This is a genomic window from Streptomyces sp. NPDC111507 (assembly GCF_055638955.1).
Window position 1 is genome coordinate 1 of the sequence record NZ_JBVKBU010000014.1, and the last position, 56,236, is coordinate 56,236.

The window sequence follows — 56,236 nt, forward strand, 5'->3', positions numbered from 1 at the left end:
CCGCCTCGGCATCCCCGAATCCATCCCCGCCTGGCACGAAGTCCTCAACACCGACGCCGCCCGCTACGGCGGCAGCAACATCCACAACCCCCACCTCCGGGCCCACGACGGCGGCCTGCGTCTGACGCTCCCTCCCCTGGCCACCCTCTGGCTGCGCCCCGCCTGACCGTTCTCGCCCCCGCGCCAGGGGCGGCGGGGGCGAAGGAGCCGGTCAGGGAGAGGTCGGCTTGCCCGCCGTGCCGATCCATATGTGGAACAGCCCGCCGAGGTCCTTCCCGGACAACCGCTCGGAGAGGCGAATGAACTGGGCGGTGGTGCCATGTCCGCCACGGTGCTCCGTGGCCCAGGTCCGCAGGATGCGGAAGAACACCCCGTCCCCCACAGCCGTACGCAGCTTCTGCAGAGCCATCGCACCCCGCGCGTACACGGGCGTGTCGAAGATGTGCGCCCCACTCCCGGGATCCGCCGGCGGAAACGCCCACAGACCGCTGCCGGCAGGACTGGCGTACAGGGAGTCGAACGTCTGCTGAGCCGTCTTCCCACCGTGCTGCTCGGCGTACAGCCACTCGGCATACGTCGCGAAGCCCTCGTTGAGCCAGATGTCCTTCCACGCGGTGAGGCTGACGGAGTCCCCGAACCACTGGTGCGCGCTTTCGTGGACGAGGGTGCTCAGGTCGGGCGCGGAGTCGTACACGGGACGCGTCTGGGTCTCCAGCGCGTATCCGACCTGCGGAGCCCGGTCGACGATGGCCCCGGCGGCCCGGAAGGGGTAGGGCCCGAAGACACCGCTCTCCCACGCCAGCACGGACGGCAGCTTCTTCAGCACGGGCGCCGCTGCGGTCGCCTCACGGGGGTCGACGGCGTTGTAGACCTTGAGTCCGTCGCGAGTGGTGTACTGCTCGACCTTGAACTTCCCGACCGTCGCCGTGGCGAGGTAGGCCGCCATCGGCTCGGACTGCCGCCAGCGGAACGTCGTACGGCCGTGGCTGGTCGACTGTCCGCGGAGGATTCCGTTGGCCACGGCGGTGTGTCCCTTGGGGACGGTGATGGTGAAGTCGTAGGAGGCCTTGTCCTTGGGGTGGCTGTTGGCGGGGAACCACGTCATGGCGCCCTGCGGTTCGCCGGCCACGAACGCGCCGTCGTCGGTGGGGATCCACCCGTCCGAGGAACCGTCCGGGTCGGTGGCCGGCTTGGGCGTGCCCGAGTAGGTGACGGTGACTCGGAAATCCTGGTTCCGCCGGAGGGCGTGGCGGGGGGTGACCACCAGTTCCTGGCCGTCACGCCGGTAGGACGCCTTGGCGTGGTCGACGGTGACGCCGGTGACCTTCAGCCCTTTGAGGTCGAGGTCGAAGCGGGTCAGTCGCTGGGTGGCCCGGGCGGTGATGACCGCCTTGCCGTCGAGATGGCGGCTCTGGGGGTCGTAGCCGAGGGTCAGGTCGTAGTGCCGGACGTCGTAGCCGCCGTTGCCCGAGAGCGGGAAGTACGCGTCCCCCGCGCCGGACGAGCCCACCGTACCGGCCGCCGCCGGGCCCGCCGCGACGAGCAGGGCCGCGACGGCGAGGGGAACCGCGGCCACAACTGCCTCCCTTCGAAGGACAGTTGTGCGTCTGGTGGTCAGATGCGGACGTGGCGTCACGTTGGCTCCTCCGGTGCGACGGCAATCAGGTGATCAGGGGATCAAGTGATCAATGACGCACAGCCTATGAGCCCCGCGGGCCGGTGACCCTCATCATCTGGTCAAGTCGCGGCGGGGGGCGGTGCACACGCACCGTCGTACAGGAGGGACCCGGCAGAAAGTACGAGGCCACGCCCGGATCAGCGGGCCAGGCGGCCCAGCAGGGACGAGGCGGACAGGATGCCGAGGGCGGCGGCCAGGGCGAGCACCCCGTAGTCGAGGGCCAGGTGGGCATGTGCGCCGAGCAACAGGCCGCGCAGCGCGTCCACTTGATAGCTCAACGGGTTGACCTTGCTGATGGCCTGGAGCCAGCCGGGCATGACCGCGACCGGGTAGAGAGCGTTGGAGCCGAAGAACAGCGGCATCGTGATGGCCTGGGTCAATCCCGGTTCACAAGGTATATGAAGCCGAGCAGGGCTCCCACAAGGGTGTGAGAGCGCCTGGAGGGCTGAGAACGCGGCAGAGAGCCACACGTGCCCCTTGCGTGCCCGATGAGGGGGACCGCACGGGGAACAGCGGGGAGTTACGGCAGCCTGTTTGGAAACGCGCAGGTCAGCGTCTCACCAGGTCACCGCACATCCGCATACGCGATCTTCCAAGCTGGGGCTCCAGAACTCGGGCGGCGCGCTTGACTGGGCCGGTGAGACTCCGCCGACCTCATGAAAAGCTGCCGCTACAGGTTTCGATCAGAGAGGACGGATGCGGCCACACCTGAGGATGCAAGACGCAACTCCGCTTGTTTTATCAGTCGCCTGTAGTGAGGCCAAACAGGGATTCCTGGAAACATCCTGTCTCGATGTTCAATAAAGGGTGCGGCGGCGTACTTCAACCGACCTAGAGCCGGAGCCCAGAGATCCAAGAAATCTTGCTCACTCACGTACTTCTTCCCGCAGTAATATGCGGCAACGTCTAGAGCTGCCAGGGCTCGATTGGCGAGTTCATAGTCTTCCTGATTGAGATCCTCAACTACACCCTGCCGACGATAGAGATCGAACAACACCTTTCTCCCTCTCTGCAATTCTGGAGAAATAAGTGTCTCGTGTAGCCTCAAGAACACGTCCCTCTTGTCTGTCCGCGTCGTGTAGCGAACGGCGACACCGCTCACGAGTAGAGCGATAGCCGAGACGATCAGTCCCATAATCTGCAATTCCGACTCCTGGACGACAGAGTGATCGCACCCTTGGACTGCGCACAGGGCCCAGTAGCAGGCAGTCTGGCAGAGGCGTGCCACAGCCGTGCCACATCGTGCGGTCAACCACGGTCAACGACGGCTCGCCGCAGTCCAGATGCACCGATGACCTGGGCAGCCGCCGCAGCGGGACTGACCTGGGCGTCCCTGCCACCGATCACATCCGCCCTTACAAAGCAGCACTCACCTGGCGACCCGACGGAGACTGCCGGCGGCGGGAGCCGACGGACAGGGGCCTGGACTGCCATGGCATGGACATTGCCATAGGGCGCCCAAAAGGCCGCTGCCCCGAGGTGCTTGCCGCCCAGATTGTGGGCGCGCACCGAGAAGCGGGAGCGCCGACTCCGTTCCACCTGGCTTTAACTTGTCCAGCCATACGGGGCACTTTTCGGCCAAAATTTAATGCCTTACGGAAGGTTGATTTAAGCGTTTTGTATAGATCGTCCTGCCGAAGCGTGCTGCTGTGACATATGCCGAGCTACTACTTCTGGACGCTTCTGGCATATGCCATCAGCATATGCCCAGCTCAGCTCGCTTCACGTTAGCTTGGGTTTTTCAAATTGCTTTGTCTCTCAGGGCTCACCAAATGAGCCGAGACAAAATCTGAATCCGGCGTGCGGAGTCCGCGTCCGGCCGTGACTCGCTGCTACTTTCGGTCGCCGTACGCGCCCCGCCCCCAGTCCGGACAAGACTCAGGGGGCGGGGCGCGGTCGACCTGAGCCCAAGTGGGCAGCCGACAGTAAGGAGCCTTTGCGGCAATGCCTGACACCCCTACCGAGCCTGAGCCTAATGACCAACGCCTAAAAGGCTGTCCCGAAATTGCTGTGCGATACGGCGCTGCTACGGTCGGCTCTCCGCGCCGTGAGCTGGTAGTAGCCCTACCAGTGCGTCTACGGCCTCGACAGCATTCGGAGTTGCGAGTATGAGTACGGGGTCGGGCTTCCGGAGAAGGAGGCCGCTCCAGACCCGGAAGGCGGGACGGTTCTCCGGCCCGCCGGTGTCGAAGGAGATGGACCCCGCCAGCTCGTTCCCGTCGTCTTGTGCGCCAGGCATCCAGAACGCGGGTCCGTCCACGAACCGAAGATAGTTGTGGCTGGTGAACGGATACCACTGGCTCAACACGCTCGCCCTGGCGGCCAGCACCAACTCCTCTGCAACAGGGGGAACCCACGAGTCGGTTCCGCGCACCGTGGCGTCGGCGGACCGCGCGGACTCCTCCATCCAGTCCCATGCAACTGCCAGTGACCACGGGGCGTTTGTCTCCATGCGTCAAGTCTGGCTCGATGCGCGGACAGGCACGGTGGTTACGATGAGATGATCTTGGAATGGCTAGTGTGATCACGGCGGCGGAACCGTCCTGGATAGCCCCGTTCACCGGGCTGAGCCCGCGCTCCTTCGGCAAGTTGATGACCGTCGTGCGCCGCGAAATCCCGGGCGAGGCACGCCGCGGGCGGCCGTGGAGCCTGTCCTTGGAGGATCGGGTGCTTCTCGTCGCAGCTTACTGGCGTACGAATTTGACGCTGCGACAGATCGCTCCGCTCTTCGGTGTCTCCAAGTCCGCTGCCGACCGGATCATCAATCACCTCGGTCCCAAGCTCGCGCTCCGGCCGCGCAAGCGGTTCGCGAAAGACACCGTGCTCATCGCGGACGGCACCCTTGTGCCCACCCGCGACCACGCAGTGGCCGAGCAGTCGAAGAACTACCGTTACTCGACCAACCATCAGGTCGTCATCGACGCCGACACCCGGCTCGTCGTCGTGGTTGGCCGGCCGCTGCCCGGCAACCGCAACGACTGCAGGGCGTGGGCGGAATCCGGCGCGAAGGGCGCCGTTGGCAAGACCGTGACCATCGCCGATGGCGGCTATCCAGGCACCGGGCTCGTGATGCCCCACCGGCGCCGCAAAGGCGAGGAGCTGCCCGACTGGAAACAGGCACACAACAAATCCCACAAGCAGGTCCGCGCCCGCGTCGAGCACGTCTTCGCCCGCATGAAGACCTGGAAGATCCTCCGCGACTGCCGTCTCAAAGGCGACGGCGTCCACCACGCCATGCTCGGCATCGCCAGGATGCACAACCTCGCCCTCGCCGGATAGAGACCAAGCCGTACGGCACTCCACTCATGCCCAAGGCTACTCGAGATCACTTACGGGACAGCCCTTATAGGCGTCAACTCCCGCACCATCGAAGCGATCTTGGTAGGGGTAGGCACCCTGCTCACCGGGATCGGAGCTGTCATCGCTGCTCTGCGGTGACTGGCTCTTCAAGTGCCAACCTCCCGGAGCGGATGCTCGCGGTACGGCACTGACGTGCGGACCATCGCCGCAGGTGCGAGGCACTCCGACCTAAGGTGAAGCGCTCACCCAAGTTGCTTCGGGACGAAGAGGGCATCACGGAGTTCCTGACTTCCTCCGGCGCTAGCAAGAGCCGGGATCGCAGGTCCCGTTGATTGGTCCGCCGCCGCAACTTCTGAGGAACATCCTCAGGAGTTGCGGTGGCGTCCGGGTAGTGCCGACGGATCTCCTGGATGGCCGAGGCGTCAGCAGTGCAGAAGAGGGCAGCGGCGGGCCCACGCAGGCCATATGCTCAGCCGACTTCCACATCTGCTCCGGGGAGTGAGCCATGCATCGCTTCACCATAGTCGTGCTGGTGGCAGGCATCTGCACTACGGGCTGCTCACCCGCGCCCGCATCCCAGACATCGTCTGCCGAGACCACTGCGGCGTCGGCCAGCAGCGCCGCGCCCGCGTCCCCCACCATCCCAGCGTGCGAGGCATCTGCCCAGGCCGACGAAGCGTTGTCCAAGTCTGGTGAGCTCTTGGTGACCGCCGTGTCCGTGAGCGACGAAGCCCTGACCGCAGCGGCAAAGATCGTGAAGCAGGCTCAAGGCCTGGACAGCGTCTCCAAAGCCGTATGCGAGCTTGAGACCGGCAGCAGCGGCAAACCGAACAGAGAGACCGCGTGCCAGGCGGCCAAGGAGTTGGACCGCAACGGTGGCTTGAGAGCGCAGACGGAAGCGGAGAGCGCAGCAGATGCAGCGGACTTGGCTCTAGCCGATGACATAGCCACATTCAAAGAGCAGTTGGACGCCGTCGCCACCCCAGCGAGCGCCGGCACCATCGCTCTGCTCGCCGAGTACTGCGACGATCTCGTCTCGTAGAGGGAGCTACGGTGCCCCGGCCAAGGCCGTCTCAGTTTCCGTCTCATTCCGCGCCGTTCACGGCCGCTCAGGCGGGACTCGGAACTACAGCGCCCAACACGGTCTGCAGCCACACATGAACGCAGGTGAACGGCCCCCTACAGGCCAGCGCTGAAAAGTAGTGGGCCGGTGCGGCTGGTCCGCACCCCCTACACCCCGGCCGTCGGCGAACTCGCCCTTCGCTGGGGCGCCCAGATCGACGCTCGCCCTCTGCGCGCCGACGGCGACGGACCGGATGATGACGCCGTCGCCGCGTACGTCGCAAAGTACGTCACGAAGGGAGCCAGCGAGACAGGCGCCGGCATCGACCACAGGGTCACCGCCTGGGACGACATCGACACAGCCCCGGTGAGCGCCCACGTCCGCACCCTCATGCGTACCTGCTGGCACCTCGGCGACCTTCCCGAGTACGCACCCCTACGTCTCCGGGACTGGACTCACACGCTCGGATACCGGGGCCACATCCTCACCAAATCCCGTGCCTACTCGACGACATACGCGGCACTGCGCGCATCGCGCCCACCACGCCGGTCACGTCGACCTTCCCGACACGGTGACACATAGGCACTGGCGTTACATGGGCTCCGGCCACACCCCCGGCGCCGCGCTCCTGGCCGCCGGCGTCGCCGAAGACATCGCCGCGAACCGCGAGATCGCCCGAGAAGTGATCACCTCCGGCCGGAGGGAGATGATCACCTGACGGTACGGCGTGATCGTGACGCGGATCGTGCTCGGCATCTGGAGCGAGTGTGCGCCAAGTTCCCAACCAAGATCAGCCCTGAGGGGGCGCGGCGTCTCGCTCGGCTTCTGCAACCCACGTCCGAAGTTCCAGGGACTGGTACCAGCCGTAGATCGTGATCTCTGTTTCGGCCCATACGCGGTGGCACGACATAGCAGCCTCGGGGGCATGGACATCAAATTGCGGCCTGACGGGATCTACACAGGGCGACAGGTGGATGGAAAGATCACGAGGATGGCAAGCAATGCTGAGCTGTCCTTCCGCATCATGGGTACGTCCGCACGCTGGGCGACCGCGCTGGCCGCGGTGGCCGCGATCGGGGCAGGGGTCGCGGCCGGTCTCGGTGTTCCGGGGCACAACCAGTGGGTGGGCTGGTCCTCGGTCCTCGCTGTGGGGGCCCTGACGACTTTCGGATTCCTCGGGCGCCGCCTGGAGGCGGGCCAGGACGGGCTGCGGTACCGCACGGTGCTGCGGTGGCACCGACTGGAATGGGACGAGATCGACCGCTTCGAGGACGTGCGGGTACAACCCGGCGACCGCCGCCTCAGCACCCACAACCTCCGTGTCGTGGCCAAGCTGCGCAGCGGCGAAGCCGTCTGGCTTCCGGTGCCGTACGCCGGTTCCGTGGACGCGTTCAGCTTCGAGGACCAGCTGCGCGCCCTGCGCGCGGCACACCATCACTACAGGTCCGGCACCCCATGACTACCTGGATTCCGCGTGCAGTTCCAGCTCGACGACGAGACCCCGATGGTCCGAGCCCGGCAGCGGCCCCTTCGCTTCATCCGCTACAGCTCGTTCGCTTCGATGTCCACGCGGCCAAAGTCGAAGCTGCGGCCCCGTGTCGATGAGGCATTGATGATCACTGCGCCGAACAGGAAGCGGAGAACGGCGTTCATGCGCTCGTACTGCTTCCCCTCCTCCAGCTCCTCCCAGCTGCTCCGCGCGTTGGAGCCCACCAAACCCTCAAGCACCTCAACCGCCGGTCGGACGACCAACTTACGGCGGACCTGAGCAATCCGGTCCTCAACCGTCTTACGCATGGCGCGATACTCGCGCGTTTTCAGTTCTCCGGCTTCCCACATGTCTTTCAGCTCGGCAAGCTCCTCTTGGTCAGCCTCAATGGCTGCCTGGTCGGCTGCCGTCAGGCTCGGCGGCTCGGTGCTGCCGGTCACGTCCAGGCGCTCCAACAGATTGATTGCCGCGTCTGTCACGAACGCTTCCAACGTCGGCGCGGAGACACTGCGCCCACAGAACTTGCTGTCCGCGCGCTGGCTGCGTCCGCACAGGTACTTGTCCAGGGACCCGGCCATGCGCACGCCGCACCGCTTGCACATCACGATGCCGCGCAGCAGGTAGAAGCGGTTGTCCCCCTTCTGGCTGCTCGGGACGGCCGGAGCCCGGTACGTCCGCCGGTCGCGTACCTCCTGCCAGAGACCTTCGTTGATGATCGCGGGCCACTGACCCCGGCCGACTTCTTCACCTCGGAAGACACGGATGCCTGCGACATGGTGACTGTCAAGAAGCGCTCGGACGCTATCAGCGTTCCACTCGCGTCCGAGGGCCGTCCGCTCGTTGCGTTCGTTGAGGTCGCGGGCCAGGGCGGTCGGGGTCTCGCCCTCAAGGTAGCGGGTGAAGACTTCTCGGACGATGACGGCCTCCGCCGCGATGATCAACGTTCCCGCTTTGTCGTAGCCGTAGCGACGCTTACCGCCGTGCGGCTGGCCATCCCGGGCTCGGTCAACCGTGGCGTCGCGCAACCGCCGTGAGGTGTCGTCACTGGAGCGGCAAGCGTGCGCTACCTCGATGCGGAGAAAGAACCGGTCGTCAGGGTCGGCGAGGTCACGCCGGTTGGCCTGGCCGTGCAACGTGATGTCGTGCTGGTCGGCAATGTGCAAGAGCTGTTCGAGGTCGTGAGGCTGCCGCATGAGCCGGTCCGGGTGGTAGGTAAGGATGTGCCGTACCTGTCCGTCGCTGACGGCTTCGAGCAGCGCGTCCCACCCCGGGCGCTTGCGGTTGCGCTTCCACGCGGACCGGTTGTTGTCCACGAACACCAGAGGGTTCGGCACCGTAAGGTTCAGGCGCTCGGCGGTGTCTCGGCAGATCCGTTCCTGACGGTCAACACCCGTTTGGTCGTCGTCATCCGCATGCGAGATGCGGCAGTAGATCGCGGCCTTCTCTCCGCTCCAGTCAGCAGCGCTGCGGCGGGCCTGTCGGGGGAGGGATAACCGGGAGATGCTGCGGTCCGCCAGTGCCTGACGGTCTGTCTGCTGCTCGTCTGCGTCCATGGAAAAAGCTTATGGGCAGGCAATCGCCTGGCCGATGCCCATCAGCCGGTCCCGGGTGAGCACGATGCCCGCGATGGTCATCGAGAGACAGGAGAAGAAGGCGGAGCCCAGGACGACGGCCACCGCCACGCCCAGCAGACGCAGCGGGTTCCAGGTCATCGCGACCCCGAGCAGCGCCGCGATGACGACGACCACCACTGCCTGGATCAGCGCCTTGACCCCGGCGGCGAAGGCCTTGCCGGTGATGAGCGCCGAGCGCGGGGTCGGGGTGACGAGCAGTTTGGTGAGGATCCCGGCGTCCCGCTCCCAGATGATCATGATGCCGTAGAAGATGGCGATGAACATCGCGGACTGGGCGATGATGCCGGGCGCCAGATAGTCGAGATAGGGGATGCCGCCGGTGGGTATCGCCCTGATCCGGGTGAAGGTCTCGCCGAAGATCAGCAGCCAGAGCGCCGGCTGGACCGCCCTGGTGTACAGCTCGGTGCGGTCGTGGCGCAGCTTCTGCAGTTCGACCGCGCACATCGCGCCGACCCGGGCGGGCAGCACCCGCCAGCCGGTACGGGCCCGATGTGGGACGACGACGAGCAGGTCGAGGCCGACCGGGTGGATGCGCTCAGCCGACACGGGACGCTGTACGACGGGTGCTTCGGACATCGGTCAAACTACCCGTCGCTAAAGCGACGGGCTTGCACAACGGGCATCACTGGCGGTGATGCTGCGTTTGCGTCCAGCCTCACTCCGCGGTGTTCGAGGTGGGGCAGGGGCCGTTGACGGGGCCCCGCATCGCCACAACTCCCAGGCGCGTGCCCGGATGTTGCGGGAGCTGTTCCGGTCCGCGTGATCAACGAATCCGCAGTTCCGGCATGCGAACCAGGCCTGTGAGACCCGGTTCGCCTTGTCGATGTGCCCGCATTCGGCGCAGGTGCGTGAGGTGTACGCCGGATCGACGTGCACCACCGGTACCCCGGCCTTGCGGGCCTTGTACGCGATGAACTGCCCGAGCTGACGGAAGGACCAGCTGGAGTGGGTGGCCCGTTGGGGCTTACGAAGCCGTACCCGCTCACGGATGCCCGTCAGGATTTCCAGGGCGATCCCGCGACCGGTGCGTTCAGCCTCAGCCACCACACGCTTCGCGATCTTGTGGTTGATGTCCCGCGCCCGCCGGGCCTCCTTGCGCCGCCGTTTCCTCAGGCGGCGTTTGGCGGATGGGGTCTTCTTCTTCTGCAGTTTGGTGCGCAGGCCGCGCTCGCGCAGGCGGGTGCGGTTCAGTTCGCGTCCGGCCATGACCTCGCCGTCACTGGTGGTGGCGATGTTCACGATCCCCAGGTCGATGCCGAGGAAGTCCACCGGACCGGTATTGAGCGGCGCTTCAGGAACCTCACACGTCGCGTTCAAAAACCACATGCCGTCCCGCTCCAGCAGGTCCGACTCGCCCTTGCGGTACAGGGCCAGCGTGGCCAGCTGCTCCACCGAGGCGGTGAAAGCCACGTTCTTGACCCGGCCGCTGACCGTCCAGATGGACACCGTGCGCTCGACGGTCTGCCAGGACAGCATGCGGTCGTCGTAGGGCTGCGCGCCCCGCGGGCGGAAATCGATCGGCTTCTCAGTAGCCTTGCGGTAACGGCGTGAGCCGGGCCTGCCGAGGTTCCCGGCCTTCAAGTTCGCCTTCAGCGTGGTGTAGGCGTCGCACACTTTCTTGATCGAGTACTGTGCGGCCTGCGCACCCAGATTCCAGCGGGATTTGACCGCATCGTAGGTGTGCTTGCGCAAGGCGAAGTTCTTGAACTCCCCACGCTCGAAAGCGATCTCACTCACCCAGGTGGCGGCCTCGTTACAGGCGCGCAGGGTCGCCTCAAGTGCCGCCGCCTGTTTCGGCGTCGGCTCCAGCCTGACCTGCACGACCAGCTTCACGATCACCGATCGTAGCCACCCGTACGAGACACCACCACACGTTCGGGGCCGTTCACCACAATGAGCGAACCGACCGGCCATTCATTCGCACCACCCGACTCCACCAGGGAAGACACCCGGCCGCCTCCACGGCCGGGCAAACACAATCATGCTGCGGCGCTCCGCGCCGCAGCCACCGGGATGCGATTCCTCCCGGGCGTAAACGACTCCGTTGGGAAAAGGACAGGCCGGACACCGCAGCCTCCCAGCCCACCAGAAGTGGATCACTCGACCTGCATGTTTGCGAGTCGCCTCGATCCATGCGGTAGGCGGTTCGCCCTTTTCCCAACGGAGTCGTAAACGCCCGGGGTTCCTCGCGAGAATTCGCTGAAGTCTCCAGACTGTTCGTCGAGGCCGCTTCCGGCGATGTGGTCGTCACGAGGACGGTCATTCCGGTACCTCCGGAAAACTCTCCGACTCCACGTTCCGGGAATAGCTCTGTATCAGAGGTAATGAGGGAAAGGGACGGTCAAGAGCCGACCGTAGCCGATCACCGCACCCCCTGGCAGAGAGACCAGCCCCCGTGATGGAGTTTCCCCCAGCCCACCCCGGGCGTCAGGAGAAGGAGACCTCCGTGACCGCGATCGAGACCGATGCCGCGCTGCCGTGGCCCCATCCCCCGGTGAAGGTCGGACTGGTCGGTGCCGGGCCCTGGGCGCGCGCCGTGCACGCGCGCGTGCTCGCCGCCGGGCCCGAGACACGGCTGACCGCGGTGTGGGCGCGCCGCGCCGAGGCGGCCCGGGAGACGGCCGAGCCCCACGGGGCCGCGGCGGTCACACGTTTCGAGGAGCTGCTCGACGGCTGCGAGGCGGTCGCGTTCGCCGTTCCGCCCGCGGTGCAGGCGGAACTCGCTCCGCTGGCCGCGAAGGCGGGCAAGGCACTGCTTCTGGAGAAACCGCTCGGTGTGGATCTGGCGTCGGCGCGGCGCCTCGCCGACGCCGTCGACGAGGCCGGGGTCGTCTCCCAGCTCGTTCTGACCAACCGCTACCACCCGGCCACCCGGGAGTTCCTGAACAGAGCGCGGGAGCTGGAGATCACCGGGGCCCGTTCGTGTCTCCTGCACGGGGCGTTCCTGGGCGGCGAGTTCGCCACCACCTGGCGGCTCGAGCACGGCGCCCTGCTCGACCTGGGTCCCCATCTTCTGGATCTCCTGGACGCCGCCGTCGGACCGATCGTCCGGGTCCGCGGCACCGGTGACCCCCGCCGCTGGATCGAGCTGACCTGCGAGCACGCCAATGGTGTCGTCAGTCAGGCCTCACTGTCCGGAGCGGTCCACGTCGAGCACGGCAACACGCGTATCGAACTCTTCGGTCCGCAGGCTCCGCTGGTGTACGACGCGGCCGAACTCGACCTCGAGGAAACCTGGCCGGTGCTGCGCCGGGAGTTCGCCACGGCCGTACGCACCGGGGTGTCCGGCGAGCTCGACGTCCACCGGGGACTTCACCTCCAGACCCTGATGGCGCAGGCCTCGGAGAGCTGACGCCCGGCACGGAAGGTCACGAGTAGCGTCGCAGCGCCGGCGCCGCGACGGCCAGGATCGCCATGGCGACGACCACCAGCAGTCCGCCGCCCGCGACGGCGGCGCGGGCGCCCAGGACGGAGCCGGCCGTTCCGTGCAGGACGTCGGCCAGCCGCGGGCCGCCCGCGACCACCACGGTGAACACGCCCTGCATCCGGCCGCGCATCTCGTCCGTGGCGGCCGAGAGCAGGATCGCGCCGCGGAAGACCATGGAGACCATGTCGGCGACCCCGGCGGCGGCAAGGAACGCGACGGCCACCCAGAGGCTGGTGCTCAGGCCGAAGCCGGTGATCGCTGCTCCCCAGGCCATCACCGCGGCGATCACCATGAGCCCGTGCCGACGGGCCCGGGAGAACGTGCCCGACATCAGTCCGCCGATCACCGCGCCGATCGGGATCGCCGCGAACAGCAGGCCGAGCGCGAGCCCTTCCCCGTAGGGCGCGTAGGTTTCGGCGGCGAGCTGCGGGAACAGGGCCCGGGGCATACCGAGGACCATGGCGATGATGTCGGCGAGGAAGGACAGCAGCAGCACCTTGTGCAGCGCGATGTAGCGGAAGCCGGCGGCGACCTCGCGCCAGCCCGCCCGTTTGGCCGCGGAGCCGGTCAGGGGCGGCAGCGCGGGCAGCCGCATCACGGCCCACACGGTGACGCACAGCGCCAGGGCGTCGATCAGATAGAGCTCACCCAGGCCGATGACGGGGATCAGGGCACCCGCGAGCAGTGGTCCCGCCACCAGGCCCGTCTGCATGACGGTCGATCCGAGTGCGTTCGCCGCGGGCAGTTCGTCCTCGGGGACGAGCCGGGCGATGGAGGCGTTGCGGGCCGGGGAGTTCAGTCCGAAGAAGGCTTGCTGGAGAGCGAGCAGCGCCATGAGGACGAGCACCGAATCGAGTCCGACGACGGCTTGTATCCAGAACAGCACCGAGGTGACGGCTATGCCGGTGTTGGTGATGAGGAGCAGCTTGCGCCGGTCCATGCTGTCGGCGACCGCGCCGCCCCACAGGGCGAAGACCACGAGCGGGAGCAGTCCGGCCAGGCTCGCGTAGCCGACCCAGGCCGAGGAGCCGGTGATGTCGTAGATCTGCTTGGGCACGGCTACGGCGGTGAGCTGGCTGCCCACCGCCGTGACGATGGTGGAGGACCAGAGCCTGCGGTAGGCCGGGCGGCGCAGCGGGCGGGTGTCCATCGCCCAGCGACGCCAGCCGGTGCGGTCCGCCCCCGCCGCCTCGTCGTGTCCGGCGGATCCGGCCGCCGAACCGCTCCCGGCCCCGCCGTCCGTCCCACCGTCGGTCCCGCTGCGCGTCCCGCCGTCCGCCCCGTCCGTACTGCTCCTGCTCGTGTCCACGACCGTCCTGGCTGCTCGATACATCTTTCAGTTGTCAGGGTTCACTATCGCGTACGCCGTCTCAGGCGTCGGCGATCAGCAGGGCGCCCATGGTGATCATCGTCGCGGCGACCACACCGTCCAGGACCCGCCAGGACGACGGCCGGGCGAGGAAGCGGCCGAGCAGCCGGGCGCCGAAGCCCAGCGCGGCGAACCAGCACAGGCTGGCCAGGGCGGCCCCGAGCCCGAAGGTCCAGCGCAGCGGCCCGCGGTCGGCCGCGAGGGAGCCGAGCAGGAACACGGTGTCGAGATAGACGTGCGGGTTGAGCCAGGTCATCGCCAGACAGGCGAGGACGGTCTGCCGCCGGGAGCCCGCCGCACCGGCCGCAGCCTCCAGCGCCGAGGGCCGCAGCACCCGCCGCGCGGCCAGGATTCCGTAGCAGAGGAGGAATCCGCCGCCGATCAGTCCGACCACCGTGAGCGCCTCGGGCCGGGCCACGACCACCGCGCCGACCCCGCCGACGCCCAGCGCGATGAGCAGCGCGTCGGACACCGCGCAGATGCCCACCACCGCCAGGACCGCCTCGCGGCGGATCCCCTGGCGCAGCACGAAGGCGTTCTGGGCGCCGATGGCGACGATGAGGGTGAGGCCGGTGCCGAACCCGGCGGCCGCGGCGGTCAGGGCGTTGTTCATGCCAGAAACGCTAGGAACACGGCCGTCAAGAGTACAACTAAAGATTCTTACGTATCATTAGCAACCGTGATGACGGATCTCCCGCTCGACCAGGTACGCACCTTGCTCGCGGTGGTCGACGAGGGCACTTTCGACGCGGCGGCCGCCGCCCTGCATGTGACGCCCTCGGCGGTCAGCCAACGCGTCAAGGCACTCGAACAGCGCACCGGCCGGGTCCTGCTGATGCGGACGAAGCCGGTGCGTCCGACCGAGTCCGGCGAGGTCGTCGTGCGGTTCGCGCGCCGGCTGGCCCGGCTGGAGCGCGACGCCCGTACCGAGCTCGGCATGAGCGAGGCCGGGGAGCCGACGCGGCTGTCGATCGCGGTGAACGCCGACTCGCTGGCGACCTGGTTCCTGCCCGCGCTCACCCGCGTACCGGGCGAGCTGCGGCTCGGTTTCGAACTGCGCCGTGAGGACGAGGACCACACGGCCGCCCTGCTGCGCGAGGGGGTGGTGATGGCGGCGGTGACCTCGTGGCCGGACCCGGTGGCGGGCTGTTCCGTGCGCGCCCTGGGCCGCATGCGCTACCTCGCGGTGGCCGGGCCGGATTTCGCCGGGCGGTGGCTCGGCGCGGGGACGGACGCGGCGCCGGACGAGCTGATCGCCGACGCTCCGGTAGTGGCCTTCGACCGGAACGACGATCTCCAGGACGAGTTCGTCCGGGGCCTTGGGGCCGGTCCCGGAGCGAGCGCACTGCGGCACTTCATGCCCACCTCTGAGGGGTTCGTGGACGCCGTCGTCGCCGGACTGGGCTGGGGCATGGTGCCCGAGGTGCAGGCCGACCCGCTGTTGCGGGCCGGGCGGCTGGTCCGCCTCGCGCCGGACCGGACCGTCGACGTACCGCTCTTCTGGCAGCAGTGGAAACTCGACTTCCCGGCCCTCGCGGCGGTGGCCGAGGCCGTGGCGGCCGTCGCCGCGGAGACCTTGAGACGTTGAGCACCGAAATGTCCGGGATTCACGGACGCCGAGGCCCAAAAGCGCTGTGAACCAACATCTACGCGGGGCTCCTGGACAGGGCGCGGGCGCGGTATCTTCGCGCTGGGCGAAGCTGAGTACGGCCGCACACGGCCGGATGCGGCCGAGTGCAACTCCAAGCGACCATCACGGCTGAGGCGTCGAGGTGCGGGTGGGTACCCGTAGGGCGCATTCTTGCTGTGGAATCCCCCTGACGGCGGGCGGACGAGGGCAGACCGATGACTGGGAGCGCCGAGCGTGAGGACCAGGCGCTGAAGAGCCTGGCCGCCCTGCTCAGCGGGTCCGTTGCGGACGCGATCCGGGCGGCCCGTGGCTTCGCGGGGGGTGTGTACCTGCGCTCCAGCTCCCCCGAACTGCTGCGGCTGGCCGTGCTGGCCGGGTTGCCGGGACAGTTGTTCCGTTTCTGGTGGCGCATGCCCCTGGACCGGCCGTTCCCGGCCGCCGACTCCCATCGGACGGGCACGGAGGTGCTGCTCACCGACGCCACCGAGACGATGCGCCGCTATCCGCAGCTCGCGGCGGGGCTGCCGTTCCAGTTCGGTTCGCTGTACGTCCCCGTCGTGAACGCCTCCTCGTCCTTCGGGGTCCTGACGGTGCTGCGTCCCTCGGCCTCGGACGCCACCGACGTACTGCCGGACCGTGACCGGATGACGGCGGTGGCGGAGAACCTGGGGACGGCTCTGTCGGTCCTGGAGAAGGACGGCGCCGAGGTCTTCTGGGACGAGGAGCCGATGTGCGTACGGCCGCCCGCCGAGCGTCTGCCGCGTCGCTATGTCGGGCGGTTCACCTGGGACCCGGTCACGGACGAGGTCACCGGGGACGACGCCCTGTGGGCCCTGCTCGGCACCGGCGCCGGTGCCTTTCCCGGGACGCCACAGGCACTCACCCACACACTGGCCCTCGACGATCCGCATGTGCTGCTGGCCGCGCTGCACGAGACCGCGGCGGGGCGTCCCCCGGCCCACCCGCTGCCCGTGCACACGGTCAACGGCGGGCTGCGGCTGCTGGAGTTGTGGACCTCGGGCAACGCGCTCGTGGCGCCGTACGCGGTCGGCGGAGCGGTGGTCGATCCGGGCCCGGGCTCGGCAGCGGACGGTGCCGCGGACCTGCTCCCCGAGGGCGTGTTCGCACTGGACCGGCTCGGGCTGATCACCTACGTCAATCCGCGCGCCGCCGAGCTCCTCGGCCGGCCTCGGCCGGAACTGCTGGGGCGACCGCTGTGGCAGGCCGTGCCCTGGCTGAACCAGCCGTCCTACGAGGATCATCTGCGCGGCGCGCTGCTGTCACCGGAGCCGGTGCACTTCCAGGTCGCCCGCCCGAGCGTGGGCCGCCGGACGGCCGCGGCGGCCCACGGCGACACCTGGCTGACGATGTCCGTGTATCCCGGCCCCGGCAGTCTGACCTGCAAGCTGATCCCGATGGGGCGGGTCGCGGACACCACGGAGGCCCCCGAGGCCGCACCGCTCCACGGCCGGCCCGTGGCGAACGGGTCCGGCATCGCCGAGCCCGCGACCGGCATCACCACGACGGCGCTGTACCGGCCCGTCGTCCTGGCCATGGCCCTGACCGAGGCCGTGACGGCCCGGCAGGTGTCCGAGACCGTGATGCGGGAGCTGCTGCCCGCGTTCGGCGGACGGCGCCTGGCCATCTACCTGTTGCAGGACCGGCGCCTGTACCTGGCCTGGGAGACCGGCTTCCCGCAGGGGTTCCTCGCGCCGTTCGACGGGGTGGGTCTGGACGCCAAGCTGCCCGGAGTGGAGACGCTCACCACCGGCCGCCCACTGTTCTTCGAGTCGATGCCCCAACTGGCCGCCGCCTACCCCGGCATCCCACTGGACGCGAAGGAGGGCGCCCGGGCCTTCCTGCCGCTGATCGCCTCGGGGCGGCCGGTCGGCTCCTGCATCCTCGGCTTCGACCGTCCGCGCGACTTCAGCACGGAGGAACGTTCCGTGCTGACGGCGCTCACCGGACTCATCGCGCAGGCCCTGGAGAGAGCGCGGCGCTACGACTCCGAGGCCGCCCTCGCCCGTGGCCTCCAGGAGGCGCTGCTCCCGCACCGGCTCTCGTCGCACCCGCAGGTGGAGACGGCCGGGCGCTATCTGTCCGGCACCAAGGGGATGGACGTGGGCGGCGACTGGTACGACGTCGTGGAGGCCGGTGACGCGCTGGCCCTGGTCATCGGCGACGTCCAGGGCCATGGCGTCCAGGCGGCGGCCACCATGGGCCAACTACGCAGCGCGGTGCGGGCGTTCGCGCTCAGCGACCACCCTCCGGACGAGGTGATGAGCCATACCAACCGGCTGCTCATCGACCTCGACCCGGGCCAGTTCGCCAGTTGCTGCTACGTGCGGCTGGACCCGGTGACCGGAGTCGCCCGGGCTGCCCGCGCCGGTCACCCGCAGCCCCTGCTGCGCCACCCCGACGGCCGCACCGAGCTCCTCGACCTGCCTGGTGGCGTGGTGCTCGGCGTGGCTCCGCGGGCCCGCTACCCGGTGACGGACCTGATGCTGGAGCCCGACGCCGTGCTGGCCCTCTATACGGACGGTCTGGTCGAGCGCCCCGGGGCCGACATCGACGACGGGATCGAGAAGATCCGCGCGACGCTGTCCCGCGCGGGCACCCCGCACGCCCGGCCCGGCGCCTCCTCCCTGTCCGGCACCGCGGACCTGCTGACCGAGGAGGCCCGGCAGGCCACCGAGCGCCCCGACGACATCGCACTCCTGCTCACCACCCGCCGCTCCACGCGCGAGGTCCGCCACTGACGCGCCGAGCTCGGCGACGGTTGTCGTGGAACCTGAAAGCGCAGTTCAAGGCAAGGCCTTGAACGGTCCTTCCAGAGCCGCCCATTGCAACAGCATGATCGTCTTGGCGTCGGCGATCTCCCCGGAGCGGATCATGGCCAGTGCGGTGCGGAAGGGCAGTTCGACGATCTCGATGTCCTCGCCCTCCTCGTCGAGGCCGCCGCCTTCGTGGGTGCGGGTGGACGGGCCGTAGGTGGCGGCGTAGAAGCTGACCCGCTCGGTGACCGAGCCCGGGCTCATGTAGACGTCGAAGACGTGCTGCACGTCGCCGACGGTGTGCCCGGTCTCCTCGATGACCTCGCGCCGTACGGCGACTTCGGGATGCTCGTCGTCCTCGTCGAGCAGGCCGCCCGGGGTCTCGACCAGCATGCCGTCGGGGTGGCCGTTGGTGTACACGGGGTAGCGGAACTGCCTGGTCAGCAGCACGGTTTCGCGCTCGGCGTCGTACAGCAGGAGGGTGGCTCCGTTGCCGCGGTCGTGCGTCTCGCGTTCCTGGGTGCTCCAGGTGCCGTCGGCGTGCTGGAAGTCGAAGGTGGTGGTGCGCTCCACGTACCAGTGGCTGGACAGGAGCGTTACTTCGCGGACCTTGACCCGGGGGTTGCCGGTCAGATCGTGGCCGACGCGGTCAAGTCCCGTGCGGCCCCGGCGGTCCGGGGTGTCGATGCCTGCGGTCATCGTGTGCGGACCGGGCGGGGGCGGGAGAAGTGGTTCATGACCACTGTCTACCATCCCGGCCCGAACATCGAGGCCACAGCGGGGCTTCGCCCGTCTAGGCTCACGGCATGGAACAGACGGAGATCATCCTGCGCGCCATCGGCGTGCTCACCGAGACCAACGCGATGGTGCGCAGGATCGCCCAGGACGAGAACGCCGAGGTCGACTCGGCCGAGACCCAATTGGGCGCGCTCGTCACGGAGGTGTTCCCCAGGGTGGAGGTGCCGGGGGACGCCGGTCCCGCGGAGGCCGGGCAGGCGGTCGCGGACGCCTACCTCCCCGCCACCATCTCGCTCGTGGGCGCCTTCGCGTTCCTCTTCTCCGAACTCGCCGACCTCCACGACTCCGGACGTACCGACGTCAAGACGGCCGACCTGCTCCAGGACCTCGCCCTGCGCATGTCGAGGGCCGACAACACCTAGGACCTGTCAGGACTTTCCCGATCCGGGAGTGAGACCGGCGCGAGGACTTCGGGGCCCGGACGTTCCTCGGTGCGCAACGCCGGCGCGCCGGTCGTCCTCCTCGCGCCGCCCGCCTGGGCCCCATCGACGATGGGCACGGCCACAACAATCGTCCAGGCCCGGCCCGTGCCGGCGCGGGGTCAGCCCGTAGTACCCCGGGCTCAGGAGTGCGGAACCACCGCCACCGGGCAGGGCGCGTGGTGCATCACCGCGTGGGTCACCGAACCGATCCGTGCCCCTACCGCCGAGTGGTGTGCGCGGCGGCCGACGACCATCAGCTGGGCCCGGTCGGCCAGCGACAGCAGGACCTGCCCGGCGCTGCCCATCTCGACGTGCGGGGTGACGGGCACTTCGGGGAAGCGCTCCCGCCACGGCTGGAGCGCCTCGGCGAGCGCCTTCTTCTCGTACGGCTCCAGGCCCCCGGCCTCGTCCAGCAGCTTCAGGGAGCCGGGACTGTAGGCGAACACCGGCGGCAGGCTCCACGCCCGTACGGCGCGCACCCCGGCACCCCGCGCCGCCGCGGTCTCGAAGGCGAACCGAAGGCCGGCCGCGCTGTCGTCCGGACCGCCCTGCTGGCCCACGACGATCTCCCGGCCGCCCGCTTCGGACGCGGCGCGGTCACCGGCCCGCACCAGGACGACCGGGCACGGGGCCGCGGCGATCACCTGCTGGGCGACGGAACCGAGCAGGAAGCCGACGATCGTGCCGTGTCCGCGGGATCCGAGGACCAGCGTCCCAGCCACCGCGGCCTCGGCCAGCAGCGAGTCGACGGCGCCGCCGTCCAGTGCCTCGGTCGTCACCGGCAGGTCCGGGTGCCGGTCGGTGACGGTGCGGGCCGCGTCCTCGACCATGTCCCGCGCCCAGCGCGCCTGCTCGTCCCGGTCCGCGCCGCCGAGGAGTTCGTGGTGGGACCACTGCCAGGCGTACACCGCGCGCAGGGGCAGCCCGCGGCGGACGGCTTCCCTGTCCGCCCAGGCCAGCGCGGCCCGGCTCTCCGGGGATCCGTCCACGCCCACGGTGATCCTGTCGGTCATGCGCCTGCCCTCCGTCGCCGGCTCGCCCGCGCTGCCGGTCCCTCGATCCTGCTGACCGCTCCAGTGTCGGTCACCGTCACCGCCTGGTGGCGCAGGGCCCGTGCGGCACAAGGACTTCGCCGCGCCGCACACACCGGACGTGAAGGTGAAAGACCTGCTGGTCGTCTCGCCGGGCGGCCAGGGTCGGTACGAGCACGTCGTCAACGAGACCAGCGCACCCACGTCGGGCACCTCGACGGTGCCGTCCGCCGTGGTCTCGTACCCCTGACCGCCCCGCGCGGAGCCCGAGATCAGCAGGACGTCAGGCTCCCGAGGTCCACCGCGTCGGCCATCGCCTGCATCCCCTTGTCGTTGGGGTGCAGGTGATCGCCGCCGTCGAAGAACGGCAGGATCAGCTGCGGATCGTAGGGATTGCGCGTGATCCTGTCGAAATCCGTCACGGCGTCGAGCGCGCCGCTGTTCCTGATCCAGTCGTTGACGCCCTGGCGCACGGCCTCGGAGGCGGCGTCGTACTCGTACCAGCCCTTGAACGGCATGACGGTCGCGCCGACGACGCATTTGCCCGCCGCGTGCGCCCGGTCGATGATCTGCCGATAGCCGGCGATCATGTCGTCCACCGTGACACCGGTATGGGCCTTGATGTCGTTGATGCCTTCGAAGAGGAAGACCGTGCGGACCCCGGGCTGGGAGAGGACGTCACGCTGGAGTCTGTTCAGGGCGGCCTGCCCGGCGCCGTCCGCGAGCACCTTGTTGCCCGAGATCCCCTCGTTCGCCACTCCCTTCACGGTGAGACCGGACGCGGCCTGGATCCGCCGGGACAGATAGTCGGGCCAGCGGCGGTTCTGGTCGGTGGTCGAGGCCCATCCGTCGGTGATGGAGTCGCCGAGGGTCACCACCGAGCCGACCGCGGCGGACGTCTGTACGTCGACGGCGTCCAGCCAGTACCAGGAGCCCATCGGATCGGTCCAGTTGGCCGCGCCTTCATCGGCCGCGTGGTCGCCCGCGGTCGCGTAGTTGGTCTGCATGGCCATGCCGTGGCCGGTTGTCGGTCCCTGGGCGCCGGTCACATACAGGCTGATGACCAGGTCGCTCTGGGCGGCCAGTGTTCCGGGCAGCGGATCGCTGAGCACGGTTTCGCCGGCCGGGACGGTGACGGACGCGGCCCCGCCGAAGGACAGCCGCCGGTTGGAGTCGTGGACCAGCTCCGCGCCTTGTTTCCGCAGCCCGGCGTACGCGCTCGCGAAGGTCACCGGGTGCTCGCCGAAGGCGTTGGACAGCCGGATCCGCATGTTCGTGCCGCCGACGCTGGTGCGCACGATCAGTCGGTAGCTGCGGTCGGCCGGTCCCGCCCCCTGCCGGTCGGCGCTGGCGCCCCAGGTGACCACGGAGTGCTTCGCCCGCGCCTCGGCGGCGGGCGTCACCGGCGCGCCCGACGAGGCCCCCGGCTGCGCCGCCGCCGAGGCGGTCAGGGGTCCGCAGACCGCGAGGAGCAGCGCCGATACGACGCCCACGGCGCGGCGTCGGAACCGGGCGCCGCTCACCGCAGGCCCCTCAGGGTGACGGACTCACCGGGCTTGAGACTGACCTTGCGCGAGGCGCCGCCCGAGACGACGGTCGTCTCGCGGCCCCCGACGCTCTTCAGCGTGGCCCGGGTCACCTTGCCATTCTTCCAGCTGAGGTCGGCGACGAACCCGCCGCGGACGCCCACGCCGGACACCGAGCCGGATGCCGCCCAGGCCGCGGGCAGGGCGGGCAGCAGCTCGATGTGTCCGGGCCGCGAGTAGACCAGCATCTCGATGATCGCGGAGGGGGTGCCGAAGTTCGCGTCGATCTGGAAGATGCCGCGGCCTTCCCCCATGTCCATGATGTCGAAGAGGTTCGACGCCGTGCCGTTGCCACCGCTCACCGACGGCTTCAGGTTGTTGACGACGAGCTGGTAGGCGTTCTCCGCGTTCTTCAGCCGGGCCCAGCACAGGCTGCGCCAGGCATTGGACCAGCCGTAGCTGTTCATGCCACGAGCGGTCAGGAGGGCCGTCGCGCCGGCGAGGATGTCCTTCGGCGTGGAGTCGTCCGGACGGATCCGGTCGCCGGGGAAGAGGCCGATGAGCGGGGAGAGGTGCCGGTGGGTGGTCTCGCCGAGGTTGTCGGGCGACATCCACTCCTCGAGCCAACCGGTCTTGGGGCTGACCACGGGCAGGTAGAGACGCGCCCGCAGACCGTCGATGGTCTTGCGGTAGGCGGCGTCCTTGGCGAGTGCCTGGCTCGCGGTGCGGTAGTTGCCGAAGAGGTTCCACACCAGTTCCTGGGCGTACGTGATGCCCTTGGCGTCGAGCGGACCCTGTTCGGGCGACCAGTCGCTGTCGGCGATGAGCACCTCCCGCTCGTCCCCCGACGTGTCGGTGACGGTCGTGGTGATGAGGCGGGCCTCCCAGAACTGCACGGCGCCCTTGAGGAGAGGGTAGATCTTCTTGAGGTAGGCGCGGTCCTGCGTGTACTCGTAGTGCTCGAACAGGCTCTGGCAGATCCAGGCGTTGCCTGCCGGGTGCCACCACCAGCCGCCCCCGCCATAGGGGTTGGTGGAGATCGCCACGGTCCAGCCGGCGATCTTTCCGCTGGAGTTGCGGTATCGGTTGGTGGAGTCGTTGAACAGCCGCTGGGTGACGTCCGACCAGTCGGGCAGCTGCGCGAGGCAGTAGTCGGTGAAGGTGTCGAAGCAGTCGGACAGGCCCGCCCGGTCGGCCATCCAGTAGTTCATCTGGACGTTGATGTCGGTGTGGTAGTCGCCCATCCAGTCCGGGTCGTTGCCGTCCAGCCAGGGGCCCTGGAGGCCCATCGGCAGGCCGCCCCGGGATCCGGAGATCATCAGGTAGCGGCCGAACTGCAGGTAGGCCGCCTCGAGTTCCGGGTCGGGGACGTCGTCCCGGTGGCGGGCCTGCAGCCGCTCCCAGGTGTCCAGTTCGCGCTGCGCCGCGGAGGACGTACCGAGGTCGATGTCCAGCTGTCCGAACACGGCCCGGAAGTCGGCGACATGTGTGTGCAGCAGGGTGCTCGCCGAGTGGCCGGCCGCGTTCAGGACCTTGGTCCTGGCGAGGCGCTCCGGGGCCAGGGACGGATCGCGGAACTTCGCCGCGGCGTCGGGCGCGTAGTCGGTACCACCGCTGACGACGACGGTGAGATCCTTGCAGCCGCTGAACGTGATCGACGTACCGTCGACCCGGACTCGGCCCGTGCCGCTGTACGCGGTGACGGCGGCGCCGTACTTCAGGCCGTTGGCCAAGGAGGCGCCGAACGACGCGTAGCGGCCCGCACTGTTGGCGGTGGTGGACTCGCCGTGGGTGCCCGCGAGGGAGACAGTACCGGTGTAGGTGCCGCCGCCCTGCTGGGAGAAGTACAGGACGATGGCGTCGTCGGGGCGGCTGGCGAAGATCTGCCGCCGGTAGGTGACGCCGGAGATGTCGTACGAGGTGCTGATCAGGCCCTGGGCCAGGTCGAGGGTGCGCCGGTAGTGGTTGACGTTGCCCAGGTCGTGGTCGGGGAGGGCGACGGTGAGTTCGGCCAGCATCGTCAGGGAGCCGAAGTCGTCCCGGCCGTACGGGAACTGACCGTCGCTCTGCAGCTTGTCGTTGAGGCCTCCGGTCCACAGGGTGGCGTCGGTGATCATCAGGAGTTCGCCGGAGGGGTCGTTGCTCGCGAGCGCGCCGAGGCGCCCGTTCCCGACCGGCAGCCCCTGCTCGATCATCGACTTGGCGGAGCCGGGAGCCGACCACCACAGCTGGTTCTTCGCGGCGTCGGCCGCGGACAGCATGGGCGACGCGGTGGGGCGCAGGGGGGCCGCCGAGGCGGTGAAGGCGGGCAGACCACCGAGTGCGGTGACCGTGCCGGCTGCGGCGGCGAGGGCGAGGAAGCCTCTGCGGCTGGGGGTGTTGTCGCGTGATGCGGTGTGCTGAACGTCCACGGTGTTGCACTCCATATCCGGGAGCTGCTCATGCGGGAACGACGGCTGCGGACCGTCGGCGTGCTGCGGGTCCCCGCGGGGCCCGGGTCGTGTCACCGGGCCCCGCGGGAAGCGGGTCGGACGGACTGCTGGACTGAGAACCGACCGCTGGACCGAGAACCAGCCGCCGGACCGGGAACCGAGTGCGGAACTCGGACCGACTACGGAACTCAGACCGACTGCGGGACGACGATCCTGTCGATGTCGGGGGCGTAGCCGCTGCCGCTGTCGAAGGTGATCGTGTTGGAGCCCGCCTTCAGCGCCAGTTGGACGCTGACCGTCTCAGCCGTGCTCCAGTCGCCCGTGGAGGGGAACTTCTCACTGGTGCCGTTGCCGCTGTTGGAGAAGACGGTCACCGAGCGGGGGTCGCCGCTGACGTAGGCGACCTGGACGGTGTAGATGCCGTCCTTCTTCACCGTGACGTTGTTGAACCGCAGCTTGCCGCCGGTGTAGAGGTTGCCGACCTTCTTGCCGCCGGAGCAGGCGTCGCAGCCGGCGACCGAGGCGTTGCCCGACAGGGTGTTGGCGTCGGACTCGGCCTCGTAGCTCGTGGTGGCCGGCGTGCCGCCGGCGGGCTTGACGGTGAACAGCCGTGAGCCGTGGGCGGGCAGCGCCTCGGTGATCTTGTTCTTGTAGGTCCCGAGGTTCGCTTTGTTCCACAGGTCGCGCACGGAGGCGTTTCCGGTGAATCCGAGGGAGGCCCACTGGGCGGTGACGGAGGCCGGCGAGTCGCCGAGGTTGAACAGGGCGACGGTGTAGCTGCCGTCGGCGTTCTTGGTGCCCCAGACCTGCTGGTCGCCGACGGGGGTGACCGGACGCGCCACGGGCGAGTCGTTCTGGTCGACGGCGATGACTTCCTTGTTGGTCAGCAGGGAGACCCCGTAGCTGTCCAGCTTGGTGAGGTCGTCACCGGTGAACAGCGGCGACTTGTTGATGGCCCACAGGGTCATGTAGCTCTGCCGCTCGGCCTTGGTGAGGCCGTCCATCTCGCCGTTGCCGACGTCGATGGCGTCCAGGTCGTTCCAGCCGCCCGGGCCCGCCTTGCGGCTCCACGCGGGGGCGTCGTCCCACCGGTCATTGACCGAGTTCTCCCAGGTGACGAGGGTGTTGCAGTAGCACTCGACGTCGGTGTCGATGCGCCAGCCGTTGGAGTACTTCTTCCAGTCGGCGGCGTGGCCGATGTCGAGCGACCAGGAGAGTTCGAGGTGGATCGGGCGCCCGGCGGCGGCGATGGCCTTCTGCCAGGCGGCGACGTCGGGCACGTTGTCGTAGTTGTCACCGGACTTGAAGGAGCCCGGGCCCACACCGTCCAGCTTGAGGAAGTCGTAGCCCCAGTCGGCGAACTGCTGCGCCTGCGAGTCGATGTACTTCTGCGCGCAGGGCTTGCCGAAGTCGATCTTGTAGGCGTTGTCCCAGCCGTTGGTGGTGCGCAGGTCCGGGTAGACGATGTCGGCGGTGGTGCAGCCGGGGGTGTTCCAGATCGGCGTACCGCCGTCGCCGTACGCGCCCTTCTCCAGGCCGACGGGCAGGTAGATGCCGGCCTTGAGGCCCTTGGAGTGGATGTGGTCGGCGACCGACTTCATGCCGTGGGGGAAGCGGACCGGGTCGGGCGTCTGGCGGCCGTACCGGTCGAAGCCCGTCTTCCAGGTCTTGTCCATCCACCAGCCGGCGTCGATGTTGACATGGTCGTAGCCGTAGTTCTTCAGCTTGGCGGCGAGGGCGTCCGTCTGCTTCAGGACGTTCGCCTCGGTGAGGTAGCTGTAGTCGCCGTCCGGGTTGAGGCCCGGGTACTTCGACGACTGCATGCTCCAACTCGACCAGCCCATGTACGGCTTGGCGGCGACGGGAGCGGTGGCGGTGGTCTCGCGCGGCACCGGGGTCTTGGCCTGTGCGGCCGGGACGGTCGTCGCGAGTCCTGCCGTGAGGGCGAACACCACCACGGCTCTCAGGGTGCGTGCGGGCAGGACGGAATACGAGGATGACCGCATGGGTCGTGCCTCCTGTGGGGTCAGGGTTGGGGCGGCTCAGCCCTTGCCCGAGCCGATGGTGAGTCCGCTGATGAACTGGCGCTGGAGCGCGAAGTACACCAGGAGGGTGGGGATCGCCGTCATCAGGGCACCGGCCGCGATGAGGTTGGGATTGGTGAAGTACGCACCCTGGAGGTTGGCCAGGGCGGAGGTGATCGGGCGCTTGTCGCCGCTCTCGATCAGCGCGAGCGGCCAGAAGAAGTCGTTGTAGATCCAGATCGATTCGAGGGTCGCGAGGGCCGCGAACGCGGGGCGGCACAGCGGCAGGATGATCTGGAAGAACTGGCGCCAGGCGGGGGCGCCGTCCACGAGCGCCGCCTCGGAGATCTCCTTCGGGATCGTCTTCATGTAGTTGCTGAGGACGAAGGTGCAGAACCCCGACTGGTAGGCGATGTGGATCGCGATGATGCCCCAGGCCGAGTTGTAGAGGAGGAGGGAGTCGCTCATCCACTGCGGCAGCGGGATGAGGAGGTAGAGGCGGTACAGGGGGGTGATGAGGACCTGTGCCGGGAGCAGGTTGCCCGCGGTGAACAGCATCAGCAGGACGATGTTCCAGCGGAAGTCGAACCGGGAGACGAAGAAGGCGACCGCAGCCGAGAACAGCAGGGTGCACAGGACGGACGGCACCGTGATGAGGACGGAGTTCCAGAAGAAGTGCGGCATCCCGGACTGGCTCCAGGCGTCGCTGAAGTTGCCGAGGCCGATGCTGTGGGGCCAGGAGAGATAGCCGTGCTTCGCGGTGTCCGAGTAGGGCCGCAGCGAGGTGTACATGGCCCACAGCAGCGGGACGAGCCACAGCAGGGCGATGCCGCCCAGCATCAGATGGCGGCCGGTCTGGCGCCGCGGCCCGGAGGGGGTCTTCGGCGTCTGCTGCGCGCGCCGGGTCCGCGGTCGGGAGGCCGGGCGCGGCACGGTCGTGGTCACTGGTCCTCCTTGCGGAAGTTCTGGACGAGGAAGGTCCCGATGGCGGCAAGGGAGACCACGAGCAGGACGACCGCGAGGGCGGACCCGTAACCGATGTGACTGGACTCGCCGATGATGTTGTCGGTGATGAGGAGGGACAGGAGTTCCATGCCCGGCTTGCTTCCGACGCCGCCGCCGAGGACGTAGACGACGTCGAAGGACCGCAGGGACTCCATGACCGTGATGACCAGGATGATGACGTTGACCGGTTTCAGGGCCGGGAAGACCACCCGCAGGAAGGTCTGGCGTCCGTTGGCGCCGTCGAGCGCGGCGGCCTCCTTGAGTGCCGGGTCGAAGCCCTTCAGGCCGGCCAGGTAGAGGATCATGATGTATCCGGTGTGCCGCCAGCTGGAGGCGACCAGGACGGCCCACAGGTTGAGGTCGGGGTTGCCCAGCCAGTCGATGTGGTGGCTGGAACCGGCGGCGCTCAGGATGCCGTTGAGGAGCCCGGTGTCGGGGTTGTAGATGATCTCCCAGATGAAGCCGACGACGGCGAGGGAGAGCACCATCGGCAGGAAGATGGCGGTCTGGTAGACCCGCGTGAAGCGGATCTTCCGGTCGAGCTGGTAGGCGAGGAAGATGCCGAACGGGGTCGGCAGCAGGGCCGTGAACAGCAGCCAGATCACGTTGTGCCGCACCGCGGGCCAGAACGGCGGGTAGTTGGTGAAGATCTCCTTGTAGTTGTCCAGGCCGATCCAGTGGATGTCGGCCAGGTCGATGCCGTCCCAGGTGGTGAAGGACAGCCCCAGGGAGGCCAGTGCGGGCAGCCAGACGAAGAAGAGCAGGGCCGCCAGCGGGATGCCGATGATGACGGTGAGGAAGATCCGGTCGCCGGTGCCGAGGCGGCGCGGGCGGGCGCCCCGCGGGGCGGGGGGCGTGGTGGGCGCGGAGGACACGGTGCGTGAGACCTTTCCGGTCCTGGTCAGGCCGTGAAGAAGCGTGAGCGCTGGGACTCGATCTTCGTCAGCGTTCCCGAGCCGTCGTCGGGGTGGCTGAGCCACTCGGTCAGGCCGGGGAGTACGACGGTGGAGATGAAGCCGGGGTCACTGTCGCGGTCCGCGAACTGGCTGATCTGCTTGGCGGAGGCGATGAGGTCGGCGGACTTCTTCTGGAGCGCGTTGTACGAGCCGGTGCTCGCCTTGTCGTTGACGGCGAGGTTGCTCGGGTCGACGCCCATGTACAGCTCCTCGGTGTGGGCGCCGCCGAGGAACTCCAGGAACTTCTTGGCACCGGCCTCGTTCTTGGGCCGGCGGCTGAGCATGAAGCCGTCGGTGGGTGCCTCGACGGCGTCCTGACCGTGCGCGGCGTCGATCTCGGGGAAGGGGAAGAAGTCGATGTCGGCGCGTATCTTCTCGTCGGTGATCTGCTGTCCGAGGAAGAGACCGATGACGGCCATCCCGGACTTCTTGTCGAGCAGCGACTGGGCGGCGTCCTGCCAGGAACGGCCGGCAGCACCCTGCTGGTAGTAGGGGGCGAGTTCGCGCCAGTGGTCGAGGGTGGCGAGGGCGCGCTTGTCGGTCCAGGAAACCTTGCCGCGCATCAGGGACATGTGGAAGTCGTAGCCGTTGGTCCGCAGGTTCACGTAGTCGAAGGCGCCGAGGATGCTCCAGCTGTCGCCGCCGCCGTATCCGGAGGCGATCGGGGAGAGCCCGTCCTTCTTCATCCGCTTCGTGAGCGCGATGAACTCGCTCCACTTCTGCGGGACTTGGTAGCCGCGCTCCTTGAAGAGGCTCTTGCGGTAGAAGACGGCCCACGGGTAGTTGTACAGCGGCACGAAGTAGTACTTGCCGTCCTCGCCGCGGGAGAGCTGCTTGGTGGCCTCGCTGAAGTCGGCGCCTATCGTGTCCCACACGTCGTCGAGGGGGCTGCAGAGCTTCTTCTTGGCGAAGTACTGCATGCGGTAGCCGGCGAACCAGGTGAAGACGTCGTCGGGGGTGCCCTGCAGATAGGTGGAGATGCTCTTCTGGAAGGTGTCGTGGTCGACGGTGTTCGTCTTCACCGTCAGACCACTGTCCTTGGCGAACGCGTCGGTGACGGAGGCGTAGGCCTTCTTGGGGGTGGCGTCGGCGCCGTTGGATCCGAAGGTGACCGTCTTCGGGTCGGCCCCCGCTCCCCCGCCGCAAGCGGTCAGAACGGGCGCGGCCAGTGCGGCGGCGCCGAGTCCGAACAGTCCGCCGACGACTCTGCGGCGGCCCGGGTTACGCGCAGCCAGGGGATTGCGGCTCTGCTGCGTCATTGTTGCTCCTCACGCGTGTCCGTACATGTCTGATCTTCAGTGCGTGGCTGTGGTTCAGTACGTGCTGGTCGGTGCGTGGTGCGCTCGTCGGCGCTGCTCGCCCCTCAGGGCGTCGTGCTCCTCAGCGCGCGTCCGAGGTGGTGAAGGACTGGATGGCGGTGGCCGCCGCGCCACGTGCCCACTCCTCGAAGGGCAGCGGCCTGGTCTGTACGTCGCAGTCCGCGGCCGAACCGAACGCGGCCGCGGCGAACGCGTCACGGATCTGCTCGGCGAACAGGTCGTAGGCGGCCAGGCCCTCGCCGGAGATGATCACGCGCTCGGGGCCGAGGAGGTTGGCCACGGTCGCGATGCCCCGGCCGATCGCCGCTCCCGCCCGGGCGTACACCTCCCGGGCGCCGGGGTCGCCGTCGTGGGCGAGGGCCAGGGCCAGGGCCGCGGTGGCGTCGGCGACCCGCGCGCCGGTGACCTCCCGGATCCGGCCGACGATCGCGGGGTCCGAGGCGATCGCCTCGACGCAGCCCCGGTTGCCGCAGTGGCAGCGCGGGCCGGCCGGGTCGATCGCCACGTGCCCGATCTCACCGGCCACGCCGTGCGCTCCCGCCACCACCTGTCCGTGCACCACCAGGCCGCAGCCGATGCCCGCGCCGACGGTCACCAGCGCGAAGTCGGACAGCCCCACCCCGGCCCCGAACCACTGCTCGGCCACCGTCAGCGCCCGAACGTCGTTGTCGAGGGTGACCGGCAGTCCGGTCGTGGTCGCGGCCAGTTCGGCGAGGGGAACGTCGCGCCACTCCAGGAACGGCGAGTAACGCACCACCCCGGCCGCCCGGTCCACGTCACCCGAGACGGCGATGCCGAGCCCGCGGACCTGCACCCCGAAGCCGTCCGCCTCCGTCAGCAGTTCCTGTACGAGTCCCGCGACGGAGGTCAGTACCGCCTTGGGCTCGCGGGAGGTGAGCGGAACGCGCCGGGCGACCCGGATGCGGCAGCACAGGTCGGTGAGTACGGCGATGAGCTCGTCGCCCGTGACCTTGATCCCCAGGAACAGGGCCCTCCCGCCGTCGACCCGCACCGGGTTGGCGGGCCGCCCGAGGACGGGCTGCCGTGCGTCCTCCGCGATGTCCTCCACTAGATAGCCGGCCTCGATCAGCGGCCGGACCGCCTTGGTGACCGCCGCTGCCGACAGCTGGGTCCGCCCCGCTATCTCCGACCGCGTGAGCGGGCCGTGGGACAGCACGGTGGTGAAGATCTGGGAAGCGGCCGGCGTATGGGCCGGGAACGCCTCGGTGGGAGAGGTCGAGCGCATGGCCGGAACCTAAGGCCCTTATTTTCTGCTGTCAATGAAAGAAGCAGGATTCTCTTGAGGACGCTCCATGAGGCACCTGTGACCTATGAATTCCAGAATGCGAGCAAGCATTGACACGTGATCCAAGGTCAGGGTTGGCTTTTCCTTGTCTCGTACGTGAGCACCACCTGAACGTGAGGATCCATGTCGCCGATCTCCTTCGCCCCGGACACCGGGGTCTGGCTGCTGTCCACACCGCGCACCTCGTACGCGCTGCGGATCGACGAGACCGGAGCGCCCTGCCATGTCGCGTGGGGTCCACGACTGACGCCGGCGGAGGCCGAGGAGCTCGCCGTGCCACCCGCGCCCGAGGCCAGCAGCTTCGAGGGCAGGCCGCCCGTCGGGGAGGAGCTGCCGGTCGACGGCGGCACGCGCTACGGACCGCCGTCGCTGCAGGTCCGGTTCGCGGACGGCTCCCGCGCCTTCGAGTGGCAGCCGACCGGCCACCAGGTCGACGAGGGCGAGCTGACCCTGTCGTTCCGCGACCGCCGCTACCCGTTGCGGGTGGCGCTCCACTACCGGGTGCGCGAGGACACGGACGTCATCGAGCGCTGGACCGTCGTCCGCAACGACGGCGACGAGCCCGTCACCCTGCTGCGTGCCGACTCCGCCGCCTGGACCCTGCCGCCGCAGCGGGACTACCGGCTCAGCCATGTCACGGGCCAGTGGTCCGCCGAGAGCCAGCTGCGACGCGACCGGCTGCCGTACGGCGAAACCGTGTTGACCAGCCGTCGCGGGATCACCAGTCACCACGCGAACCCGTGGCTGATGCTCGACGCGGGTGAGGCGACGGAGGAGCACGGGCGGGTGTGGAGCGCCGCCCTCGCGTGGAGCGGGAGCTGGCGCGTCACCGTGCAGCGCACCCCCGACGGGCGGGCCGGATTCACCGGCGGCCCCGGCCAGGACGGTACGGCCGTGCCGCTGGCGCCGGGCGAGGAGTTCGCCACTCCTCCGTTCGCGGGACTGTGCACCGACGGCGGCTTCGGCGCGGCCAGCCGCGCCTGGCACGCGTACGTCCTGGCCCATGTCCTGCCCCACGCCGACGAGTTCGCCCCGGTGCTCTACAACTCCTGGGAGGCGACCGGCTTCGACGTCGACGAGGTCGGGCAGCAGGCGCTCGCCGAGCGGGCGGCGGCGCTCGGGGTGGAGCTCTACGTCGTCGACGACGGCTGGTTCGGGGCGCGCCGCAGCGACCGGGCGGGCCTCGGCGACTGGACACCTGCGCCCGACCGCTTCCCGGACGGGCTGACCCCGCTGGTCCGCGCGGTGCACGGGCTCGGGATGCGCTTCGGCCTCTGGGTGGAGCCCGAGATGGTGAACCCGGACAGCGACCTGTACCGCGAACACCCCGACTGGGTCCTGCACTTCCCCGGCCGCCCCCGCTCCGAGCTGCGCAATCAGCTGGTCCTCAACTTCGCCCGCCGTGACGTCGCCGACTGGGCCCACGGCTGGCTGACCCGGCTGGTCGGCGACCACGGCATCGACTTCCTCAAGTGGGACATGAACCGCGCGTTCAGCGAGGCCGGCTGGCCCGACCGGCAGGACGGCGCCGACCGTCTGGGCCCCGCGTACGTACGCAATCTCTACGGCGTCCTCGACCGTCTGCGCGCGGACCATCCGGCGCTGCGGATCGAGACGTGCAGTGGTGGCGGCGGCCGCGTCGACCTGGGCATTCTCTCCCGCACTGACCAGGCGTGGGCGTCGGACAACACCGACGCCGCCGACCGGATGGGGATCCAGCAGGGCTACGGCCAGATCTACCCCGCCCGCACGATGGGCGCCTGGGTGACCGACGTACCCAACCAGCTCACCGGCCGTACGGTCCCGCTGCGCTTCCGCTTCCACGTCGCGATGGCCGGGGCGCTCGGCATCGGGGGCGATCTCACGCGCTGGTCCGAGGAGGAACTGCGGGAGGGGGCCGACCTGGTCGCCACGTACAAGAAGGTCCGCCATCTCGTCCAGCACGGCAGGCTTGACCGGCTGTCGCCGCCCGCCGAGGACTCGGTCTGCGTGGTGCAGTACACCGCCGCGGACGCCTCGGAGACCCTGCTGCTCGCCTACCGGCGTGTCTCCCGCCACGGCGCGCCGAGGCTGCCGGTCCGGCCGCGTGGTCTGACCCCCGGGGGCCGCTACCGCGACGTCCGCTCCGGCGCCGTGCACCACTCCACGGTGCTCGGCGAGTACGGTCTCGACGTCGAGCTGCCGGCGGGCGACTGGTCCAGCACGGCAGTGCACCTCGTCCGGGAGGACTGACACCCCGTCAATGTGCTGGTGGGCCGCCCGATGTCGCTCTCGCCCGTCGGGCGCCCGTCAGTACCGCTGGGCCTTCGCCAGGACCGGGGTCAGCTGGGGTTGGGTGGGCTGTCTGCTGATGGCGACGGGCTGGGCGCGCTGACCCGGCTTGAGGTTCTCCGCGCCCACGAACCTGGTCTCGACGACCTTGCCGTCGGCGTTCTTGAAGTCGACCTGGACGGCGTACGAGGCCGTGCGATCGGTGTTGTTGGTGATGTTGAGGAGCACGGCGAGCAGGCCGCCGGTCTTCGCCCTGGGCAAGCCGCTCATGGCGACGTCGGACCGCGCGTTCCCGGGGCCCTGCACCTTCTTCAGCTCCGCCTGTGCCTGCGCGCTCGCGCGGGCCGTGTCGGCCGAGACGGACGCCTCGAACTCCGAGGCCGCGGCGGACAGCGAGGAGGCCGCCGCCGAGGCCGAGGCCCGGGCGGAGCCGATGATCGATGAGGCGGCCGAGGCCAGGGCGGACGGCGGTGTGCCGCTGAACGACGAGGTGTCCGGCGGGGTGGCTCGCGGGGTGACGGCGGCGGCGCCGCTGTCGCCGCCACTGTTCGTGCTGCACGAGACGAGCGCGGCGCCGCAGGTCAGGGTGGCCAGGAGGGCCGCGGTCGCGCGGCCGCGGCCGGTCCGTGCCGGGCCACCGTGGGTGCGTCTGCTCATGAAGCTCGTCCTCTTCCTGCCGGTCCGAAAACCCGGTCTGTGGGCCTCCCCCATGCTCCGTGCCCGGCTCCGCGTCCGCGATCGGTGCTGACCCGTTGGGGTTGCCCGGCCCCCGGCGAACCGGGGTCTCGGCGCGGGGCGGCACGAGGCGTCGTCGCCTCGGCTCCCGCCCGGGCGCAGGCATGAGGATCTCGAGAACTCCCGGTTCGGCGGAAAAGGGTGGGGCGGGACGATGCCGGGGCTGCTAGCGTCCGGGACACCGTGACATCGCGCGAGGAGGTGAGACCCATGAACGCCGTACCCCATGGGTGCTCCCCGTCTTCTTCACGGTTGGGCGATTGACGTAGCTGTCGCCGGGAGCGCCTCGACAAGGCACTCCCGAAAGGCGACAACTCATGCATTTCACCGCGGAGACATCGTCGAACGGTGTCGTCGAACGCAACTTCACTCTGGATGAGGTCACCGGCGTGCTCTGGTCACCCGCATCCGGCTCGGCCGGCGCACCCCTGGTCCTGATGGGGCACAGTGGCGGCCTGCACAAGAAGGCACCGGGAATCCTGGCCCGTGCACACCACTACGTGACCACCTGCGGATTCACCGTGGCCGCCATCGACGCGCCCGGACACGGCGACCGGCCGCGAAACGCGGAGGACAAGCAGTGGGTCGCCGCTCTCCTGCGGGCCCGGGCGGCAGGAGAGCCGATCGGCCCGATCATCGTCGACTTCAACGGCTCACTGGTCCAGCGCGCCGTGCCGGAATGGCAGACAACCCTGGACGCCCTCCAGGCACTGCCCGAGATCGGTACCGAGGCGCCGGTCGGCTATGGCGGCATGACGTTGGGCACCGCGACCGGACTGCTGCTGACGGCGATCGAACCCCGGATCACCGCCGCGACCTTCGGCGGGGTCTTCGTGTACGAGGCGCTGACCGAGGCGGCCAGGCAGATCACCATCCCGGTCGAGTTCCTGCTCCCGTGGGACGACGAGGAGATCAACCGCCAGTCCGGTCTCGCATTGTTCGACGCCTGCGCCTCGCAGGAGAAGGCGTTGCACGCCTACCCGGGCAGGCACAATCAGGTGCCTGGATACGAGGTCGACAACTCGGCCCGGTTCTTCCTGCGGCATCTCGGCCGGGCCGGCGCATCACCGGCCTGACCTGACGGCGGTGCCGGGAGACGTGAGCCACGGCGACCGGCAGGCGTCCGGAAAAGAACTTCTTGTCAGTTCCAGTGGACGGCAAAAGGAGAAGGCAAGGAGAGCTCTCTCCTTGCCACTCTCAACATATAGCGCAGTGGGGGGCTTGCCGCAAGACCCGGGTCACGGCGCAGAATCGTCGGCCGATGCCACAACCTGCGGAAATGGGGACACGACGTGCGTGTGTTGTTGTCGACGTATGGGCCCGGCCGGGCGGAGCGGTCGGCCGACTCGTCAGAGGGACGGCAACCAGGGAGGAGGACGTGCTCGACAAGAACTTCGACGGAGTTCGAGGCGCCGGTGATGCGATCGGCCGCCGCACCGCGACGGAGCACGGCTGCCTCGGAGGTATCGCGATGACTGAGCGGTACGTGTCGGACCTTCGAGAGGTTGACGAGACGCAGGTCGCGGTCATCGGCGGCAAGGGCGCGCACCTGGGCGGGCTGTCGCGGATCGAAGGCATCCGCGTGCCAGGTGGCTTCTGCGTGACGACGGACGCCTTCCGGCGGATCATGGCGGAAGCGCCGTCGATCGACGATCGGCTCGATCAGCTGTCGCGCCTGAACCCGGACGACCGTGAGGCGATCCGCACGCTCAGCGCGCAGATCCGCCGGACCATCGAGGGGATCGCCATCCCGGGCGATCTCGCGGCGGCGATCACCGGCGCGCTCGCCCAGCTCGGCGAGCAGGCCGCCTGCGCCGTACGGTCCAGCGCGACGGCAGAGGATCTGCCGACGGCCTCCTTCGCCGGCCAGCAGGACACGTACCTGAACGTCGTGGGGCCGACGGCGATCCTCCAGCACATCAGCCGGTGCTGGGCCTCGCTGTTCACCGAACGGGCCGTGACCTACCGCCAGCGGAACGGTATCGACCACCGTACGGTCCACATGGCCGTGGTCGTGCAGCGGATGGTCTTCCCGCATGCGGCCGGCATCCTGTTCACGGCCGACCCCGTCACGGGCAACCGGAAGGTCGCCACCGTGGACGCCGGCTTCGGCCTCGGCGAGGCCCTGGTCTCCGGCCTGGTGAACCCGGACGTCTTCAAGGTGCGACACGGCGAGATCGTCGCCAAGGTGATCGCCGCCAAACAGCGTGCCGTTCACGCCCTTCCGGTCGGCGGTACGCAGGAAGTGGCGGTCGACGCGCAGCGGCAGGAGGAGCCGGCGCTGACGGATGCGCAGGTCGTACGGCTCGTGCAGCTCGGGCGGCGGATCGAAGCGCACTTCGGCCGCCCGCAGGACATCGAATGGTGCCTGGTCGATGACGACTTCCAGATCGTTCAGAGCCGGCCGATCACCACGCTGTTCCCGATCCCGGAAAGCGGTGACCAGGAGAATCACGTCTACCTCTCCGTGGGGCATCAGCAGATGATGACCGACCCCATGAAGCCCCTGGGGATCTCCATGTGGCAGCTGACGGCCATGGCGCCCATGCACGAGGCCGGCGGGAGGCTGTTCGTGGACGCCACCCGGCGCCTGGCCTCGCCCGCGAGCCGCGCCGGCTTCCTGGACCTCGTGGGGAGAGGCGATCCGCTGGTCAGGGACGCTCTGGAGACCGTCCTCGACCGCGACGACTTCGTCCCGTCGCTCCCGGACGCGGGCCCCGGCAGGCCGCCGGCCAGCAGCGCGTCCGCCCCGATCGAGAACGATCCGGCCATCGTCACCGAGCTGATCGAGCGCAGCCAGGCGTCCATCGCCGCCCTGCAGCGCGACATCCGGACGAAGACCGGACCGGCGCTGTTCGACTTCCTGCTGGAGGCCTTCGAGGAGCACAAGCGAGTCCTCAGTGATCCGCTGAGCATGCAGGCGATCATGGCCGGGATGGAGGCCACCTGGTGGCTCAACGACACGCTGCAGGAGTGGCTGGGCGAGAAGAACGCGGCTGACACGCTCACGCTGTCCGCCCCCGACAACGTCACGTCGGAGATGGGACTGGCGCTGCTCGACGTCGCTGACGTGATCCGCCCGCATTCGGAGGTGGTGGCCTTCCTCCAGGGCGTCGAGGACGAGGGCTTCCTGGACGAGTTGGCGAAGCTCGCGGGCGGGACCGAAGCGCGCGACGCCATCGAGGCCTACCTCGACCGATACGGCATGCGCTGCGTCGGCGAGATCGACATCACGAGGCCACGTTGGCGCGAGCGCCCCACCACGCTCGTGCCCGTGATCCTCGACAACGTCAGGAACTTCGAGCCGGGCGCCGCCGAGCGGCGCTTCGAACAAGGGCGGCAGAAGGCGCGGAAGAAGGAACAGGACGTGCTGTCACGCTTGCGGGCCCTGCCGGACGGGGACCGGAAAGCCGACGAGGCCAAGCGGATGATCGATCGGGTCAGAACCTTCATCGGGTACCGGGAGTACCCGAAGTACGGCATCATCAGCCGCTACTTCGTCTACAAGCAGGCCCTGTTGGAGGAGGCCGAGCGCCTCGTGCAGGCAGGCCTGCTTCCTGAGCAGGAGGACATCTTCTACCTCACGTTCCAGGAACTCCACGACGTCGTGCGCTCGAACCAGGTGGATGACCGGCTCATCCAGCAGCGCAAGGACGCCTTCCGGTCGTACCACGCGCTCACACCGCCCCGGGTGCTCACCTCGGACGGTGAGGCCGTCACCGGGGCGTACCGGCGCGACGACGTGCCGGCCGGCGCCTTGGTCGGCCTCCCGGTTTCCGCCGGGACCATCGAGGGGAGGGCCCGCGTCATCCTTGACATCGCGGAGGCCGATCTCGAAGCGGGCGACATCCTGGTCACGACCTTCACGGACCCCAGTTGGTCGCCGCTGTTCGTCGCAGTCGCGGGCCTGGTGACGGAGGTGGGCGGCCAGATGACCCATGGCGCGGTGATCGCCCGGGAGTACGGCCTGCCGGCCGTCGTGGGCGTGGCGCAGGCCACCCGGCTGATCCGGGACGGGCAGCGGATCCGCGTGCACGGAACCGACGGGTACGTCGAGATCCTGCCTTGACCGACCACACCGGGAAGCCCCATCCGTAGCTTCCGAGTCAACTTGACCCGGCCGTGAACGACCGGGCTTGGAAGTAGGGCACCACAGGCTGTGGTGTGGCCTCCTCCGTCCAGACACCTAGAAAGGTGCTGGGACGCGTGACTCACGCCCCGCAATCCACACAGCCTCACCGCGAGCGGCGATGTTGTGGGAAGCATTCCGGTCGGCGTGGGCAACGACCCCGCACCCCCGGCAGATGAAAAGCCCCTGGTCGACACGGTTGCGCTTGTCGATGTGGCCGCACTCGGCGCATGTCTGCGACGTGTACGCGGGATCAACGAAGACCAGGGGCACGCCGGCCCGCTTGGCCTTGTAGACGATGAAGTCTCCGAGCTGGGCAAAGGCCCAGGAGTGGAGCGTGACCCGTTGGGGCTTGCGAAGCCGTACCCTCTGCCGGATTCCGCCCAGGTCTTCCAGGGCGATGCCGGCCGAGGTGCGTTCAGCCTCGGTCACGATCGTCTTGGCGATGATGTGGTTGGTGTTCTTGACGTGCCGCTGTTCGCGGCGGGAGCGCTCCTTCAACCGGCGTTTGGCGGACTGGGTGCGCTTCTTCTGGAGCTTGGCCCGCAGGGCAAGCTGACGCTTGCGGTAGCGGCCCAGACCGCGCCCGGCGGCCTGGTAGCCGGTGGACGTGGTGGCGATGTTGGCGATGCCGAGGTCCACGCCGATGAAGCCGTCCGGTTCGTACGTCTCGGCCTCGGGGACCTCGCAGGTGGCGATCAGGTAGAACACGCCGTCACGTTCGATCAGGTCCGATTCGCCCTTGCGGTACTCGCGGAGCGTCTTGAGCGCGTCCGGTGAGCAGGCGAAGCGGACGTTCTTGAGTCGTCCGGCGGTGGTCCAGATGGAGACGGTCTGCGCGTCGTACTGCCAGGACAAGCACCGGTCGTCAAACGGGTGCGCGGCCTCAGGGCGGAAGGCGACCGGCTTGGACTCGGCCTTCTTCCGGCGCTTGGAGCCGGGCTTGCCGAGGTTTTCCGCCCGCAGGTTCGCCCGCAGCGTGGTGTAGGCGTCCACGACTTTCCTGATCGTGTGCTGTGCGGCCTGCGCTCCGAGACCGGCCGCTTTCAGCTCGGCGTAGGTGTGCTTGCGCAGCTCGTACTCACGCGGCACACCACGGGCGAAAGCCACCCCGGACACCCAGTTGGCCCGGTCATTGACCGTGTGCAAGGTCGCGCCGACAGCGGAAGCCTGCGCGGCATCCGGCGCCAGTTTGACCTGCACGACGATCTTCATGTGAGTCATCGTACTCAGGTGGTCTATGTCACCACGCTGGGAACCAAACCCCAATATCCGCAGGGGCCGCACGGTCGTCCACACCCTCCACGCCCACTTGGTCTTCACGCCCAAGTACCGGCGCGGGCCGTTCACCGACGAGATCCTGCGACGCTGCGAGGAAGTCATGCGAGCCTTCTGCGCCGACTTCGAAACCGAACTGGTCGAGTTCAACGGCGAGAAGGATCACGTCCACCTCCTCGTGCACTACCCACCCAAGGTCTCCATCTCCAAGCTGGTCGGTTCCCGCAAAGGCGTCTCCGCCCGCAGACTCCGCCAGGAGTACCCCGACCACATCCGCAAGTACCTGTGGGGCGACCACTTCTGGTCCCCGTCCTACTTCGCCGCGTCCTGCGGCGGCGCCCCGCTGAGCATCATCAAGGAGTACATCGAGAACCAGAAGCGCCCGCAGTAGACAGCTGAGGCCAAAACAGTGCAGACCCATGGACGCGCGCGGGTCAGAGCAGTCCACACAAGCGCTTCCTCCCGGGCCTGAACACCCGGGGTTGCCCGCTAGATCATGCTGAACAACGCCAAGCAGCGAGGCCCGAGGCCGGTAAGGAGAGCCTGGCGGCTTGCGGTGCGAATCCCCCGTCGCCAGTCGTGATCACGGCCGGACAGCGCGGGGGGCGCACCCTGAGTGGGGAACGGTCCGGCGATGAGAGACCGACCGCATCAGGCGGATTCGGTCCCCACAGCGCCGGTGCCACAGCCGCCGGCCGACTGTCGGGACCGGCACGCCCAACAGTCGGTACGGCACTGCCGGGCTCGCCCCGGCTCGCATGGTGTCCGTTCCGGAAGCGAGTCCTTACGGGTGTGCGATGTCGGTGATCACCTGGTCGTACCGCCGAACGTTCCCGGTGAACGTGTAGTTGGGGTACCTCGGCCGCAGACGGGTCAGGGCCGCGTCGACGAAGGCCCACATGTCGCCGACATCGGCGGTGGCGTCGAAGATGGCGTGGGTCAGCCATTCGCCCTCGTCGTTGGCCACGTAGGCTTCGTACTTCTGCGCTTCGGTGGTGACGGCCATGGGTGTACCGGTCTCCTGGTTCGTGGCCTGCCGGGTGTCGTCGCTGTTGTCGTCCACGGTGGTGGCTGCCTGCGCTGTCCCTGCCGCGGTGAGAAGCGCTGCCGCTGCGGCCGTGCCGGTCGCGGCGCCCAGCATGGTCCGCCGGGAAATCTCTGACACAGTTCTCCCCCTGTGTTGGCCCCTCCCGGTGAGAGGCCGCAGCCGACCATACATTCAAGTCCCTTTAAAACCAGAGCGGTTGGAAGAAATTCGCACCCTCACTCGCGCGACGACCTGGGGATTCCTGACGAGTGCCCTGAAAGCCTTCTGGATGGCTGACGCGAGGTCAAGACTCCTCCGTTACAGGGCTGTTGATGATCACCTCGTATCGTGGTGATCAACACGGCGCTCGTCGGCGCCCCTCATGCAACGGAGAAGAACCACCATGCGCCTGTTCCACGCCGCTGCCGCTCTCGCCGCCACGTCCGCCCTGGCCCTGACGCTCACCGCCTGCGGGAACGGCAGCGGCAACGACGCCTCGGGCGACCAGTCGCCCGCACCGGCTTCCTCTCCCTCGGCCACTGCGACCGGCGGCGGCCCGGCCGAGAACGCGGGTGCCACCAAGGATGCGGGCAGCAGCACCGGCGGCGGTACGGGCACCAGCACCGGCAGCAGTGGCGGCACCGGCGCGGGCCGCTGCCACACCGCCGGGCTGGGCTTCTCGTTCGGCTCCGGCGACGGCAAGGTCAGCAGCTCGGACGACCAGCAGCAGCTGGCCGTGGTGCTGAAGAACAAGACGTCCGCCGCGTGCACCATCCAGGGCTTCCCCGGGGTCGACCTGAAGTCCTCCGGCGGCAGCTGGTCGCTGACCCGCAGCGGTGCGACGCCCAAGAAGGTCACCGTGGCCGCCGGCAGCAGCACGACGTTCACCCTCACCTTCCTGCCGTGGAACCAGGGCAGCGGCACCGAGTTCAAGGCCACCTCGGTCGTCATCACCCCGCCGAACGAGACCACCTCGACCACCCTGGCCTGGCCCGGCGGCAGCGTCCTGCTCCAGGACGGCGCCACGCACCCCGGCACCTACACCGGCCCGGTCGGCGGCTGACGGCAACTGGCCCGGGCCGCACCCGAGACGTCGTCCTGGCGTGGGTCTCTCGTCGGCTGCGTGCGCCACAACCTGGCCAGGGGCGAGCACGTGGACACGACGAGGGACCCCGCCTCTACGATGGACCGATGGCAGCGATCAAGCAGATACAGGTCACCTTCGACTGCGCAGAACCTGAGCGCGTCGCTCGTTTCTGGTGCGAGGTGTTGGGGTACGTCGTACCGCCGCCGCCGGAGGGGTTTGCCACGTGGGACGATTTCGATCGCGCACTGCCGCCCGAGCGTCAGGGTTCGGCGTTCGCCTGCATTGATCCCTCAGGTGTGGGCCCGCGACTGTATTTCCAGCGCGTCCCCGAAGGCAAGGTCGTCAAGAATCGGGTGCATCTGGACGTGCGGGTCGGCACCGGGCTCGTGGGTGAAGAGCGCCTGGCCGCACTCGAGGCCGAATGCGCACGACTGGTCGCGCTCGGCGCTGTACGCGGGCGACTGCTGCTTGCCGATGCCAACAACGAGTCGTGCCTCGTGATGCAGGACATCGAGGGCAACGAGTTCTGTCTCGACTGAGGAGCCGCGAACGTGGCACCTTCGGGAGTCGGCTGGTGCGGTTCGCCATCACGAGGGTCGCCGTTCCGCGGGGCATCCACTCTCAGTCCGCGTGGACGCCGCCTTCGGTGTGGGAGGCACCCTCGGTCGCCGCCATGTCCTGCGTGCCGATGACGCCGAGCAACTCGAGCTGTGCGGCGCCCTCGGTGCCGGGCGGGGCCGTGAACCACAGGAGGCGCTGGCGGCCGTCCTCGCTGAACAGACTGTGGCAGTCCAACTCGATGACGCCCAGCGCGGGATGCACGATGCGCTTGTGATCGGTGCGGCGCAGGCCGACATCGTGGGTGTCCCACAGGGCGGCGAACTCCGCGCTGCGCCGCCGCAGTGCGGCAGTCATCCCGGCGACCTCGGTGTCGCGGCCCCGGCGGGCGGCGACCGCCTGCAGGTCGGCGACGAAGACGCGTGAGTGGTGCGCATGGTCCTCGGGCGGGTAGACCGCGCGGGCGGCCGGATCGGTGAACCAGCGGTACGCGAAGCCGGTGGCGGGGCCGCGCGGCTCCGGAGCCCGGCCGAGCAGTGCCGCGGCCAGCTCGTTCTGGACGAGGGTCTCGTGCAGGTCGGTGATGACCTGGGCCGGGGTGGTGGCCAGCCGGTCCAGCAGCCCGAGCAGGGCGGGCTGCACGTGCCGCGCGCTCGCGCCGTGCGCCGATGCGGGCAGCGGCCGGTCGGCGAGGTGGAACAGGTGGTCGCGCTGGTCGCCGCCCAGCCGCAGCGCCCGGGCGAGAGCGGCCAGTGTCTGGGACGAGGGCTGGGCGCCGCGCCCCCGCTCCAGCTCGGTGTAGTAGTCGGCCGACAGACCCGCCAGTTGCGCAACCTCCTCGCGCCGCAGACCGGGCACCCGGCGCCGGGGCCCGGCGGGCAGGCCGACGTCGGCCGGCCGGATCCGATCACGCCGGGACCTGAGGAACGCCGCAAGCTCGGGAAGGTTCACCCGCTCATCGTCGCCTCTCCGGCGGGGTCCGAGCCAGGGGCTGGTGACCCCCGGGTGGGCTCAGCCCTGGCCGGAGCAGGTGACTCGGACAGATGGTTGCCCCATCGGGGTCGACCTCCTGCTCGTTGTGAGCACCTCCGACGCCCCCGCACGAAGAGGAGAGAGCACCATGCCATTCGCGAACTTCAAGGTCCCCGCCGGCACCCTCACCGCAGAGCAGAAGGAGCAGATCATCACGCGCACCACCGACCTGTACGCCGAGATCTTCGGCGACCGCGCCCGGGCCACCACCCTCGTACTGGTCGAAGAGGTCGCCGACGCCGGATGGGGCATCGGCGGCGGTGTCCTGACGCTTGCCAAGATCCAGCAGACGTCGCAGGAGTGACGGCCCGGCCGGTCACCGCCCGCACCACGGCCGTGTGCGTCGCCCTGTGGAGGGCAGCGCGGGAACTCGTCGACGGTCATGAAGCCGTCCGGCAAGCCCTTCGGCCGAACCAGGCCCGGTGGCGGCGCCGACGGGCGGCTCGACGAGGTGGGCGACCATCTCGGCCCGGTGCGCGAGGGAGCGTCGGTGCGCGGCAAGGACTCGTGGGTGCCTCCCGTTGCGGAGGAACCGGTGCCGGCCGCCCGGGCAGGCGCGTTGAGCCAGTGGCATGCATCTACCGGTCACCACTACCTCCGGTTCTCGGACGGCCCTCCGCCCTGGATACCTGGAGGGCGCAACGACGCGAGTTGTCTGCCGGGATGCATCTCCTTCGCGAAGGAGCGGGCGGACGGCAGTGCTGCCTTCCGGGTCGGGAGCGGATTCCTGTTGCAGACCCCTGACCCGGTGCTGCTGCCCACCCCGGAGGCCGTGGTCGCTGTTGAGGCCCTGGTGAAGGTTCTGACCACCGACATCCACTCCCATCGATCGCGACGCAGTGGTGGTGGGTTCGCCTGCATCGATTCCGGCCCGGATCGCGGCCACGGTGCCTCCGTGCGGTGGAGTGTGCTCGGTACCTCCCGGCGGACGGCCTCGTCGGACGACCTCGCTGTCGATTCCCTACAGGGCGATCATTCGCACTTGCCAGCCGCTCACGCGCGCCTCTCGACCGTCTTCGCCACTCACGTTGCCTCGTCGTAGGAGCGGCGGGCCGCTTCGATCGCGTCGTTGTGGTCGGTCGCCCACTGCACGAAGGTGTAGAAGGTCTCGCGCAGGCCGTGCCCCAGAGGGGTCAGCTCGTATTCCACCCGGGGTGGCACCTGTGGGTAGACGGTGCGCGTCAGCAGGCCGTCGCGCTCCAGGTGGCGCAGGGTGATGGTGAGCATGCGTTGGGAGATGCCGGGGACCTGATCGCGGAGGACTCCGAAGCGCAGCGGGCCTGCCGCGAGGATGCCGACCACCAGCACCGACCACTTGTCACCGACGCGGTCCAGGGTCTCGCGGATCCCGGCGCCGTTGTCCGGCCAGGCCGCGCACGGGTGCGGCGGGACTGTCCACGGCGCAGACGGAGTCTCGGAGGACGCGGGCGGAGTCTCAGAGGAGTCGTCGGCCGCCGGAGCGTGGGAGGCGGCAGGGGCGTCGTGGGGATCAGCGGTGTTACTACCGAACATGCGTGTGCCTTTTGTGAGCATCGTCCTGAGTTACTACCGTGGCGTTACCTACAAAGGGTAACTATTGAGAGGGGCTCCTCATGCCCACACCCCCGTCCACCATCGCCGTCGTCGGCGCCGGAGCCAACCTGGGCCGCTCCATCGCCCGCCGATTCGGCAGCGTGGGCCACCGCGTAGCCCTGATCGCCCGCAACCGGCACAATCTGGAGGCCCTCGCTTCCTCCCTCGCCGACGAGGGCATCACCGCCGGCGTCTACCCGGCCGACGCCAGCGACGAGAAGACGCTGACCGATGCCCTCGAGGCCGCCTCCGGCGACCTGGGCCGCATCGGCGTCCTGTCCTACAGCCCCGCCCCGGTGTGGAACCACGCCGGTGAGGGCCTGCCCGACCTGGCCGCCATGGGCTTCACCAGCACCCTGGAGACCACCCCGGCCTCCGCCCGCGCCCAGTTCGATCTCACGGTCGGTGGCGCGCTGACCGCCGCTGCCGCCGTGCTGCCCGCGATGCGCGAAGCCCGCGACGGAGCGCTGCTGTTCACCACCGGTCGCTCCGCTGTCGACCCCCTGCCGTTCCTGGGCAACGCGGGCATCGCCCAGGCGGGCCTGCGCAACTGGGCCGGCGGCGCCCACACCGAACTGGCCTCCGACGGTGTCTACGTCGGCCACCTGAGCGTGGGCGTACCCATCCTGCCCGGCGCCGGAGAGGGCGACCCCGACGCCATCGCCGACCGCTGGTACCAACTGGCCCAAGCCCGGGACACCTTCGAGACCACCATCGGCTTCTGAACCCGTGGCGCTCAGCCCCTCCCCAGGGGCTGAGCGCCACAACATCAGGCGGAGCCTGGGATCGGCGCCGCCCGGGGGGGCAGTTGGGGATCGGCCGCGGTGGAAGCGAGGCGGTCTCGCATTCCATGGACATCGGTCTCGCGGCCGACCTGCGTCAGACAGTTTCGCCGCCGACCTGCACGGGACAGCTCGCGGCCGACCCGCGCCGGATACTCGAGTGCCATCGGCTCGACATGGCCCGGACCGACCAGCCCCAGCACCACCGCGTTCGACGCCGAGCGGTGCCGTGACGCCGCCTCAAAGGCTCTCGGCCCGCCCCGTCTCGGTTCACGATCACCCGCACGCGACCCGGACACATCACGACCCGGGCGCACAGGGGGATGGACCCCAGCTGGACCAGACCAATCCTGCCGGAATCGTTGACATGTACGGCACCCGCCGCAATTCTGAGAGCGCTCTCAACGAGAACCGGACGGCTCCACTCCGCCGGAATCCACCTCGTTGCAATCCCCCCACTCAAGGAGAGAGCGAGTGCCCAGAAGGCTCAGGAGTCTTAAATGGCATGCCCTGGCGGTGGCGGCGGCCACCACCAGCGCGGCGCTTCTCACGTTCGGCGCCCCCTCCGACGCGAACGCGGCCGTCCCCACGACAATCCCGCTGAAGCTCACGAACAACTCCGGCCGCAGCGAACCCGTGTACATCTACGACCTCGGAACACTCCTCTCGACGGGCCAGCAGGGCTGGGCCGACGCGAACGGCACGTTCCACGCCTGGCCCGCCGGCGGCAATCCGCCGACGCCCGCGCCCGACGCTTCGATCACGGGACCGGCGGGCGGCCAGTCGATGACGATCCGGATGCCGAAGTTCTCCGGCCGGATCTACTTCTCCTACGGCCGGAAACTCGACTTCCGCCTGACCACCGGCGGCCTGGTGCAGCCGGCCGTGCAGAACCCGAGCGACCCCAACCACAACATCCTCTTCAACTGGTCGGAGTACACGCTCAACGACTCCGGGCTATGGATCAACAGCACCCAGGTCGACATGTTCTCGGCCCCGTACGCCGTCGGGGTCCAGCTCGCCGACGGGAGCACCAAGAACACCGGCCACCTCAAAACGGGCGGCTACACCGGGTTCTTCAACGCCCTGCGCGGTCAGCCGGGCGGCTGGGCCAATCTGATCCAGACCCGGTCCGACGGCACCGTCCTGCGGGCACTGGCTCCCGGCCACGGCATCGAGGCGGGCGCGCTGCCGGGCACCGTCATAGACGACTACATCAACCGCGTGTGGCAGAAGTACAGTTCGTCGACGCTGACGGTGACGCCGTTCACCGATCAGCCGAACACCAAGTACTTCGGGCGGGTCTCCGGTGACGTCATGAACTTCACCAACGGCGCCGGAGCGGTCGTCACCAGCTTCCAGAAGCCCGACTCGGACAGCGTCTTCGGTTGCTACAAGCGGCTGGACGCCCCCAACGACCTGGTACGCGGGCCCATTTCACGAACCTTGTGCGCGGGCTTCAACCGCTCGACCCTTCTCACCAACCCCAACCAGCCGGACACGAGCTCGGCGAACTTCTACCAGGACACGGTGACCAACCAGTACGCCCGCAAGATCCACGCGCAGATGGCCGACGGCAAGGCCTATGCGTTCGCCTTCGACGACGTCGGCAACCACGAGTCCCTCGTCCACGACGGCAACCCCCGACAGGCGTACGTCACGCTGGACCCGTTCAACTGACGCACACGGAAGAGCTAGGGCCTGTCCGGCACCGGGCAGGTGGTCCGCTGCACGAGGTCGTGCCAGCCGGACTCCAGGCGCTCGAGGGGCATCCCGTATTGGCGCGTCAGGTGGTGGACCAGGGCGGGTTCCAGGTAGCCCATGAGGGTCTGGGCGAGGAGAACGCCGTCCGCGCCGGGCACGGCCTCGCGCAGGAGCATGGCGACATGGGTGAAGCGGACGCGGTACTGGGCGGAACTGAAGCGACGGGAGGCGTCCGGCTCGGCGGCGATGTACAGGTCGAGCCGGTCGTGGATCTCGCGCAGGGCCCGGCAGCCGAAGGCGTGCAGGCGGTCCGCCGCTGACGCGCCGGGGCCGAGAGGTGGCGGGCCGCTGAGGAAGGCGGCCTGGAACTGCTGCTCGGTGTGGTCGAGCAGGGCCATCAGCAGGCCGGTGCGGTCACCGAAGCGCCGGAAGACGGTTCCCTTGCCCACCGAGGCCGCGGCGGCGACGGCTTCCATGGTCACATTGGCGACCCCGTGCTCCTCCACCAGGCGGGTGGCGGCCTCCAGCAGCCGGGCGCGGTTGCGTGCGGCGTCGGCGCGGAGCTGCGGCGCGGCGGGCCCGACGGTCAGCTCCAGCGGAACCGGGGCTCCCGAGGGTTCCTGCCCCTTCGGGAAGGGCGGAAGTGGGGTGGACATGAACACAGCGTAACGGCAGAAGGGGGCAACTGGACCCTGGTCCGTTTAGGTGCTACAACATTAAACAGACCAGCAAGCGGACCTCGGTCCGCTTTATTGCCGCAATGTTTCGTCCCCGGGAGTTCCCCATGTCCGTACGCATCCTCGCGCTCGTCGGCAGCCTTCGCGCCGGCTCCCACAACCGCCAGCTCGCGGAGGCGGCTGTCAAGCTCGCCCCCGAAGGCGCGGAGATCGAGCTGTTCGAGGGACTCGCCGAGGTCCCGTTCTACAACGAGGACCTCGACGTCGAGGGCAAGGTGCCGGCCGCCGCCACCGCCCTCCGTGAGGCCGCGGGCCGCGCCGACGCCTTCCTGCTCTTCTCGCCGGAGTACAACGGCACGATCACCGCTGTCCTGAAGAACGCCATCGACTGGCTGTCGCGTCCGTACGGCGCCGGCGCCTTCACCGGCAAGCCCGCCGCCGTGGTCGGCACCGCGTTCGGTCAGTTCGGTGGCGTCTGGGCGCAGGACGAGGCCCGCAAGGCCCTCGGGATCGCCGGTGCCGCCGTCCTGGAGGACCTCAAGCTCTCCGTTCCCGGCTCCGTGACCCGCTTCGCCGAGACCCACCCGGTCGACGACGCCGAGGTCGCCGCCCAGCTCACCGAGGTCGTCGCCCGCCTGCACAGCCAGGTCGGCACCGCCAGCGCCGCCTGACGACTCCCCCCAGGGCCGGTCCGGTGCCACCGGACCGGCCCTTCGCGCGTTCCCGGCAGCCGCCGACCGCCCCCAACGACCCCCGGTTGTCAGCGATCTTGGCGGAACCGAACCCTCCGGGCCAAGATGCCCGCATGAAGGGTGATCTCTTTTCCAGTGACCACATGGTGCAGCCCGCCGTCACGCCGGGCATGACCATCCAGAACGCCAAATCGATCAAGTACGCCGTCAACGGCGACATGCTCGCGCGCCAGGGGGCGATGATCGCCTACCGGGGGAATCTGCAGTTCGAGCGCAAGGGCCAAGGCGTGGGCGGCATGCTCAAGCGGGCGGTCACCGGTGAGGGACTGCCGCTGATGACGGTGCGCGGGCAGGGCGAGGCCTGGTTCGCGCACGAGGCGCAGAACTGTTTCATCATCGACATCGAGCCGGGCGACCTGTTCACCGTGAACGGGCGCAACGTCCTGTGCTTCGACTCCACGCTGTCGTACGAGATAAAGACCGTGAAGGGCGCGGGCGTCACCGGCGGCGGCATCTTCAACAGCGTCTTCAGCGGTCACGGCAGACTGGGGCTGATCTGCGAGGGCAACCCGCTGGTGATACCCGTCTCGCCGCAGCAGCCGGTGTACGTCGACACGGACGCGGTCGTCGGCTGGACCGCGCAGCTCCACACCTCGCTGCACCGCTCGCAGTCGATCGGTTCGATGATCCGCGGCGGCTCGGGCGAGGCCGTGCAGCTGAAGCTGGAGGGCGACGGCCTGGTCGTCGTACGGCCGAGTGAGGCGACTCCGCAGAAGGCACAGCAGCACTGACGCCGGGGGGAACGGCGAAAGGGGCCCCGCCCGGAGGCGGGGCCCCTTCTTCTGGTGCCGTCCTGCTCGTACCGGCCGTCAGCGTCCGGCGGCCGGGGTGTTGGCGGTGGTGACGTTGACGGCGGCCCACGCCGCGTCCACCGCCCGGTACTCGGCGCTGGTCGCTCCGTACATGTCGGCGGCGGCCTTGAGGGTCGCGGTCCGCGCGTCGTGGAAGTCGGTCGTGGAGACCATGTAGCGGGTCAGCGCGCGGTAGAAGATCGCGGTCGCCTTGGCGCGTCCGATGCCGGTCACCCGCGAACCGTCGTACGTCGGCGAGTCGTACGTCACACCGCCGATCGTCTTGCGGCCACTGCCCTCGGCGAGCAGGTAGTACGCGTGCGACGAGACGCCGGAACCGGCGTGCACCTCGGTGTCGTACGCCTCGGGCGACCAGTAGTCGATGGTGCCCTCCAGCTTGTCCAGGGAGGGGTGGTCGAGGCGGCGCAGGAACTTCTGGGCGAGGCCCAGCTTCTCGCCCATGAGGTAGTTGGGCGGGTTCTTCGGGTTGTTGGCGGAGAACTCGACGTTGGACCCGAAGATGTCGGCGAGTGACTCGTTGAGCGCGCCCGGCTCGCCGTACTGGTTGCCGTCCGCGTCCACCCGGGTGGGTTCGAGGGCGGCGGTGGCGTCGACGACGCCGTGGGTCAGCTCGTGGCCGGTGACGTCCAGGACGACCAGCGGCTTCTTGAACATGGCGCCGTCACCGTCGCCGTAGAGCATGCAGCCGCACGTCGAGTCCCAGAAGGCGTTGCCGACCTTGCGGCCGAAGTGGACCATCGCGCGGGCGCCGGTGCTGTTGTTCTTGATGCCCTTGCGGCCGAAGGTCTTCTTGTAGAAGTCCAGCGTCTGGGTGATGCCGTACTGGGCGTCGACCGCGGTGGTGGTCCGGTTGGCGGTGGTGCCGGTGCCCCACTTGTTGGTGGTGCTGGTGAACTTCGTGCCGCGCGAGAAGGCTTCCAGTTCCGCGCCCTTGGCGTCCCGGGTCTCGGTGTTCCAGCGGGTGGGGTCCTTGAGGAGGAAGCTGGTGCGCGCGGTCCGGGTCGTGGTCAGCGTCACCTTGCCGGCGAAGAGGGAAATGCCGCTGCCGGTCGCCTTGACCGGGTAGCGGGCAGCCGCCGTCGCGCCGAGGAGGCCGGACGGCTGGGTGGCCACGCCCGTCACCGGGCTCGCCGTCTCGCCCTTCTCCCGCAGCGTCCTCTCCAGGTGCGGCGAGATGAACTCGTCGCTGTCGGGGGTGTTGCTGCGGATCCGCCCGCTCTGCGCGTCCACGACGACCGTGCGGGAACCGCCGGCCTCGGTGGTGTCGCTGTCGATCACGCGCACCTGGTAGGCGAGGGCGGCGGCGCCGTCGCGGGCGTCGACGACGAGTTCGGCGCTGCCCGCGTCGCCCTGGGCGACCGCGGCGGCCTTCTGTTCGGCCTGCTGGGGCGTCAGCTTCGCCTCGGTCGTGGCCGGCTTGACGGCGTGGTCGGCGGCCCTGGTCACGCCCAGGTAGGCGGACTGCTTGCCGAGGTGGACGACGAGGTCGCCGCCGAGCACCGGGAGTCCCTGATGGCTGCGGACGAAGCGGACGTGCTGCTTGCCGTCCGGGTCCGTCATGACGTCCGTGGCCCGCAGGGTGTCACCCGGGCCGACACCGGTGGCCGGGGCGTGGGCGAACGCGGCGGCCCGGGCGGCCTCCACCGGCGAGGAGGCCGAAGTCGCGGCGCGGGCGGGCGAGTCGGGCGTCGCGAAGGCGGGGCCCGCCGGAAGCGTGGCCGCCGTCGTCACCGCGACGGCGATCGCCACGCGGCGTATGTGGGGTCTACGCACTGAGTTCCTTCGAACGGGGGCGGCCGGCGTCACCAACCGCCCTGGAGCACGGCGCCGTTGAACGCCGTGGAGGCTGTCGGGCCCTTCCGACAGATGCGACGAGGGGGGCGCTGGTTGCCCGACGAGGTCCACCGACCCGCACATGTGATCGATGTCGCAGCGCCTCCGGCCCACGGCGGGGGGAGCCGGAGGGGCGCAGGTGTCAGATCGTGCGGTGGGCGAGGGAGGAGAGGAGCGTCCGCAGGTCCGCGGCGGGACGCGGGGCCAGGGAGGCTCCCGCCAGCAGGGTGTCCGCCGCGGTGAGATGCCGGCGCGCCGCGCCCAGGGCCGCCGTGCGACCACCGGCCCGCTCGACCAGGGTCGCCGCCCGGCGTACGGCACCGTCGTCGAGGACGGCGGTGGAGGCGAGGAGTTCGGCGAGCGGGGAGCGGCCCGGCGCGGCCAGGGCGGCGAGAACGGGCAGGGTCTTCTTCCCGTGCCGCAGATCACCGTGCACCGGCTTCCCGGTGACGGCCGGATCGCCCCAGATGCCGAGCAGGTCGTCGGCGATCTGGAAGGCCACCCCGAGATGACGTCCGGCACGGTCCAGGGCGGCGGCGGTCTCCCGCGGCGCGCCCGCGGACCCGGCCCCGACGGCCAGCGCGCAGCCGAGCAGGGCACCGGTCTTGTGCTCGGCCATCGCCTCGTACTCCCCCGCACTCACCGCGTCGGGGCCTGTCCAGGGGCGGTGGGCGAACAGCAGGTCGTCGGCCTGACCGCGGACCAGGTCGCGCGAGGCCCTCGTCAACCGCCGCACTGCCGCCGCGGCGTGGGCGGTCGCGGGCGCCGCGGTGAGGGTCTCGACGGCCAGGGCGAAGAGCGCGTCGCCCGTGAGGACGGCGGGGCCGGTGCCGTAGGCCTTCCACACGGCGGGACGGCCGCGGCGCAGCGCGTCGTCGTCCATGATGTCGTCGTGCAGGAGCGAGAAGGTGTGCAGCAGTTCCACCGCCACCGCGCCCGGCACGCCCGCCTCGGCGCAGCCTCCGGCCGCCTCGGCCCCGAGTACGGCGAGTGCCTGTCGTACGCCCTTGCCCTGGCGGTGGGCCGCGGGGGCGCCGCCGACCTCGCAGCGGCCCAGCGCGTAGCCGGCCATCTCCGCCACCCAGGGGTGCAGCCCGTCGACCGCCTCCGCGAGGGCCGGGGCGACCAGTTCGCGGCAGCGCGCCAGGATCTCCGGGGCGGCGGGCGGCGCCGTCAGGACCGTACGGGGAGAGGTCATCGGCCTGCCTCCGTGTCCACGCCCTCCGCCGGGGTGAGGCCGAGCTCCGTCCGCGCCCGTTCGACCATCTCCCGGGCGTGCCGCAGCCCGATGCCCTCCAACACGCGGGCCAGTTCGGTGAGTTCGGCGGCGGTCTCGGCGTGGTCGCGGCCGAGCCTGGCCAGGGACTTGACCAGCCCGAGCCGGGACAGCGCCCGGCCGCGCGGCTCGCTCATCGCCTCGAACTCCGCCAGTGCCTGCGCGTAGAGGTCCCGGGCCCGCTCATAACGCCCCGCCCGGTAGAGGACGTTGCCGCGCATCTTGTGGTTGTAGGCGAGGGCCCCGGACAGGTTCATCGCCCGGCAGGACACCTCCGCCTCGCTCAGCAGTGCCAGCGCGCGGTCCGGGTCCCGGTCGCGTACGGAGACGATGTCCGCGAGGCCGCGCAAAGCCCAGGCGTGGCCGCGCCGGTCCTCGGCGCGCGCGGCGATCTCGGCCGCTTCCTCGAACATGGCGTACGCGGTGTCGTAGGCGCCGGTGTTGCGGTGTATCTGTGCGATGCCCTCCAGGGCCCACACGGTGTGGCGGGCCTCGCCGCGCTTGCGGGCCTCGGCCAGCAGTTGTTCGTGCAGGGCGGTCACGGCGGCGTAGTCGCCCTGGATGCGGCCGGTCTCCGCCAGGCCCGCCAGGGAGTAGCCGCGTACGACGACGTCCCCGGACCGCTCGCCGAGTTCGGCGGCCAGTCGCAGCAGCCGCCAGGCCAGCGGGAACGCCCCGCGCTGGCGGGCCAGGGTGCCGCCGCTCCACAGCGCCCACGCCATCGCGCCGGTGTCCCGGGCCGCGCGGGCGGTGCGGTAGCTCGCCTTCCATGCCCGGTCGGCGTCGGCCACCTGCCCGAGCCTGCGGTGCGCCTCGGCGACCGCCAGGCCCGACCGGGCCGCCTCGGCACGGGCGCCCTCGCGCTCGGCGGCGCGCAGTTGCTCGGTACCCGCCGCCAGGACATCGGTCAGCGAGGAGTTCACGGACAGGGTGGTCAAAGCGCCCTGGTACTCGGGGGCGAAGGCCTTGCCGTACATGGATCCCTTTCGATCGGCTGACTTGCACGGATCGGCGGCACCCGACGACTCGACTGCGCACCTACGTATACACACTCTGTATACACACCTTGTATACATGGAGCGTATAGTGTGCTGGATTTCCACTCGGGAATCCCTGCCGTATCGCGGCTGCCGCGCCGCCCATCCGTTGCCGATCAAGACGGTGATGGCGTCCACCAGGTTGCCTGTCGCGAAAAAGAAGCGCGAACCTCCGTCGCCCCAGGCATAGTTGGGCCCCGTGTCAAACAGAGAACCAGAAGCGCAAACGATCCCCGAGGGCCCGATGCGTCCCGGCGAGTTCCCGATCGACGCCTCGCTCGTGCGACGACTGCTGGCCGCGCAGTTCCCACGATGGGCCGAGCTGCCCCTGAAGCGCTTCCCGTCGGCGGGTACCGTCAACGCCCTGTACCGGCTCGGCGACAACCTGACCGTACGCCTCCCCCGGATCGAAGGAGGCTCCGAGGACGTGGCCAAAGAAGCGCACTGGGTGCCGCGGCTCGCCCCGCTGCTCCCGGCCACCGTCCCCGAGATCCTCGCCACCGGCACACCCGGCGAGGGCTACCCGTGGCCCTGGATGGTGCAGCGCTGGCTCGACGGCGAACCCCCGCACGCCGGCCGTCTCAGCGACCCGCTGCCCCTGGCCGCCGGCCTCGGCGCCTTCGTGGCCGCGCTGCGCCGGGTCCGGCTGCCCGACGGGCCGACCGCCTACCGGGGCGTGCCCCTGTCCACCGCCGATGCCATGACGCGCGCCGCGCTCGACGAGCTGCGCGGCACGATCGACACCTCCGCCGCCACCGCCGCCTGGGAGGCGGCGCTCGCCGCGCCCGCATGGACCGGTCCGCCCATCTGGGTCCACTCCGATCTGATGCCCGGCAATCTGCTCATCCGCGGGGGCCGGCTCGACGCCGTGCTGGACTTCGGCACCGTCGGCGTCGGCGACCCGGCCTGCGACCTCATCCCGGCCTGGAACCTGCTCCCCGCCGAGGCGCGGGACACCTTCCGGCAGGCGGCGGGCGCCGACGACGCCACCTGGGCACGGGGACGCGGCTGGGCCCTGTCCATGGCGCTCCTCCAGCTCCCGTACTACCGCGTCACCAATCCGGTGATCGCCGCCAACGCCGAGCACGTCATCCACGCGGTCCTCACGGAGGCCGACGGCAGACCCTGAGACATTAATGGAACGTATATTCGAATACGGAGTACGCTGGAGGCATGTCCACGCACCTCCAGGGCTCGCTGTTCGACCAGACCGACGAGCTCCACCTCAGTCAGTTGAACGCGCTGCGCCGGACGGTCCTGGGCGACGGGGCCTGGATCGACCTGTTGCCCGGATGGCTCAGCGGCGCCGACGCCCTGTTCGCACGGCTCGTCGACGAGGTGCCGTGGCGGGCGGAGCGGCGGCAGATGTACGAGCACATGGTGGACGTACCGAGGCTGCTCGCGTACTACCGGGCGGGCGACGCGCTGCCGCACCCGGTCCTCGACGAGGCGCGACAGGCGCTGTCCGCGCACTACGCCCGCGAGCTGGGCGAACCGTTCACCACCGCGGGCCTGTGCTACTACCGGGACGGCCGCGACAGCGTGGCCTGGCACGGGGACCGGATCGGGCGGGGCGCACGGGAGGACACCATGGTCGCGATCCTCTCCGTGGGCGCTCCGCGCGACCTGTTGCTGCGCCCGCGCCACGGCGGGGAGACCCTGCGGCGCCCGCTCGGACACGGCGACCTGATCGTGATGGGCGGCTCCTGCCAGCGCACCTGGGAGCACGCCATTCCCAAGACGGCGCGGGCGGCGGGGCCGCGGATCAGCGTCCAGTTCCGTCCGAACGGCGTGAACTGAGACGGGGGCGGGTGTTCCGGTCCGGCAGGGCCCTTCGCCTCACGGCGTCAGGAGTGCCTGGACCGTGGGGCCGTACCGGTCGACGATGTCCTCGATCGCGGTGGCGCGCAGCCGGGTGCCGCGTGCGATGCCGTACATCGCGCCGAGCCCGAGCAGTGTGCCGACGGCGAGTTCGGCGCGCAGGCCCGCGTCGGGGCCGCTCAGCCGCAGGGCGAGGCGGTCACTGACCTGGGTGCGGAAGTTGGCGCGCATGATGTCGCCCTGGTCGCCCTGTCGCGGGGCGAAGATGATCCGTAGGACGGGGTCGGCTCCACGCTCGGTCTGGCCGACGAGCACCTGGCGGACCATGTGGGCGCCGAGTTGGTCCAGGGGTGCGTCCAGGAGGGCGGCGGCGTCCGTCTCGAAGGACATCACGCGCCCGAAGAGCGCGTCCTTGTTCCCGAAGTACTTGAGGATCAGCGGAGCGCTCACCCCCGCGCGGTCGGCGATCGCCTTGAGCGTGATGTCCGCGTGGGCGTGCCGGGCCATCAGATGGCGGGCCGCGCGGAGGATGGCCGCCTTCGTGGCCTCGGCGTCGCGCCGCGGTGGGTCGATCGGGGCCGCGCTGAGTCCGGGGGGCGGAGTGGACACGGTGCTCAGGCTCCTTCGAATGCCTCGTCCCGAGGTACGTCCGAACTGCTGGAGGCCCGTC

Annotated in this window: 52 protein-coding genes and 2 pseudogenes (1 of these 54 cut by a window edge); 25 read left to right on the forward strand and 29 right to left on the reverse strand. The window is 69.5% G+C overall.

All coding sequences use genetic code 11. The annotated features are described in order from the left end of the window. Positions 1–166 (forward strand): alpha amylase C-terminal domain-containing protein (locus ACZ7M2_RS38395; protein ID WP_471599401.1); only part of this gene is annotated, 166 nt, incomplete at its 5' end. 45 nt (positions 167–211) lie between these two features. Here ACZ7M2_RS38395 and ACZ7M2_RS38400 read toward each other — a convergent pair. The 4 genes and pseudogenes from ACZ7M2_RS38400 to ACZ7M2_RS38415 all read right to left on the reverse strand — a co-directional run bounded on the left by ACZ7M2_RS38400 (position 212) and on the right by ACZ7M2_RS38415 (position 4,130). Continuing rightward, positions 212–1,576, reverse strand: a complete 1,365-nt coding sequence (locus ACZ7M2_RS38400) for a M1 family metallopeptidase (protein ID WP_471599212.1) — start codon at positions 1,574–1,576, stop codon at positions 212–214. 239 nt (positions 1,577–1,815) lie between these two features. Next, positions 1,816–2,061, reverse strand: a pseudogene (locus ACZ7M2_RS38405) (ABC transporter permease); the annotation flags it as partial. Positions 2,062–2,348: 287 nt separating this feature from the next. Next, a complete protein-coding gene (locus ACZ7M2_RS38410) occupies positions 2,349–2,780 on the reverse strand; it encodes a hypothetical protein (RefSeq protein WP_471599213.1) in 432 nt (143 codons plus the stop codon). A 924-nt stretch (positions 2,781–3,704) separates the two neighbouring features. Beyond that, positions 3,705–4,130: a hypothetical protein gene (locus tag ACZ7M2_RS38415; protein WP_471599214.1), complete on the reverse strand. Its 426-nt coding sequence runs from the start codon at positions 4,128–4,130 to the stop codon at positions 3,705–3,707. 59 nt (positions 4,131–4,189) lie between these two features. Between ACZ7M2_RS38415 and ACZ7M2_RS38420 the strand changes: the two genes are divergently transcribed. The 5 genes from ACZ7M2_RS38420 to ACZ7M2_RS38440 all read left to right on the forward strand — a co-directional run bounded on the left by ACZ7M2_RS38420 (position 4,190) and on the right by ACZ7M2_RS38440 (position 7,500). After that, on the forward strand, positions 4,190–4,957 hold the full coding sequence (locus tag ACZ7M2_RS38420; protein WP_471599215.1) for a transposase: 768 nt from the start codon (positions 4,190–4,192) through the stop codon (positions 4,955–4,957). Positions 4,958–5,483: 526 nt separating this feature from the next. Further along, on the forward strand, positions 5,484–6,020 hold the full coding sequence (locus tag ACZ7M2_RS38425) for a hypothetical protein (protein ID WP_471599216.1): 537 nt from the start codon (positions 5,484–5,486) through the stop codon (positions 6,018–6,020). Positions 6,021–6,188: 168 nt separating this feature from the next. Then, complete coding sequence (locus ACZ7M2_RS38430) at positions 6,189–6,623, forward strand: replication initiator (RefSeq protein WP_471599217.1); 435 nt, start codon at positions 6,189–6,191, stop codon at positions 6,621–6,623. Beyond that, a complete protein-coding gene (locus ACZ7M2_RS38435; protein WP_471599218.1) occupies positions 6,613–6,759 on the forward strand; it encodes a hypothetical protein in 147 nt (48 codons plus the stop codon). Before ACZ7M2_RS38430 ends, ACZ7M2_RS38435 begins: the two co-directional genes overlap by 11 nt. Positions 6,760–7,032: 273 nt before the next feature. Further along, the gene (locus tag ACZ7M2_RS38440) at positions 7,033–7,500 is read left to right on the forward strand and encodes a PH domain-containing protein (RefSeq protein WP_471599219.1); all 468 of its coding nucleotides are present in this window, start codon (positions 7,033–7,035) and stop codon (positions 7,498–7,500) included. 83 nt (positions 7,501–7,583) lie between these two features. Here the strand turns inward: ACZ7M2_RS38440 and ACZ7M2_RS38445 are convergent, their stop codons facing one another. From ACZ7M2_RS38445 to ACZ7M2_RS38455, 3 genes and pseudogenes are all read right to left on the reverse strand, one after another. After that, complete coding sequence (locus tag ACZ7M2_RS38445) at positions 7,584–9,083, reverse strand: recombinase family protein (RefSeq protein WP_471599220.1); 1,500 nt, start codon at positions 9,081–9,083, stop codon at positions 7,584–7,586. Between the two features lie 12 nt (positions 9,084–9,095). Further along, positions 9,096–9,740: pseudogene (locus tag ACZ7M2_RS38450) on the reverse strand (ABC transporter permease); the annotation flags it as partial. 18 nt (positions 9,741–9,758) lie between these two features. Further along, positions 9,759–10,997 (reverse strand): RNA-guided endonuclease InsQ/TnpB family protein, encoded by a 1,239-nt coding sequence (locus tag ACZ7M2_RS38455; RefSeq protein WP_471599221.1) that lies wholly within the window; start codon positions 10,995–10,997, stop codon positions 9,759–9,761. Positions 10,998–11,610: 613 nt separating this feature from the next. Here ACZ7M2_RS38455 and ACZ7M2_RS38460 point away from each other — a divergent pair. Further along, positions 11,611–12,516, forward strand: a complete 906-nt coding sequence (locus ACZ7M2_RS38460) for a Gfo/Idh/MocA family protein (protein ID WP_471599222.1) — start codon at positions 11,611–11,613, stop codon at positions 12,514–12,516. 16 nt (positions 12,517–12,532) lie between these two features. On the opposite strand, the gene ACZ7M2_RS38465 is transcribed toward ACZ7M2_RS38460, so the two are convergent. Together ACZ7M2_RS38465 and ACZ7M2_RS38470 are read right to left on the reverse strand one after the other, a co-directional pair. Beyond that, on the reverse strand, positions 12,533–13,900 hold the full coding sequence (locus tag ACZ7M2_RS38465) for an MFS transporter (protein ID WP_471599223.1): 1,368 nt from the start codon (positions 13,898–13,900) through the stop codon (positions 12,533–12,535). A gap of 61 nt (positions 13,901–13,961) precedes the next feature. Next, positions 13,962–14,573, reverse strand: coding sequence for a LysE/ArgO family amino acid transporter (locus tag ACZ7M2_RS38470; protein ID WP_352052297.1), 612 nt, complete (start codon positions 14,571–14,573; stop codon positions 13,962–13,964). A 66-nt stretch (positions 14,574–14,639) separates the two neighbouring features. On the opposite strand from ACZ7M2_RS38470, the gene ACZ7M2_RS38475 reads away from it, so the two are divergent. Further along, on the forward strand, positions 14,640–15,548 hold the full coding sequence (locus tag ACZ7M2_RS38475) for a LysR family transcriptional regulator ArgP (protein WP_471599224.1): 909 nt from the start codon (positions 14,640–14,642) through the stop codon (positions 15,546–15,548). Positions 15,549–15,805: 257 nt separating this feature from the next. After that, a complete protein-coding gene (locus tag ACZ7M2_RS38480; RefSeq protein ID WP_471599225.1) occupies positions 15,806–18,349 on the forward strand; it encodes a SpoIIE family protein phosphatase in 2,544 nt (847 codons plus the stop codon). 45 nt (positions 18,350–18,394) lie between these two features. Here the strand turns inward: ACZ7M2_RS38480 and ACZ7M2_RS38485 are convergent, their stop codons facing one another. Beyond that, positions 18,395–19,063 (reverse strand): NUDIX domain-containing protein, encoded by a 669-nt coding sequence (locus ACZ7M2_RS38485; RefSeq protein ID WP_471599226.1) that lies wholly within the window; start codon positions 19,061–19,063, stop codon positions 18,395–18,397. Positions 19,064–19,170: 107 nt separating this feature from the next. On the opposite strand from ACZ7M2_RS38485, the gene ACZ7M2_RS38490 reads away from it, so the two are divergent. Then, entirely contained in the window at positions 19,171–19,524 is a 354-nt protein-coding gene (locus ACZ7M2_RS38490; RefSeq protein WP_060900627.1) for a hypothetical protein, read from the forward strand. 200 nt (positions 19,525–19,724) lie between these two features. Here the strand turns inward: ACZ7M2_RS38490 and ACZ7M2_RS38495 are convergent, their stop codons facing one another. Continuing rightward, on the reverse strand, positions 19,725–20,597 hold the full coding sequence (locus ACZ7M2_RS38495) for a universal stress protein (RefSeq protein WP_471599227.1): 873 nt from the start codon (positions 20,595–20,597) through the stop codon (positions 19,725–19,727). Positions 20,598–20,697: 100 nt separating this feature from the next. Between ACZ7M2_RS38495 and ACZ7M2_RS38500 the strand changes: the two genes are divergently transcribed. Then, positions 20,698–20,865 carry a hypothetical protein gene (locus ACZ7M2_RS38500; RefSeq protein ID WP_471599228.1) on the forward strand — a complete coding sequence of 56 codons (168 nt, stop codon included), beginning with the start codon at positions 20,698–20,700 and terminating at the stop codon, positions 20,863–20,865. A 22-nt stretch (positions 20,866–20,887) separates the two neighbouring features. On the opposite strand, the gene ACZ7M2_RS38505 is transcribed toward ACZ7M2_RS38500, so the two are convergent. The 7 genes from ACZ7M2_RS38505 to ACZ7M2_RS38535 all read right to left on the reverse strand — a co-directional run bounded on the left by ACZ7M2_RS38505 (position 20,888) and on the right by ACZ7M2_RS38535 (position 31,123). Next, entirely contained in the window at positions 20,888–22,138 is a 1,251-nt protein-coding gene (locus tag ACZ7M2_RS38505) for an SGNH/GDSL hydrolase family protein (RefSeq protein ID WP_471599229.1), read from the reverse strand. Further along, positions 22,135–24,552: a glycosyl hydrolase family 95 catalytic domain-containing protein gene (locus tag ACZ7M2_RS38510; RefSeq protein WP_471599230.1), complete on the reverse strand. Its 2,418-nt coding sequence runs from the start codon at positions 24,550–24,552 to the stop codon at positions 22,135–22,137. The genes ACZ7M2_RS38505 and ACZ7M2_RS38510 overlap by 4 nt, the downstream gene beginning before the upstream one ends. 209 nt (positions 24,553–24,761) lie before the next feature. After that, on the reverse strand, positions 24,762–26,579 hold the full coding sequence (locus ACZ7M2_RS38515; RefSeq protein ID WP_471599231.1) for an alpha-galactosidase D: 1,818 nt from the start codon (positions 26,577–26,579) through the stop codon (positions 24,762–24,764). Positions 26,580–26,615: 36 nt separating this feature from the next. Further along, positions 26,616–27,542: a carbohydrate ABC transporter permease gene (locus ACZ7M2_RS38520; RefSeq protein ID WP_471599232.1), complete on the reverse strand. Its 927-nt coding sequence runs from the start codon at positions 27,540–27,542 to the stop codon at positions 26,616–26,618. Beyond that, a complete protein-coding gene (locus ACZ7M2_RS38525; RefSeq protein ID WP_352052306.1) occupies positions 27,539–28,477 on the reverse strand; it encodes a carbohydrate ABC transporter permease in 939 nt (312 codons plus the stop codon). Before ACZ7M2_RS38525 ends, ACZ7M2_RS38520 begins: the two co-directional genes overlap by 4 nt. Before the next feature lie 26 nt (positions 28,478–28,503). After that, positions 28,504–29,817 (reverse strand): ABC transporter substrate-binding protein, encoded by a 1,314-nt coding sequence (locus ACZ7M2_RS38530; RefSeq protein ID WP_471599233.1) that lies wholly within the window; start codon positions 29,815–29,817, stop codon positions 28,504–28,506. A 121-nt stretch (positions 29,818–29,938) separates the two neighbouring features. After that, positions 29,939–31,123: an ROK family protein gene (locus ACZ7M2_RS38535; protein ID WP_471599234.1), complete on the reverse strand. Its 1,185-nt coding sequence runs from the start codon at positions 31,121–31,123 to the stop codon at positions 29,939–29,941. Positions 31,124–31,306: 183 nt separating this feature from the next. Here ACZ7M2_RS38535 and ACZ7M2_RS38540 point away from each other — a divergent pair, with 183 nt between their 5' ends. Continuing rightward, positions 31,307–33,415, forward strand: coding sequence for an alpha-galactosidase (locus ACZ7M2_RS38540; RefSeq protein ID WP_471599235.1), 2,109 nt, complete (start codon positions 31,307–31,309; stop codon positions 33,413–33,415). Positions 33,416–33,472: 57 nt separating this feature from the next. Here the strand turns inward: ACZ7M2_RS38540 and ACZ7M2_RS38545 are convergent, their stop codons facing one another. Next, positions 33,473–34,111, reverse strand: coding sequence for a hypothetical protein (locus tag ACZ7M2_RS38545; protein ID WP_471599236.1), 639 nt, complete (start codon positions 34,109–34,111; stop codon positions 33,473–33,475). Between the two features lie 395 nt (positions 34,112–34,506). Between ACZ7M2_RS38545 and ACZ7M2_RS38550 the strand changes: the two genes are divergently transcribed. Together ACZ7M2_RS38550 and rph are read left to right on the forward strand one after the other, a co-directional pair. After that, a complete protein-coding gene (locus ACZ7M2_RS38550) occupies positions 34,507–35,265 on the forward strand; it encodes an alpha/beta hydrolase family protein (protein ID WP_471599237.1) in 759 nt (252 codons plus the stop codon). 395 nt (positions 35,266–35,660) lie between these two features. Next, positions 35,661–38,258: a rifamycin-inactivating phosphotransferase gene (rph, locus tag ACZ7M2_RS38555; RefSeq protein WP_471599402.1), complete on the forward strand. Its 2,598-nt coding sequence runs from the start codon at positions 35,661–35,663 to the stop codon at positions 38,256–38,258. Between the two features lie 117 nt (positions 38,259–38,375). Here the strand turns inward: rph and ACZ7M2_RS38560 are convergent, their stop codons facing one another. Then, positions 38,376–39,533, reverse strand: a complete 1,158-nt coding sequence (locus ACZ7M2_RS38560) for an RNA-guided endonuclease InsQ/TnpB family protein (RefSeq protein ID WP_471599238.1) — start codon at positions 39,531–39,533, stop codon at positions 38,376–38,378. Positions 39,534–39,558: 25 nt separating this feature from the next. Here ACZ7M2_RS38560 and tnpA point away from each other — a divergent pair, with 25 nt between their 5' ends. Further along, the gene (gene tnpA, locus ACZ7M2_RS38565; RefSeq protein WP_471599239.1) at positions 39,559–39,987 is read left to right on the forward strand and encodes an IS200/IS605 family transposase; all 429 of its coding nucleotides are present in this window, start codon (positions 39,559–39,561) and stop codon (positions 39,985–39,987) included. A 393-nt stretch (positions 39,988–40,380) separates the two neighbouring features. On the opposite strand, the gene ACZ7M2_RS38570 is transcribed toward tnpA, so the two are convergent. Then, a complete protein-coding gene (locus ACZ7M2_RS38570) occupies positions 40,381–40,761 on the reverse strand; it encodes a hypothetical protein (protein ID WP_471599240.1) in 381 nt (126 codons plus the stop codon). A gap of 265 nt (positions 40,762–41,026) precedes the next feature. On the opposite strand from ACZ7M2_RS38570, the gene ACZ7M2_RS38575 reads away from it, so the two are divergent. Beyond that, a complete protein-coding gene (locus ACZ7M2_RS38575; protein WP_471599241.1) occupies positions 41,027–41,686 on the forward strand; it encodes a DUF4232 domain-containing protein in 660 nt (219 codons plus the stop codon). 128 nt (positions 41,687–41,814) lie between these two features. Beyond that, positions 41,815–42,249, forward strand: a complete 435-nt coding sequence (locus ACZ7M2_RS38580) for a VOC family protein (RefSeq protein WP_471599242.1) — start codon at positions 41,815–41,817, stop codon at positions 42,247–42,249. 82 nt (positions 42,250–42,331) lie between these two features. Here ACZ7M2_RS38580 and ACZ7M2_RS38585 read toward each other — a convergent pair whose 3' ends face one another. Further along, positions 42,332–43,219, reverse strand: coding sequence for an MmyB family transcriptional regulator (locus ACZ7M2_RS38585; RefSeq protein ID WP_471599243.1), 888 nt, complete (start codon positions 43,217–43,219; stop codon positions 42,332–42,334). Between the two features lie 169 nt (positions 43,220–43,388). Here ACZ7M2_RS38585 and ACZ7M2_RS38590 point away from each other — a divergent pair, with 169 nt between their 5' ends. Together ACZ7M2_RS38590 and ACZ7M2_RS38595 are read left to right on the forward strand one after the other, a co-directional pair. Beyond that, positions 43,389–43,604 carry a tautomerase family protein gene (locus ACZ7M2_RS38590; protein WP_471599244.1) on the forward strand — a complete coding sequence of 72 codons (216 nt, stop codon included), beginning with the start codon at positions 43,389–43,391 and terminating at the stop codon, positions 43,602–43,604. 78 nt (positions 43,605–43,682) lie between these two features. Continuing rightward, positions 43,683–44,342 (forward strand): hypothetical protein, encoded by a 660-nt coding sequence (locus ACZ7M2_RS38595; protein WP_471599245.1) that lies wholly within the window; start codon positions 43,683–43,685, stop codon positions 44,340–44,342. Here ACZ7M2_RS38595 and ACZ7M2_RS38600 read toward each other — a convergent pair. Continuing rightward, entirely contained in the window at positions 44,324–44,812 is a 489-nt protein-coding gene (locus ACZ7M2_RS38600; RefSeq protein ID WP_471599246.1) for a winged helix-turn-helix transcriptional regulator, read from the reverse strand. The genes ACZ7M2_RS38595 and ACZ7M2_RS38600 overlap by 19 nt on opposite strands. 80 nt (positions 44,813–44,892) lie before the next feature. On the opposite strand from ACZ7M2_RS38600, the gene ACZ7M2_RS38605 reads away from it, so the two are divergent. Together ACZ7M2_RS38605 and ACZ7M2_RS38610 are read left to right on the forward strand one after the other, a co-directional pair. Then, on the forward strand, positions 44,893–45,597 hold the full coding sequence (locus ACZ7M2_RS38605; protein ID WP_471599247.1) for an SDR family NAD(P)-dependent oxidoreductase: 705 nt from the start codon (positions 44,893–44,895) through the stop codon (positions 45,595–45,597). Between the two features lie 573 nt (positions 45,598–46,170). Beyond that, positions 46,171–47,334 carry a glycoside hydrolase family 64 protein gene (locus ACZ7M2_RS38610; protein ID WP_471599403.1) on the forward strand — a complete coding sequence of 388 codons (1,164 nt, stop codon included), beginning with the start codon at positions 46,171–46,173 and terminating at the stop codon, positions 47,332–47,334. A 14-nt stretch (positions 47,335–47,348) separates the two neighbouring features. Here the strand turns inward: ACZ7M2_RS38610 and ACZ7M2_RS38615 are convergent, their stop codons facing one another. Further along, positions 47,349–48,014, reverse strand: coding sequence for a TetR/AcrR family transcriptional regulator (locus ACZ7M2_RS38615; RefSeq protein WP_471599248.1), 666 nt, complete (start codon positions 48,012–48,014; stop codon positions 47,349–47,351). 128 nt (positions 48,015–48,142) lie between these two features. Between ACZ7M2_RS38615 and ACZ7M2_RS38620 the strand changes: the two genes are divergently transcribed. After that, positions 48,143–48,706, forward strand: coding sequence for an NAD(P)H-dependent oxidoreductase (locus tag ACZ7M2_RS38620; protein WP_352050266.1), 564 nt, complete (start codon positions 48,143–48,145; stop codon positions 48,704–48,706). A gap of 134 nt (positions 48,707–48,840) precedes the next feature. Beyond that, on the forward strand, positions 48,841–49,518 hold the full coding sequence (locus ACZ7M2_RS38625; RefSeq protein ID WP_067377408.1) for an AIM24 family protein: 678 nt from the start codon (positions 48,841–48,843) through the stop codon (positions 49,516–49,518). 78 nt (positions 49,519–49,596) lie between these two features. On the opposite strand, the gene ACZ7M2_RS38630 is transcribed toward ACZ7M2_RS38625, so the two are convergent. The 3 genes from ACZ7M2_RS38630 to ACZ7M2_RS38640 all read right to left on the reverse strand — a co-directional run bounded on the left by ACZ7M2_RS38630 (position 49,597) and on the right by ACZ7M2_RS38640 (position 53,685). Next, complete coding sequence (locus tag ACZ7M2_RS38630) at positions 49,597–51,372, reverse strand: M4 family metallopeptidase (RefSeq protein ID WP_471599249.1); 1,776 nt, start codon at positions 51,370–51,372, stop codon at positions 49,597–49,599. Positions 51,373–51,574: 202 nt separating this feature from the next. Beyond that, positions 51,575–52,630 (reverse strand): polyprenyl synthetase family protein, encoded by a 1,056-nt coding sequence (locus tag ACZ7M2_RS38635; protein ID WP_471599250.1) that lies wholly within the window; start codon positions 52,628–52,630, stop codon positions 51,575–51,577. Beyond that, a complete protein-coding gene (locus tag ACZ7M2_RS38640; protein WP_471599251.1) occupies positions 52,627–53,685 on the reverse strand; it encodes a tetratricopeptide repeat protein in 1,059 nt (352 codons plus the stop codon). Before ACZ7M2_RS38640 ends, ACZ7M2_RS38635 begins: the two co-directional genes overlap by 4 nt. A 304-nt stretch (positions 53,686–53,989) precedes the next feature. On the opposite strand from ACZ7M2_RS38640, the gene ACZ7M2_RS38645 reads away from it, so the two are divergent. Further along, entirely contained in the window at positions 53,990–54,874 is an 885-nt protein-coding gene (locus ACZ7M2_RS38645; protein WP_471599404.1) for an aminoglycoside phosphotransferase family protein, read from the forward strand. A 44-nt stretch (positions 54,875–54,918) separates the two neighbouring features. Then, complete coding sequence (locus ACZ7M2_RS38650) at positions 54,919–55,545, forward strand: alpha-ketoglutarate-dependent dioxygenase AlkB (protein ID WP_403696462.1); 627 nt, start codon at positions 54,919–54,921, stop codon at positions 55,543–55,545. A 39-nt stretch (positions 55,546–55,584) separates the two neighbouring features. On the opposite strand, the gene ACZ7M2_RS38655 is transcribed toward ACZ7M2_RS38650, so the two are convergent. Then, complete coding sequence (locus ACZ7M2_RS38655; protein WP_352050326.1) at positions 55,585–56,184, reverse strand: TetR/AcrR family transcriptional regulator; 600 nt, start codon at positions 56,182–56,184, stop codon at positions 55,585–55,587. After that, on the reverse strand, positions 56,181–56,236 hold the end of the coding sequence (locus ACZ7M2_RS38660) for an MFS transporter (RefSeq protein WP_471599252.1). It continues 1,390 nt past the right edge of the window; 56 of the gene's 1,446 nt are visible here — the last part of the coding sequence; the start codon falls outside the window, past its right edge; it ends in the stop codon at positions 56,181–56,183. Before ACZ7M2_RS38660 ends, ACZ7M2_RS38655 begins: the two co-directional genes overlap by 4 nt.

Excerpts from the sequence above, each read along its gene's own strand:
- ACZ7M2_RS38415 (WP_471599214.1), bottom strand. The coding sequence starts at position 4,130 with ATGGAGACAAACGCCCCGTGGTCACTGGCAGTTGCATGGGACTGGATG.
- ACZ7M2_RS38420 (WP_471599215.1), top strand. The coding sequence starts at position 4,190 with ATGGCTAGTGTGATCACGGCGGCGGAACCGTCCTGGATAGCCCCGTTC.
- ACZ7M2_RS38425 (WP_471599216.1), top strand. The coding sequence starts at position 5,484 with ATGCATCGCTTCACCATAGTCGTGCTGGTGGCAGGCATCTGCACTACG.
- ACZ7M2_RS38440 (WP_471599219.1), top strand. The coding sequence starts at position 7,033 with ATGGCAAGCAATGCTGAGCTGTCCTTCCGCATCATGGGTACGTCCGCA.
- ACZ7M2_RS38445 (WP_471599220.1), bottom strand. The coding sequence starts at position 9,083 with ATGGACGCAGACGAGCAGCAGACAGACCGTCAGGCACTGGCGGACCGC.
- ACZ7M2_RS38470 (WP_352052297.1), bottom strand. The coding sequence starts at position 14,573 with ATGAACAACGCCCTGACCGCCGCGGCCGCCGGGTTCGGCACCGGCCTC.
- ACZ7M2_RS38480 (WP_471599225.1), top strand. The coding sequence starts at position 15,806 with ATGACTGGGAGCGCCGAGCGTGAGGACCAGGCGCTGAAGAGCCTGGCC.
- ACZ7M2_RS38485 (WP_471599226.1), bottom strand. The coding sequence starts at position 19,063 with ATGACCGCAGGCATCGACACCCCGGACCGCCGGGGCCGCACGGGACTT.
- ACZ7M2_RS38490 (WP_060900627.1), top strand. The coding sequence starts at position 19,171 with ATGGAACAGACGGAGATCATCCTGCGCGCCATCGGCGTGCTCACCGAG.
- ACZ7M2_RS38495 (WP_471599227.1), bottom strand. The coding sequence starts at position 20,597 with ATGACCGACAGGATCACCGTGGGCGTGGACGGATCCCCGGAGAGCCGG.
- ACZ7M2_RS38515 (WP_471599231.1), bottom strand. The coding sequence starts at position 26,579 with ATGCGGTCATCCTCGTATTCCGTCCTGCCCGCACGCACCCTGAGAGCC.
- ACZ7M2_RS38530 (WP_471599233.1), bottom strand. The coding sequence starts at position 29,817 with ATGACGCAGCAGAGCCGCAATCCCCTGGCTGCGCGTAACCCGGGCCGC.
- ACZ7M2_RS38535 (WP_471599234.1), bottom strand. The coding sequence starts at position 31,123 with ATGCGCTCGACCTCTCCCACCGAGGCGTTCCCGGCCCATACGCCGGCC.
- ACZ7M2_RS38540 (WP_471599235.1), top strand. The coding sequence starts at position 31,307 with ATGTCGCCGATCTCCTTCGCCCCGGACACCGGGGTCTGGCTGCTGTCC.
- ACZ7M2_RS38545 (WP_471599236.1), bottom strand. The coding sequence starts at position 34,111 with ATGAGCAGACGCACCCACGGTGGCCCGGCACGGACCGGCCGCGGCCGC.
- ACZ7M2_RS38550 (WP_471599237.1), top strand. The coding sequence starts at position 34,507 with ATGCATTTCACCGCGGAGACATCGTCGAACGGTGTCGTCGAACGCAAC.
- rph (WP_471599402.1), top strand. The coding sequence starts at position 35,661 with ATGACTGAGCGGTACGTGTCGGACCTTCGAGAGGTTGACGAGACGCAG.
- ACZ7M2_RS38560 (WP_471599238.1), bottom strand. The coding sequence starts at position 39,533 with ATGAAGATCGTCGTGCAGGTCAAACTGGCGCCGGATGCCGCGCAGGCT.
- tnpA (WP_471599239.1), top strand. The coding sequence starts at position 39,559 with ATGTCACCACGCTGGGAACCAAACCCCAATATCCGCAGGGGCCGCACG.
- ACZ7M2_RS38575 (WP_471599241.1), top strand. The coding sequence starts at position 41,027 with ATGCGCCTGTTCCACGCCGCTGCCGCTCTCGCCGCCACGTCCGCCCTG.
- ACZ7M2_RS38580 (WP_471599242.1), top strand. The coding sequence starts at position 41,815 with ATGGCAGCGATCAAGCAGATACAGGTCACCTTCGACTGCGCAGAACCT.
- ACZ7M2_RS38590 (WP_471599244.1), top strand. The coding sequence starts at position 43,389 with ATGCCATTCGCGAACTTCAAGGTCCCCGCCGGCACCCTCACCGCAGAG.
- ACZ7M2_RS38595 (WP_471599245.1), top strand. The coding sequence starts at position 43,683 with ATGAAGCCGTCCGGCAAGCCCTTCGGCCGAACCAGGCCCGGTGGCGGC.
- ACZ7M2_RS38600 (WP_471599246.1), bottom strand. The coding sequence starts at position 44,812 with ATGTTCGGTAGTAACACCGCTGATCCCCACGACGCCCCTGCCGCCTCC.
- ACZ7M2_RS38605 (WP_471599247.1), top strand. The coding sequence starts at position 44,893 with ATGCCCACACCCCCGTCCACCATCGCCGTCGTCGGCGCCGGAGCCAAC.
- ACZ7M2_RS38615 (WP_471599248.1), bottom strand. The coding sequence starts at position 48,014 with ATGTCCACCCCACTTCCGCCCTTCCCGAAGGGGCAGGAACCCTCGGGA.
- ACZ7M2_RS38620 (WP_352050266.1), top strand. The coding sequence starts at position 48,143 with ATGTCCGTACGCATCCTCGCGCTCGTCGGCAGCCTTCGCGCCGGCTCC.
- ACZ7M2_RS38625 (WP_067377408.1), top strand. The coding sequence starts at position 48,841 with ATGAAGGGTGATCTCTTTTCCAGTGACCACATGGTGCAGCCCGCCGTC.
- ACZ7M2_RS38635 (WP_471599250.1), bottom strand. The coding sequence starts at position 52,630 with ATGACCTCTCCCCGTACGGTCCTGACGGCGCCGCCCGCCGCCCCGGAG.
- ACZ7M2_RS38640 (WP_471599251.1), bottom strand. The coding sequence starts at position 53,685 with ATGTACGGCAAGGCCTTCGCCCCCGAGTACCAGGGCGCTTTGACCACC.
- ACZ7M2_RS38645 (WP_471599404.1), top strand. The coding sequence starts at position 53,990 with ATGCGTCCCGGCGAGTTCCCGATCGACGCCTCGCTCGTGCGACGACTG.
- ACZ7M2_RS38650 (WP_403696462.1), top strand. The coding sequence starts at position 54,919 with ATGTCCACGCACCTCCAGGGCTCGCTGTTCGACCAGACCGACGAGCTC.